This window comes from Gordonia aquimaris, from assembly GCF_026262595.1.
Classification (GTDB): Bacteria; Actinomycetota; Actinomycetes; order Mycobacteriales; family Mycobacteriaceae; genus Gordonia; species Gordonia tangerina.
Genome location: NZ_JAPKFM010000031.1, coordinates 1 through 56,865, shown reverse-complemented (window position 1 = coordinate 56,865; position 56,865 = coordinate 1). Strand labels below are relative to the sequence as shown.

The following is a 56,865-nucleotide window of genomic DNA, read 5'->3' as shown; positions in this document are numbered from 1 at the left end:
CTTCCACCCGCACTTCCTCGTACTCGATGTGTTCGACCGCCGGGTCGATTTCGACGAGCACCGTCCCACCGGGCCGGACGAGCGCAGCGGCGCGGGAGAGCACGCGATCAGGTGCACCACCGATGCCGATGTTGCCGTCGATCAGCAGGGCGGTGGTCCATCGTCCCTCGCCGGGCAGCGGGCCGTGGATGTCGCGGTGCAGCACTGTCACCCCGCGGGCACGCGCCATGGCCACCGCGACGGTGGAACTGTCGACGCCGAGCGCGATGAGACGTCGGGTGACCAACTCGTCGACCAAACGTCCCGGCCCGCAGCCTAGGTCGATCGTCGCGCCGTGACACCGGTCGGCAACCAACGTGTCGAACTGCCGGTCGAGATCGTCAGCCGCGGAGTCCGTGTCGCACCAGCGGTGCACCGGCCACTGCTGCGCCGAACCGTCGGTGCGGCGCAGCACGGTGTGCCGTGACGCGAACATCGCGTCGAACGGATTCGGCGCTCCCGCCGAAGTGGTCATCGCACTGCTCCGAGAAGTTCGGCAGTACGGGCGAACTCACTGGTGTCCGGACATTCCCGGGCCACTTCGGCGATGTCGGTGGGCAGATCCACATCTGTCATCGGGTCGAGCAGGGCGACGGTCAATCCCGCGTGGCGTAACGCGGCCTGGGTTGCGATGCCGGTGTCCGGACGCGACATCGTGACGGTCGACAGTGCCCGGGCCCCCCGGCCCAGTGCGGTGCCGAACGCCCACCACCCACCGTCGTCGGCGATACCCAGAACACAGCGTCGGGCGCGCGGCTCGAGTCGCCGCAGTGCGCTGCGCAGCTGGTCGGCCCGCACCTGTGGCGTATCCATCCCGATCTGGATGACCCGCTGTGCACCGGTGTCCGCGGCATCGAGATGGGCATTGACCAGTCGCTGCGCGAACCCGTCGCCACGCTGGGTGATGAGCGTGCAACCGCTCAGCGCCTCGATGAGGTCGACGCTGCGCACAGCGTCGGCGAGTCGGCCGGTGAGCGCCACGATCACCGAGGCCCCGGCCACTCCACGAGCGGTGCGCACGGTGTCGAGCAGGGCGGCGGCGGCCAGGGTTGCCGCGCCGACATCACCGAACTCGCCGGCCAGGCGGGTCTTGGCGAGGCCGGGCACCGGGGCCTTGGCGACGATGAGTACTGCCGCGCTGCTCATCGCAACACCACCAGGAAGTCCCGCGCGGCTCGTGCCGACCCTCGGATGGACCCGGACACCTTGGACTCGCCGGCGGTGCGCACGGTGTAGCGCACATCGCGTTCGACGACGCGCAAGCCGTGCTGCCCGGCCCGGAGCAGCAGTTCCACGGGGTATCCGCTCTGTCGATCACCGACGTTCAGTCCGTTGAGCGTGTCGCGGCGGATGGCGCGCATCGGTCCGATGTCGTGGATGGGCAGACGGTAGCGGCGGCGCAGGTAGGCGGCGACGACCGCGGAACCCGCGCGTGCATGCAGGGGCCAGGTCCGGGGATGGTCGGGGCGGCGGCGCCCGACGGCGAGGTCAGCGCCGCGATCGAGTTCCGCTACCAGCATCAACAGCTCCTGTGGGTCCATCGAGCCGTCGCCGTCGATGGTGCACACCACCGGCCGGCGGGCGGCCGCAACACCGGCACCCACTGCGGACCCGTAGCCGGGCTCGGGCTCGTACACCACCGTCGCCCCGGCTGCGCGCGCCGCCGCGGCGGTGTCATCGTCGGAACCGTTGTCGACCACGATGCTCTGCACGCCGTCGGGAACCCGGGCCAGCACATCCGAGATGGACCCTGCCTCGTTCCGGCAGGGGATGATCACCGCGATCTCGCTGGCATTCACCCTGTCCACGGTAGGAGCGGGACCGGTGAAGCGACAGGGTTTCGGTGATGACAGAAGTGTGACGGGTTGACAGTCGACGCCCGCCGACGGTGTAAAACCAATAGCGTTGCAGCATGGCCGACACGGTGACCGAGGACGAACGGGAGGGGCACAACGGCGCAGACGTTGCCGCGCCGCCTCCTGTTCGCCTGCGTCGAGACATCGTAAGCGTCTGTATCGCAGTGCTTCTGGTATCCGTTGCCGCTCTGGTGCCGTTGGTGTTCGACCGAACGCTGCTGGCCCGGATCTTCGCCGAGGCGCCACCGTTGTTCGCGCACTGGCTGCCGCATACGGGCCCGGGTACCGTTCCGGCGATCGTGATCGCGGTACTGGCGGTGGTGGCCATGCCGGCGTTGGCGCTGCGCCTGTCATTTGTGGGATTGTGCGTGGTGACCTGGGCCTGGGCTCTGGCGTGGACGGTGAGTCTTGCGCTGATCGATGGTCCACAGCGTGGCTACGCGGGACGGTTGGAGCGACCCGACGAGTACCTCTCGGAGGTGCCCGGCGTGGCGAGCATCCCGACGATGCTGCGGGAATTCGCCGACCGCATCGTCGACGGTCAGCCCGATTCGTGGACGACGCATGTGTCCGGACACCCGCCCGGCGCGTTGCTGAGCTTCGTGGTGCTCGATCGGATCGGTCTCGGCGGCGGGGCCTGGGCGGGTACCTGGTGCATCGTGACCGGTACCAGTGCTGCGGTCGCCGTGCTGATCGCCGTGCGACGACTTGGTGACGAACGATGGGCACGACGATGCGCACCGTTTCTGGTGCTGTTTCCCGGCTGGGTGTGGGTAGGCGTCTCGGCAGACGGCTACTTCATGGCGGTCGCGGCATGGGGCGTGGCCCTGATCGCGGTGGCCGCGACCGAACGTGGCCGGCGACGAGCACTGTGGGCGACGGTGGCGGGCGTGCTGCTCGGTTTCGGGATCTTCCTCAGTTACGGACTCATCCTGGTGGGGGTGGTGGCGCTGGCGGTTCTGCTCGCCGCCCGGACCGCGCGTCCGCTGCCGTGGGCGTGTGCCGGTGCCCTCATCGTGGTGGTGGCGTTCTGGGCCAGCGGATTCTGGTGGCTCGACGGCTATCACCTGGTTGTCGAGCGGTACTACCAGGGCATCGCGAGCGATCGGCCGTTCGCGTACTGGGGCTGGGCCAATCTGGCGGCCACCCTCTGCGTACTCGGTCCGGCGGCTGCGGCCGGAGTCGGGCGCGCATTTCGGTGGCCACCGCGACGGATGTGGCACAGTGCGCCCACGGTGTTGTTGCTCGGTGGGCTCGCGGCCATCGTGATCGCCGACCTCAGCGCGCTCAGCAAGGCGGAGACGGAACGGATCTGGTTACCGTTCTCGCTGTGGGTGATGGTCGGTACCGGACTGCTGCCGATCCGGCATCAGCGAATCTGGTTGGTGCTGCAGGCAACCCTGACGCTGCTCGTCAACCACCTGTTGTTGACCTATTGGTGAGTCGAGAGGTGGGTGATGGTGCGCATACTCGTGGCCGACGACGACCGGGTGGTCGCCGACGTCGTACGGCGTTATCTGCAACGTGACGGAATGGAGGTGACGGTAGTGGACACCGGTGCCGCGGCACTTGCCCACATCGCCGTCGAGCCCATCGATCTCGCCATCCTCGACGTGATGATGCCCGAGGGCGACGGCATCGAGGTGTGCGAGACGATCCGCGCCGGAAAACACGCCGACCTGCCCGTCATCATGTTGACCGCGCTCGGCGAAGCCGACGACCGTGTCGCCGGGCTCGAATCCGGCGCCGACGATTACGTGGCGAAACCCTTCAGCCCCCGCGAACTGAGCCTGCGGGTGCAGTCGGTGTTGCGGCGGGCACGGGCGAACCACACCGCGCCGGCGGCGTCGATCACCGACGGCGAGATCTCGGTGGACCCGGCGTCCCGTGCCGTGTTGGTCGGGACGCGTGAGATCTCGACCACCAAACGCGAATTCGATCTGCTGGAATTCTTCGTCGCGCACCCGGACGCGGTGTTCACGCGCGAGGAACTGCTCGACCGGGTGTGGGGGTGGACGTTCGGCGACATCTCGACGGTCACCGTCCACGTCAAACGGCTGCGCGCCAAACTCGGTGCGGCGGCACGGATCGAGACGGTGTGGGGTCGCGGGTACCGATGGAACGCGGCGCCGGCGCCGCGAGAGCGGAGCAACAGGTGAACACCGAGACCCTACGCATCTTCGCGGTGGCGTTGGCGATGACGGCGCCGATCGCTGCGGCGGGCGCCGCCGTAATCTATCTCATCCGGGGAATGTCGTTGCGTGCCAACATGGTCGCCATCATCTTGGTGCCGTTGGCGGCAACCTTCACCGCGATCTTCGGGGTCAGCGGCTTCATGTTCACCGACGACAGTTCGCGGGTGGTCGCAGTGCTTGCGGCGGTGGCGTTGGTGACGGCGCCGCTGGCCCTGCTGCTCGGGCATTTACAGGCCAAACGCACCGTGTGGGAACGTCAGATGCGTGCGCAGGAACGTGCCGCCGAACATTCGCGTCGCGAACTGATCGCCTGGGTGAGCCACGATCTGCGGACTCCGCTGGCCGACATCAAGGCGCTGGCCGAGGCGCTGTCGGATCAGGTGGTCACCTCGCCCGACGAGATCGCCGACTTCGCCCGCGAGATCGACACCAACACGATCCGGTTGTCGCAGATGGTGGATGACCTGTTCGAGATGTCGCGCATCAATTCCGGTGCGATGACCCTGGAGTTGGAGCCGGTCGACGTCCGGGAGGTGGTCGACGAGGTGACCACCGCTCTCGGTGGTGCTGCTCGCCGCGCCGACATCTCCCTCGGTGTCGTCGCCCCGAACACGCCGGTGGTGGCCACGGCGAGTTCGTCGGCGCTCTCACGTGTCCTGACCAACCTGGTCGTCAATGCGATCGCGCACACCGGGCGGGGTGGGTCGGTAGATCTGGTGGTCGCCGACCTCGGCGCGAGCGTGTCGATCGCGGTGGACGACGACGGCTCCGGGATCCCTGACGAGGACCTGCCGCGGATCTTCGAGGTGGCCTACCGGGGCACCACGTCGCGTAGTCCGGTCAACGCCGACGGGTTGCCCGTCGGCTCCGGTATGGGTCTGGCGATCGCCCGCGGTCTGATCGAGGCGCACGCCGGTGAGATCGTCGCGGCCAACACCGAACGGGGCAGCCGATTCGAGGTGGTGCTGCCCCACACACCGCGCGCACCGCGTACGGATACGTCGGTCCGCGCCGAACTCGGCCGGTCAGCGCGCCGCATCACGTAGCGGCGCCGTCGCGAATTCGGCGAGACCCTCGTCGGGGCCGATGCGCGCGGTGAAACCCAGCGTCTCCCGTGCTCGGGTCGGATCGGCGACGATGTGCCGGATGTCGCCGGGCCGCACCTCGCCGGTCACCACGGGAGTCGGTCCGGTGATGCGCCGCGCCAACACACCGGCCACTTCGCCGATCGAGATCGGTTGTCCCGAACACACGTTCAGTGCGGAGAATCCTTCGGTGTGCGCGGTGATCGCCATGGTGTTCGCCCGTGCCACGTCGTCGACGTGGACGAAATCGCGCATCTGGCCGCCGTCTTCGAACACCAGCGGGGCCTGTCCGGCGGCGAGTCGGGAGCGGAAGATCGACGCGACTCCCGCGTACGGGGTGTCCCGCGGCATTCCCGGTCCGTACACGTTGTGGTAGCGCAACGCGACCACTGCACCGCCGGTCGCGATGGACCACGCACGCGCGTAATGCTCTTGGGCCACTTTGCTCGCCGCGTACAGACTGGTGGGGCGCAGCGGTGCGTCCTCACCGGTCAGTTCCCAGGAGATGAGCTGCCCGTCCTTGGTGTGATACTCGAAATCTCCGGCGTCGGTGCGGGCCGGATCGCGGACTGGGATCTGCTCGACCCGACTACCGTCGGCTGCCCGCAACCGACCAGAGCCGTAAACCACCATCGACGACGCCAGAACGAGCCGGCCACACCCGGCGCGATGCATCGCCGCCAGCACGGCCGCGGTGCCGAGGTCGTTGTGTCGCGCGTACAGCGGTGCATCCGAGGCGGTGACGCCCATCCCGACCATCGCCGCCTGATGGCACACCACGTCCACGCCGTCGAGGAGGTCGGCGATCGCGTCGACGTCGGTCACGTCCACCCGCGTCACCCCGGTCGGGATCTGCGGCGATCGGCCGTGGGCTTCGGGGATCATGGCGTCGACCGCGACGGGGTCGATGCCCTGTTCGCGCAACTGACCGACGATGCGTGACCCGATGAATCCGGCTGCGCCGGTGACCAGAACCCGGGTCACGAGATCTCCGCGAGCACGGCGTCCACATCGTGATCGGCTGCTGCGCAAGAGCAGTCGGCTGACACATCGATTGTGCGGATCGCGTCGAGCAGCAGACCGGCGAATGTCGGCAGATTCCGGGAGAACTCGGCGAACACCTCCGCCGCGGTCACCCCATCGCCCTCGGACACGCCGGCGTCGAGATCGGTGACCAGGCAGGCATTCGCGTAGCAGATCTGCAGTTCGCGAGCCAGCGCCGCCTCGGGGTGCCCGGTCATGTTGATGACCGACCAACCCTGGGCGGCATACCAACGACTTTCGGCGCGCGTGGAGAACCGTGGGCCGTCGATCACCACCAGCGTGCCGCCATCGACCGCGTCCGATCGGGTCATCGCCGCTCGCAGCGCAGGGCAGTAGGGGTCGGCCAGCGACACGTGGATCGGCCCGTGCGAGTGGCCGGTTGGTAGCCGATCGAAGAAGGTCTGGGCGCGTCCTCCGGTACGGTCTACCAGCTGATCCGGGATGATCACCGTGCCCGGCCCGTTGTCTGGCTGCAGCCCGCCAACTGCGGATGCGCTGAGGATGCGGCGTACGCCCACCGACCGCAGCGCCCACAGGTTCGCCCGGTAAGGGACGGTGTGTGGCAGGTATTCGTGGCGCGCGCCGTGGCGGGGGAGGAAGACGATGCGCCGACCGTCGAGGGTGGCCTCGGTCAGGACCGCCGACGGATCGCCGAAGGGGGTCTGGACACGATGCTCGACGACGTCGTCGAATGCCGCCTCCTCGGCCAGCCACGAATAGAAGCCCGAACCGCCGATGACCCCGATCGCTGCGTCTCGTTCGACCATGCCGCCATCATCGCCGAGGAACTCCGGTCGGGGGCGCAGATCGGCACGACGGTCACACTTTCGTCACCGGCCGGGCTGTGGTTGCCGGTGGCGTGGCCGCGGACTTCGCACAGCGACCGGGCAGGTTGTCCGAACACGGTGAACGCGCCCGGTGCGCGCGGTACCTTTCGACCATGCTGCGATCCCTGCGCGTTCTCGCCGGACTGTGCGTGGTCGCGGCGCTCTCCGGTGTCGGCACCTCACCCGCGCTCGCCACACCGTCGTCGGGGATCTCCGCGGTGACGGTGGCAGAGGGGGACATCCCGGCCGGACTGCTGCCGTTCGTCCCCGACGGTGTCCATGTGGCCGTGCGGGAGATCACGATCGCTCCCGGTGGCACCACCGGCTGGCATTATCACGACGGCGATCTGGTCGGACTGGTGCGATCGGGGACCCTGACCCACCCCGGCCCGGACTGCGTCCCGACGATCTACGGTCCTGGGACGATCATCGAAGAGCCGCGCGGGCAGCAGAATACGCATGAGGGCGAGAATCTCGGCGACGTACCCGTGGTGCTCGACGTGCTCTATCTGATTCCGCTGGGCAAGCCGTTGTCACAGGACGCGGCGGCGCCGCCATGCGCGCAACCGTAGTCGGCGCGAGTCACAGGAACTGACGGCGCGAACCGGGAACATTCGCGAACTCCGGCAACGTCATACTCTCGTTCGGCCGATGGGCCGGAACCCCAACCGGGTCTACGAGAGGAACACCAATGATCATCGCCATCTACAACCTGGGCGTCGCCATCTGGAATCTGGTCGCCAGCATCATTTGAGCACAGCCGACCGGCCCGGCCCGGGACGTCGGACGGCCGCTACGCGAAATGCGCCCCACAATAGCGCCCCTACCAGAACGTTCGTGAACACAGTGTTTGCGAAGGTGCTGTGCGGGGTGGTTCTGTGGGGCGCATTTCTGCTGGATCGACACACAGAAGGCGGGTGCTACACAGCTCGCGACCAGTGAACCTCAAGTGATCCCCAAGCGTGGTCGGCGAACCTCATCGGTGAGGACACCGAGACGAGGAGTACACCATGGCCGCGCGAACACACACGGTCCCGACGCCGCGCTGGGCGCATCGACGCTGGACGTCGATGCTGGACACCACCGCGGTCGCCGTCCCGCAGATCCTGATGATGGGACTGATCATGTTCGCCGTTGCCGAGAGCCCCGCACCTGCCACCGAGTCGACCGAACTGCCCCCGGTGGTCGTGGTCGCGCGGTGATCCGATCCCGGCCAGTCCGGCCACTCACTTCTTGGTGCGCCGGCTCCCGCCGTGCCAGTCCTCTTGCAACCCGGCTTCGGTGGTGTCCACCCCGAACGCGGTCAGCTGGGGACGCTCGCGCAGGCTGCGCTTCAGTTCGGCGAAACCGGGAAAGCGGGCCAGCCCGACGACGTGATCCCACAGTTCGACGGCATCTTCGTCGCTGGGCAGACGGCTGATGACCGGGCCGAAGAACGCCACCCCCTCTGGCGGCTCGAAGTGGATGATCGGCGTGCCGACGTCGCGGCCGGTCAGCCCCAGCGCTTCGTCGGTCTCGGCCCGGATCTCCGCGTCCAACGATGTGTCGTCCAGCGCGGCGGCGTGATGGGCCGGCAGGCCCAGTTCGTCCAGCACAGGTTTCAGAAAGTTCTCGGTGCCTCGATCATCGCGTCCATCGACGATGTAGGTCCCGGTGTGCGAGTCGAAGATCCGCGTGCCGAACGCCTCGTACAGTCGTCCGATCGGTTCTCGTCCGTGTTCGCGTCGCACGCTCGCGGCGGCCCGGAGCAATCGCAGTCCCGCAGTGTGCCCGGCCTCGTATTCGGGCGGGAAATGACTGTCGTAGTCGATGTGCGAGTTGAGCAGCCGAAGCGAGATGAACCGCCAGTCGACGTTGTAGTCGCGTTGCGCCTGGACCTTTCGAACCCACTTGCTGGTCATCCAGGCGAAGGGGCAGACCGGGTCGAAGTAGAAGTTGATGTCGGACATCGGTGTCGCTTCCGGTTGCGGACGGGTCTCGGACTCGACCATAGCGCGCACGATGGGTGGCCGGCGTTTCCGTGGAATGTTGACCAGGCTGTGCACAGATCGGGTCATCGTCTGACGATTGAGCCTCGACATGACAGATTCGGCTCCGTGGCCATTCACCCTGCAGAGCGCGAGGTCTCGTACTCGATTCGTCCGATCCGATGAGCTGCGGCCTTCCATCCCGAGCTCACCAACCCGACTACACTCCTGAGCATGTCCCGCCCAGCTCGCGCCCATTTGCTGTCGCTCGATGAGTGGTGGGAAAGCGGCGAGGACCGTGAGGTCCGAGTCGAACTGCAAGAGGGTGTGCGGATAGTGGCGCCTCGGCCGCGACCCGCGCACGCACGCGTGGTGTTGAGTCTCGCCACTCAACTCAGCGACCAGCTCCCACCGGGCTTCGAGGTGCTGATCGAGGTCGATGTCGTGATCGATCCCAACACCCCGGCCACCGTGCGCGTGCCCGACCTCATCGTTCGCTCCACGACGTCCGTGGAGTTCCCGATCACCGCCGATCAGCTGGCGCTGGCCATCGAGGTGATGTCGCCGGGCTCGCGACGCACCGATCGCGTCACCAAGAGCAGCGAATACGCCGAGGCGGGCATCCCGCACTACTGGATCGTCGATGAAGACCTCTCGGTGACTGCATTGAAGCTGACACCGGGCGGTTACGTGGCGACCGGCTTCGTCGGCGACATCGTGACGTCGACCCCGTGGCCGATGCGGATCTCGCTGGAGCGGTGACGACGGGCCGAGGCAAAGTCTCGCCAGGTCGGGCGTCCAGGCGGATACTTGCAGTCTGTGGACACCATCGCAGTGCAGGACCGACTGTTCCCGACGAGGACCTGCTTCGGTTGCGGACCGGCCAACGAGCGCGGGTTGCGTCTGAAGAGCTTCGTCGACGGCGGTTGCGTCGTCGCCACGTTCACCCCGTGGCCCGAGCACGACAACGGGATCGGGTATCTGAACGGCGGCATCATCGCCACACTGCTCGATTGCCACAGCGCCGCGGCGGTCATGAACGAGGCGTCGGTGCAGGGGTGGCACTCACTCGACGGAGCGCTGTTGCCGTTCGTCACCGCGGGTATCGACGTCCGCTATGTCCGACCGAGCCCGCTCGATCTGCCGGTCGAGCTCCGCGCGACGATCGTCGAATCGGTCGAGACCGAGATCGTCTGTGATGTCGAACTGCGTTTCGACGAGAAGGTCCGCGCCACCGGACATGCGGTGTGGAAACGATGGCGGCCCAGGTGAATACGACCTCCCGCGACGGATGTCCGATGCCTCACCGGCAGCCGGTTTCGGTGGGTCCGTACACTGCCGGGGATGCCGACTTCTGATCCAACTCCGCGTCCGCTGGCCCGACGAGCCCTCCGCACCACCGCGGTAGTCATGATGACTCTCGTGTTCGGTGCGCTCGGATTCATCCAACCGGCGTCCGCGGACGTGGTCCTCGGTGGCCACGCGGTAGGCGGCAAGATCGGCGAGGCCTATCTCGGCAGCGGTGGCGTGTTCAAGTGGGGTGTGCCGACCTCCGACGAACGCGCTGCGGCCAAGGGCGGTCGCTACCAGACCTTCGCCCGCGATGTCACCTTCTACTGGCACCCGTCGGCCGACGATGGCACCGCGCACCAGATCGGCGGCGCCATCCGGCAGCGGTGGCAGGCGGCGGGCGCCGAGCGCGGACCGGTCGGATTCCCGGTCACCAATGAGTTCAAGGCCGGCAGCGGACGCGCCAACGACTTCACCGGTGGGTCGATCTGCTGGAGCAAGACCGGCGGTGCGCAGATCGTGTGGGGCGGTATCTTGCAGAAGTGGCGGGCCACGGGGGCGGCCGGCGGGTATTACGGTGTGCCGCTCGGCGGCGAGTACCGTGTCGGGTCGCGCTTCGCCCAGGACTTCGCCAACGGGACGATCTTCTGGCCGTGAGTGTCGGCGCCGGCAGCGGATGCGGCCTCGGCTCTGGCCACGTCGTAGTGGCGTTGGCCGCGGTCAACCAGCGATGAGTACGCGATGATCGACGGCGCAATCGGCGAATAGTCGGCGTACGGCGACGCGGGCCCAGGCGCACCGGAAGTACGGTTCGCGCTGCGCGTGGGCGCGGGCGTTGACCGAGTCGGGGCCGTGGCGCGTCAGCATGTTCTGCATGCGCTCGTCGAGGGGCAGATACTGTCCCTGTGGTCCCGACGTCTGGTCGGCCACGGTCAAGGCGTCGCTGACGGCGTCTTCGGTGAACTCGAAGCTGCTGAGTTCCTCGCCGAGGCCGTGTATCTCGGCGCAGAATCGCGCTCCGGAGTGGTGGGCCACCAGAGCGCAGATCTCCGGCGACCATCCCAGCGACTCGAGGTGGTGGGCACCGTCGATCGGATGGAATCCGCAGGACGCCAATTGTGGCGCGTACCCGACGTCGTGCAACCACGCCGCCGCGATCAGCGTCGGCCGATCCGCGGTGGGTACCGTCTTGGCCAGCCCCAGCGTCCTGGACACCACACCTTCGGTGTGCCTCAAACGTGATGGCAATGGTGTCAATAGTTTTCGTGACAATTCCGCTGCAGAAAGCACCAGTGGGTGCATACTCGCATCTTCACTCATGACCAACCCCCGACTATCACCCCGAAGGTTACTAGGCAGTAAGTCTCAACGCGAGTTGTGTGCACTACGTCACTACCTGGTGCATCAGACGGTCGAGAGTCGCCGTGACATCGGCCGCGTTCTGGCCGGTTCGCGCGTCCGATCGTCCCGGGCGGGGTAGGAATGGTCGCAGGGGGATCCACCGTGCGACGAAGGAAGTGACCATGAGCGAGACCGACGACTGGAATACCCAGATCATCAACGAGTTCCGTGCGAATGAGGGCAAGGTGGGTGGCCCGTTCGAAGGTGCGCCGATGGTCCTGCTGCATCACACGGGTCGCAAGAGCGGCAAGCAGAACGTCACCCCGCTGATGTTCATGCCCGATGACGACGATGCGGCGCTGATGTACATCTTCGCGTCCAAGGCCGGTGCCCCCTCTCATCCCGCCTGGTATCACAACCTCACCGCGTCCGGAAGCGCCCGTGTGGAGGTGGGCACCGAGACCTTCGACGTCGCCGTCAATGAGGTCGTCGGCGACAACCGCGACCGTATCTACGCCGAACAGGCCAAGCGGTATCCGGGGTTCGCCGAGTACGAGGCCAAGACCGCAGGTGTCCGCACGATCCCGGTGCTGGCGTTGCGACGGGTTTGAGTACTCGCGCGCGTCGATGCGTCGAAGCGGGGGCGTCGGCGGCTGTCCCGGAGTACAAACGAAGAATGAGTGACAGCGCCGTCATCGAGATCGGTCGTGACCGGAATCCCTTCGGCGTCTCCGGCGTCGTCCGCGACGACGATGGCGTGCCCCGGTACACGGGTCTGCCGGCGACGCTGGTCGACGTTGTCCGCGAGCGTGCCCTGTCGGCTCCGAAGGACGAGGCCGTCGTCGAACTCGGTGGACGCCGCCTGACGTACGCCCAGTTGTGGGACGAGGCGTGCCGCGTGGCGGGCGGTTTGCGAGAGCAGGGCGTGACAAAGGGCGATCGAGTCGCACTACGGTACGCGGCGGGTGTGGACTGGGTGCTGGCCTTCTGGGGCACCGTGCTGGCCGGCGGTGTGGTGGTGGCGGTCAACACACGAATGGCCGACGCCGAAGTGCAATTCGTGCTCGACGATGCCGCGGTGCGGGTGGATCTCACCCCGGACACGCCGCTGCCTATCGGGGAGCCGTACGTCGCCGACGACCTCACGGCTCGCGACGTCGCAGCGTTCTTCTACACCTCGGGAACGACCGGCCGGCCGAAAGGGGTGCCCACCACCCACGAGGCGTTCATCACCAACGCCGAGAACATGATCCGGTGCTCTGGCATCTCCCGCGATCTGGGTTCGGATTACCGCACCCTGGTCTCGGTGCCGCTGTTTCATGTGACCGGCTGCAACTCGCAGCTGTTGGTGGCCGCTTATGTCGGCGGTACGTCGGTGATCATGCCGCAGCTCGACGTTGCGACCATGGCCGACGTCGTGGTGGTCGAGCGGATCGGCTACCTGATCACGGTTCCGGCGGTCTACGCATTGCTGTTGAGACATCCCGCCTTTGCCGGCGCGGACGTGTCCGGGGTGCGGGTCGTCGGCTACGGCGGGGCGCCGATCGCGCCCACGCTCGTCCAACAACTCCAGGCTGCCTTCCCGCGGGCGACGGTGATGAACGGCTACGGAATGACCGAGTCCGCGTCACTCATCACGGTGTTGCCCGACGCGGATGCCGTCGCCCACGCCGACTCGGTGGGCTACGCCGTACCGTCGGTGGACATCGGCATCGTGCCGATCGGCGACGACCGGAGTGTCGGCGAACTCGTGGTCCGCGGTGCCAACGTGACCGGCGGCTACTGGCAACGCCCGGATGCGGATGCGGACACCATCATCGGCGGGTGGTTACACACCGGGGACGTCGTTCGGGTCGACGATGCCGGTCGCGTGCACATCGTCGACCGGATCAAGGACATCATCAATCGTGGGGGCGAGAACGTGTCCAGTATCGAGGTGGAGGCGGTGCTGTTGTCGGCCCCCGGCGTGCTGGACGCCGCGGTGCTGCCGGTGCCCGACGACGTGATGGGCGAGAAGGTCGGTGCGGTGCTGGTGTCGGAGTCCGGGGAGCTCGACCTCGACGCCGTCCTCGACCATTGCCGGCGCAGCCTGGCCGACTTCAAGGTGCCGCAGTTTGCCGCCGTGTCGGGAGAAGCGTTGCCGCGTAACGCGGGTGGGAAGCTGCTCAAGCGCAGGATCCGGGACGAGGTGAGGTGGGGAAATCCGTTGCGGTGACGCGTACGTGTCAGTCCACCACATAGGACGTCATCGACAGCGACCCGTACGAGCAACCGTCAACGAGGACGGTTGTGGACGAGTCGTCGGAGGTGCCGGCCGCCAGGCCGGCGAGATACACCGAGGGTAGGAAGTGGTCGGGCGTGGGCACGGCCGCGGCATAGTCGTGGTGGCCGGCCAGTGTCGGGTAGTCGGCGGGGTTGGTGAGCATGACCTGACGTGCGGCATCGTCGAAGCGTTGTGCCCAGTCGTAGCCGGACTCCGGAACGGAGAAGTCGACGGCGCGCAGATTGTGCACGATGTTGCCGCTGCCGATGATCAACACACCCGATTCGCGCAGCGGGGCCAGTTGTGCGCCGAGATCGAAGTGGTAGTCGAGATCGCGTTCGCCGTTGATACTCAATTGGACGATCGGGATGTCGGCGTCGGGGAAGGCATGCGCGAGCACCGACCACGCGCCGTGATCGATACCCCAGCTGTCGGCATCGGTGCCCACCCAGGTGGGTTTGACGACGTCGGCGACCTCACCGGCGAGATCGGGCAATCCCGGTGCCGGATAGTCGAAATCGAACAGCTCGCGCGGAAATCCGTAGAAGTCGTGAATCGTGCGGGGCCGCGCCATGCCGGTGACCGCGGTGGCGTTGATGTACCAGTGGGCACTGATCATCAGGATGGCTCGCGGGCGGGGGACCGACCGGCCGAATTCTGCCCACGACTGGGTGAAGCGGTTGTGTTCGATCGCGTTCATGGGGCTGCCGTGCCCGAGGAACGCCATCGGCATCGTCGAGGGGGATGCAGCGGTCATTGTCGTTCCTTCGCAGTCGGTCGAGGAAGCGCATGCGAGTGTGCATGAATCTTCATGAATTCTGATCGTACGGCCATCTGTATGAAAGTTCAAGAACTTGCTACGCTGCGATCATGACGCTCACTCCGGACGAACAGCGGGCGTTTCGTGGGTTCCTGACGTTGTCGATGCTGCTCGACGATGCTCTCGATGTTCAGTTGCGGCGCGACAGCGGGCTGACCCACTCGCAGTACATGATCCTGTTCCGGCTGTCGGAGGCGCCAGAGAAGACCATCGGCATGCGGCGTCTGGTGGTCCTCGCGCACAGTGAGCAGAGTCGGTTGTCGCACGCCGTCACGGTGATGGAGGGTCGGGGGTGGGTGCGACGGGTCAAGTCGTCCGACGGCAGCGACCGTCGTGCCGTGTCGGTGATGCTCACCGAAGCCGGAATGGACCTGGTGCGTGCGGCTGCGCCGAGACACAGCACCGAGGCGCAGCGACTGATCTTCGATGCCCTGGACGCCGATGATCTCGCACACCTGAACTCGGTGATCGATCGTGTGTTGCCACACATGTCCGCACTCGGACTGGATCTGCCCTCGCCGCAGGAAGACCCGACCATGTGGGATGGTCGGGTCGACCCGCGTGCGGAATGAGCGAACAGGTGGTCAGTCGTCGGTCGACGCCTGGTCTGATCGTGCGCCGGTTGCGACATACTCGGGCCCAGTTGCGAATGTTGCGGGAGGGGCGGCCAGTCGCCGTCCCAGGACCGAATGGCGCCGACCGTAGATAAGGTAGACGACGACACCCAGCACCATCCATGCGACGAAGCGAATCCAGGTCTCCACGGACAGGTTGATCATCAGCCATCCGCACGCGATGATCGCGATCGCCGGGACGATCGGGCTACCGGGAACCCGGAAGCCGCGCTTCAGGTCGGGCCGCGTGCGTCGCAACACTATGACACCGGCGCAGACGAGGACGAAGGCGAACAGGGTGCCGATGTTGACCATCTGCTCGAGTGTCTCGATGGGGAACACCGCCGCGATCACCGCGACGATTCCGCCGACGAGCATCGTGATGCGAATCAGGTTGCCGGACTGGTTGGTTGTGCCCCACGACCGGGGGACGAGCCCGTCGCGGGACATCGCGAACAGCACCCGCGTCTGCCCCAGCATCATCACCATCACGACGGTGGTCAGGCCGGCCAGTGCGCCGACGTTGATCGCTGTCTGCGCCCAGGTCACCCCGTGGTACTCGAATGCGGTCGCCAGGGTGGCCGTACCATCGCCGACAAGTGGTCCGTCGGTACGCAGCTGTCGATAGCTCACCATGCCGGTGAGGACGACGGTGACGGCCACGTAGAGGACCGTGACGATGGCCAGCGAGCCCAGAATGCCCCGGGGAATGGACTTCTGCGGATTCTTGGTCTCCTCGGCGGTGGTCGCCACGACGTCGAACCCGATGAACGCGAAGAACAGCAGGCTGGCGGCGGCCAACAGGCCGTACCAGCCGTAGTCGCTGCCGTGGGAGCCACTGAGCAGCGAGAACAGCGTCTGCTGCAGACCGGCCCCGCTCTCGGTGTTCGCCTCCGCCGGTGGGACGAAGGGCCGGTAGTTGTCGGTGTTGATGAAGAAGGCGCCGACGATGATGACCAACAGCACCACCGCCACCTTGATGGCGGTGACGATCGCCGATACCCGCGACGACAGCTTGACGCCGAAGGCCAGCGTCAGCGTGATGGCACCAATGATCACCACCGCGCCCAGATCCATTCTGACACCGCCGATCTCGACCGTGGTCGCAGTACCGAGGAAGTCGGCCAGATACAGTGACCACCCCTTGGCCACCACCGAACTGGCCAGAGCGAACTCGAGGATCAGATCCCAGCCGATGATCCAGGCGATGAACTCGCCGAACGTGGCGTAAGAGAAGGTGTAGGCGCTGCCGGCGACCGGGACCGTCGAGGCGAACTCCGCGTAACACAAGGCCGCCAGGCCGCAGGCGACGGCGGCGAGGACGAAGGCCAGCGACACCGATGGTCCGGCGACGTCACCGGCCGTGCGGGCCGTGAGGGTGAAGATGCCGGCACCGATGACGACCGCGACACCGAAGGTCGTCAAATCCCGCGTGGTCAGGTCCTTGCGTAATCGACTGCGCGGCTCATCGGTTTCGGCGATCGACTGCTCGACCGACTTCGTCCGCCATATGCCGACTCCGGGCATGGTGTCTCCTCAATGCGAGTTGTGCTCGCGCAGTGTGCATCCGGCTGCCGGGAACTCCCGCTTGTGGCGGTCGGCCGGGGTGCGCGGGATCGGTGTCCGCGGGCTGCGCCCAGGCCTGTCAGGTGAGTGCCGGCAGTGCCCGCCATGCAAGCAGTGTGATGTGGCACACGCCAGATGAAGACGCGAAATCCGGGTCAGGACGCAAAGATCGTCGTATTGACCGGCTTCGTGTGGAAATTTCTTGCGCGCAGAGTCGTGACGACGCTCGCCGGGTGCCGTTGGTGCGTCGTCACCGATGCCACGAGCCGAGCACGATCATCGTCTTCGTCCCGGTCGCCTTGCCGCCCCGACGTAGATGGTTGATGACCTGCTGCAGGTGGCTGTGGTCGCGGGCGCGCACCTTCACCAGCATGTCGGGGTCGCCGGCGATCGTGTAGACGGCCTCCACCTCGGGTATCTCCGTCATCGCCTGCATCATCTCCTCGGGTTGCGACGTGCCCACGTAGCGCACCTCGGTGAAGGCGTGCACCGGCCAGCCGAGTGTCGTCTGGTCGATCGTGGCGGTGAATCCGGTGATCACCTGCTGGGCACGTAACCGATCGACTCGGCGCTTGGTCGCTGCGACGGACAGATTGACCCGGCCGGCCAGCTCCGAGAAGGTGGCGCGGCCGTCCTCGGACAGCAAGGCCAGCAGGGCCAGATCAACATCATCGAGATCGACCATGCGCAACAATTTATCGAAAGCGCTCTCCCGGTGATAAAGGTTTGCGTCACGCGGGTCAGTTCGCGCCAAGTCCTTGCGGCCGCATTTCGGTCGGTCATAGCGTCGGGCGCCATGACCACAACCTTCGCAGCATCCGACTTGACCGCCGAACTCCACCAACGCGATTTCGAACAGCTCGTCATCTGCCGAGATCCCGAGGTGGGACTGGAATCGGTTATCGCCGTACATGATACGACGCTTGGGCCATCGCTGGGCGGTGTGCGGATGCGTCGCTATCCGTCTCGGGCGGCCGCGGTGGCGGATGCGATGGATCTCGCCCAGGCGATGACCTACAAGGCCGCGCTCGCCGGAGTGCCGCTCGGCGGCGGCAAGAGTGTGATCAACGCCGATTCGCGCGTGGCCAACCGTGACGAGGTCTTGATCGCTCACGCCAAATATGTTGCGGCATTGAATGGTCGCTATATCCCGGCACTCGACATGGGCACGTCGGTGCGCGATCTGGAGCTGATCGGACGTCACGTCCCGGTGGTGTGCGCGCAGCGCGGCGACCCGTCCTACTTCACCGCGCGTGGCGTGGTGCGCAGCATCGAGGTCGCGCTGGAGGCCTGTGGTCGATCCGTCGCGGGCAGTCGCGTGGCGATCCAGGGGCTGGGGAATGTCGGTCTGCACGTCGCCCGGATGCTGTGTGCTGCCGAAGTGGAGGTGCTCGCCGCCGACATCGATCCGGTACGGGTGCACGACGCGGTCGACGAACTCGGGGTCACCGCCACGGATTTGGCCGACATTCTGTTTGCCGACGCCGATGTGCTGGCACCATGCGCCGCCGGCGGGGTCATCGACGAGCATGCGGTCCCCCGGTTGCGGGCTTCGGCACTCGTCGGTGCCGCCAACAACATGCTCACGACCCCGGCGCTCGCCCGCGATCTGCGCGAGCGTGGCATCGTGCACGTCCCCGACTTCGTCGCCAACGCCGGTGGGCTCATCGCGGTAGAAGCCGAACTCCGCGACGACGAGAGCGGCCTCGCCGACCGCGTCGATGCCATCGCGGACACGGCCCGCGACATGGTGAACCGTTCGGAGCGAAACGGTGTCGACGTGGTGAGCGCTGCGCTGTCGATGGCCACCGAGATCATCGAGGGCAATCGCAAGTATCGGCCGTGGTTCCGCGCGTAGTGTCACAGCGGTGACCGAACCGCTGCTGGTGGATGTGCGTGACGGTGCCGCACTGGTGACTCTCGATCGGCCGCAGGCGCGCAACGCGCTCAGCCCGGATCTGGCCGATGGCCTGAGCGCGGCACTGCGCCGACTCGACGCGGACGACGCCGTTCGGGCGATCGTGCTCACCGGTGCCGACCCGGCATTCTGCGCGGGACTCGACCTCAAGAGCCTGGCCGCCGACGGACCCGCCTACCTCGAGGCCATCCGCGAGTCGAACTGCATCCGGCTGGTTGGTGAGCTCGCCACACCCGTGGTGGGTGCGGTAAATGGTGCGGCATTCACCGGGGGTTTCGAGCTCGCGCTCGGCTGCGACTTCCTGGTCGCCAGTGATCGAGCGATCTTCGCCGACACCCATGCCCGCGTCGGGGTGCTGCCCGGTGGCGGGATGACCGTTCGGCTGCCGGACCGTGTCGGGCCAGGCTGGGCGCGGCGGATGTCGTTCACCGGGGAAGTGGTGGATGCGGCCCTGGCATTGCGCATCGGCCTGGTGACCGAGGTCGTCGCACACGAGGATCTGCTGGGTCGCGCATGGGACCTCGCACGGCGGATCGCTGATGCCGACGGTGAGATGATGCGGTCGGTCAAGCGGATCTACGACGCGGGCTGGGATGCGACAACCGGGGCGGCCCTCGATGTGGAAGGGGAGTTGGCAGCGGCGGCGGCGCCGGAGTGGTCGGCGCTGGAAGCGAATCGACAACAGGTCATGGCACGCAACCGGGCGCAGTTGTGAGTGTTGGGGCGGCCGCCTATCGCTCTCCGCAAGCGCCTACTCCTCGCGCCCGTGGACGTGTCCTGCGTCACCGATGAAGCTCAAGTTGAGTGAAATAGACTCAAGTTTGTTGGCGTTACACCTCTCGTATGGCTCATACTTGAGCCTGTTGGACTAAAGAGAGAAAGGTACACGCCCGTGGACAGCTTCAACCCGACCACCAAGACGCAGCAGGCCCTGAGCGCTGCTGTGCAGGCGGCGGCCTCTGCTGGTAATTCCGACGTGCGCCCGGCCCACATCCTGGTGGCCCTGCTCGATCAGTCCGACGGCATCGCCGCGCCGCTGCTCAAGGCGGTCGGGGTGGACCCGTCGACGGTTCGTTCGCAGGCTCAGGCACTGGTGAACCGAGCGCCGACGGTGTCCAGCGCGAGCGCGCAGCCGCAGCTCTCCCGCGAGTCGATCGCGGCAATCAGTGCAGCTCAGCAGCTCGCCGGTGAGCTCGACGACGAGTACGTGTCGACCGAGCACATCCTGGTCGGGCTGGCCACCGGAGACTCGGAGGTCGCCAAGCTGCTGGCCAACGCCGGCGCGACCCCGCAGACCCTGCGGGATGCGTTCGTCTCGGTGCGCGGTAGTGCCCGCGTGACCAGCGAGGACCCGGAGTCGACATATCAGGCGTTGGAGAAGTACTCCACCGACCTGACCGCGGCCGCCCGTGAGGGCAAACTCGACCCGGTCATCGGACGTGACACCGAGATCCGCCGCGTGGTGCAGGTACTGAGCCGCCGCACCAAGAACAATCCGGTGCTCATCGGTGAACCCGGCGTCGGCAAGACGGCCATCGTCGAGGGGCTGGCGCAGCGCATCATCGCCGGCGACGTCCCTGAATCGCTCCGCAACAAGACGGTCATTTCCCTGGACATGGGTTCGATGGTGGCCGGTGCCAAGTACCGCGGTGAGTTCGAGGAACGCCTCAAGGCGGTGCTCGACGAGATCAAGGGATCGGCCGGTCAGGTCATCACCTTCATCGACGAGCTGCACACCATCGTCGGCGCCGGTGCGACCGGCGACTCCGCGATGGACGCCGGAAACATGATCAAGCCGATGCTCGCCCGCGGCGAGCTGCGGTTGGTCGGCGCGACGACGTTGGAAGAGTATCGCCAGCACATCGAGAAGGACGCCGCGCTCGAACGCCGCTTCCAGCAGGTCTACGTCGGCGAGCCGTCGGTGGAGGACACCATCGGCATCCTGCGCGGACTCAAGGATCGTTACGAGGTGCACCACGGTGTGCGCATCACCGACTCCGCGCTGGTGTCGGCGGCGACGCTGTCCGATCGCTACATCACCTCGCGCTTCCTGCCGGACAAGGCCATCGACCTGGTCGACGAGGCCGCGTCGCGCCTGCGGATGGAGATCGATTCGCGTCCGGTCGAGATCGACGAGGTCGAGCGCATCGTGCGCCGGCTCGAGGTCGAGGAGGTCGCCCTGCAGAAGGAGACCGACGAGGCCTCGAAGGAGCGCCTGGAGAAGCTGCGCGGCGAACTCGCCGACCAGAAGGAGAAGCTCAACGAACTCTCGGCTCGCTGGCAGTCGGAGAAGACCGCCATCGATGCTGTGCGCGACGTCAAGGAGGAGCTGGAACGGCTTCGCGGAGAAGCAGATCGCGCCGAACGCGAAAGCGATCTCGGCCGTGCCGCCGAACTGCGCTACGGCCGGATCCCGGGCCTCGAGAAGGAACTGGCGGCGGCGCTGGAGAAGACCGGCACCGACCCCGGCCAGGACGTGATGCTGCAGGAGGAGGTCGGACCCGACGATGTGGCGCAGGTCGTGTCGTCGTGGACCGGAATCCCCGCCGGCCGCATGCTGGAAGGTGAGACCGCCAAACTGCTGCGCATGGAAGATGAACTCGGACAACGGGTCATCGGCCAGAAGGATGCCGTGCAGGCGGTCTCCGACGCGGTGCGGCGCGCCCGTGCCGGGGTGGCCGATCCGAACCGTCCGCTGGGCTCGTTCATGTTCCTCGGTCCCACCGGTGTCGGTAAGACCGAGCTGGCGAAGGCCCTGGCCGAGTTCCTGTTCGACGACGAACGCGCCATGGTCCGCATCGACATGAGCGAGTACGGAGAAAAGCACAGCGTCGCAAGGCTCGTCGGTGCCCCTCCCGGCTACGTCGGGTATGAGGCCGGCGGTCAGCTGACCGAGGCGGTGCGGCGTCGGCCGTACACGGTGGTGCTGTTCGACGAGATCGAGAAGGCCCACCCGGACGTGTTCGATGTGCTGCTGCAGGTGCTCGACGAGGGTCGCCTCACCGACGGTCAGGGTCGCACGGTGGACTTCCGCAACACCATCCTCATCCTCACGTCCAACCTGGGCGCGGGTGGCGACAAGGACCAGGTGATGATGGCCGTGCGCAGTCGGTTCAAGCCGGAGTTCATCAACCGTCTCGACGATGTGATCGTCTTCGACGCGCTGAGCCCGGAGGAGCTGGTGTCCATCGTCGACATCCAGCTCGCCCAGCTGGGTAAGCGCCTGGCGCAGCGTCGCCTGGAGCTGTCGGTCACCCCGAAGGCCAAGGAGTGGCTGGCCGAGCGTGGCTTCGATCCGCTCTACGGTGCCCGTCCGCTACGGCGGCTGGTGCAGCAGGCGATCGGCGATCAGCTGGCAAAGGCGTTGCTGGCCGGTGACATTCACGACGGCGACGTGGTGCCGGTGAATGTGGGTGCCGACGGCGAGTCGTTGGTGCTCGGCTGAACTGACTGAAATCGGCTCTCTGCGGTCGGTCCGAGGGGATATCCCCTCGGAGCCGATCGAGGGGGCCGATTTCAGTCATGGGCGAATTCGTGCGTTACGGGTTTCGATACGCGCCGGGCTCGCAAGCTCGCTCGGCGCTACTCAATCCGCGGGGCAGGGTCGAGCCGCTGCGAATCTCGCGGGGTGGGGTCGGGCCGCTGCGAAACTCGGGGGAGCCGCCCCCAGTCGGTGGTCGAGTAGCCGCGAGCGCCCGCGAGTGACGTATCGAGACCGGCCTCAGCTACCGATCTCGGCCGCGGCCCGATACAACCACGAGACGACCAGCGCGCCCGGATCGACCACGCCGCGGGCATTCTCGCCCACATAGCTGGCCCGTCCCTTGGCGGCGGTGGTGTCGCGGGTGGATTCGGCACCGTCCTCGGCTGCCTGCGCGACCTCATCGAGCGCCGCGCCCCCGGCCAACGCGTCGGCTGCCGGGGCCAACGCGTCGACCATGGTGTTGTCGCCGACCTCCGCGCCACCGAGGTCCTTGATCTCGGCGAGCGCTGCGCCCGTGCCGTCGCGCAGGGCCACCGCGAAGTCATCGGATTCCGCGAACGCGCCTGCGAGCTGACGGAACAGCACCCCGAACACCGCACCCGAGGTACCACCGGCGCGCACCAGGAACGAGGTGCTGATCGCCGTCAACACCTCGGCATCCGTCCCGCGAAGCGGCGCCTCGAAATGGCCGAGGGCCGCCTGCATGTTGGTGCCGAAGTCACCGTCGCCGGCCTGCTGGTCCAGCGCGGTCAGGTCGTCGATCGAATCGAGCACCCGAGAAACGAAGCGTGTCAACCACACCGACTCGTCGCCGTCGGATGCGGCGTCGTCGGGTTCGGCGAACTCGACGACGCTCACCTCCGCCGGACCGCGGCCGGTCCGGGCGGGCCACGCCGGCGCCTCGGTGTCGGCGTCGAACAGGTCCAGGATCTCGTCGTCGTGACGGACGAGGGTGATCGAGAAGCCGGTCATGTCCAGTGCGGTGACATAGGTGCCGACCATCGAGCGATAGACCGTGACGCCGCGCTGCGACAGATCGGCGACCACCTCCCCGAACACCAGCGACAGCTCGAGCGGATGAGCTGAGCCCAGGCCGTTCACCAGGCAGATCACCCGCTCGCCGTTATAGAGCCCCAGTGATTCCACGATGCGATCGAGCATGCGGTGAACCAACTCCCGTGCCCCGACCTGCTGGGTCCGCGCCTCGCCGGCCTCACCGTGGATGCCGACACCGAACTCCATCTGGCCCGGTTCGAGGTCGAAGGTCGCCGACTGCGCTCCGGGGATGGTGCACGCGCGGTAGGCAACCGCGAAGCTGCGGGCGTTGTCGGCGGTCCGGCGACCGAGTTCGGCGACTGTTGCGAGATCGTCCCCGCGGGCGGCCGCTGCGCCACAGATCTTTTCGACGACGATGGTCGCCCCGGTCCCGCGGCGACCGGGACCGGACTCGGACTCGGTCGCGGCGTCGTCGTCGACGAGGACGTGATCGGTGGCGACTTCCTCGCGGAGCAGGTGACGGGCGATCCGGAAGTTCATCACGTCGCCGGTGTAGTTCTTCACCACGTGCAACACGCCCTGCCCGCGGTCGGCCCATCGGGTGGCGCCGACGATCTGCAGTGCGTTCGGTGATGTGAACACCAGGCCTGGGCAGGCGGCGTCGAGCAGGCCCGCGCCGATCAGCCCGGCGTGCATCGGTTCGTGGCCCGACCCGCCGCCGGAGATCACCGCGACACCGGAGCCCGGAGCCTCGCGACGGTGCAGGAAACCGGGGTCGGGCCGCCAGGCGATGCGCGGGTTGGCGGCGAGAAAGCCGCGCAGTGCGTCGGTGATGAAGGTGTCGGGGGAGTTGAGGACGTACTGGTGTGCGGTCACGACTCCACCCTAGGCAGCGTGACCCGGCTCCAAGTGGGTGCGAAGTCTGCGCATGCCGTCGCGGATGCGGGATTTGACGGCCGGCAACCCGATGCCCAGCCGGTCGGCGACCTCGCGATAGGTCAGACCCTGAAAGTAGGCCAGCTCCACAGATTCTCGCTGCAGGTTGGTCAGCGAGTCCATGCCGTCTCGGACTTCCCGGCGTCGGGCGCGGATCTCCACGGCATCGGATACCTCGTCGACCTCGGGGCGTAGCGAGGCCAGCCCGTATTCGGTGGTGCGCCGATGCGATGCCGTCTCCGACCGCACGCGGTCCACCGCGCGGCGATGCGCCATGGTGATCAGCCACGACAACGCCGACCCCGCGGCGGGATCGAACGCCGATGCCGACCGCCACACCTCCAGATAGACCTCCTGAGTGGTCTCCTCGCTGTATCCGGGGTCGCGCAGCACACGCTGGACCATTCCGAAGACCCGCTCGCACGTGCTGTCGTAGAGGGAGGCGAACGCGGCATGGTCGCCGCCACCGACACGTCGGAGTAGGTCGGCGAGGTCGATATCCGAATCGGTCACGGTGCGCGTCGCGGTGGCGGGCGAAATGTCGAGAACCGTCATGGATGAACCTGTCGCGTCATGAGTGCTGCAGTCGATACGAAAACGCTATCGGCGACCCGGGTGCGCACTCGCGCTCGGCAGACCATCTGCGATCCATTCGCAACTCGGATAACGGAAAGGTAACGGCGTTCATCAGTTGGCCAGCCGTCGATCGAGGTTGATGGCCGCACTGATCAGCGACAGGTGAGTGAACGCCTGCGGGAGGTTGCCCAGCTGTTCGCCGGTCAACCCGACCTGCTCGGCGTAGAGGCCCAGATGATTGGCGTGGGTGAACATCTTCTCCATCGCCAGCCGGGCGTCGGCGAGACGGCCCGAGCGTGTCAACGCCTCGACGTACCAAAACGAGCACAGCGAGAAAGTGCCCTCGCCGCCGTCGAGGCCGTCGTGGCCGTCGGTGGTGTCGTAGCGGAACACCAGCGAGTCGCTGACGAGTTCGTCTTCGATGGCCCGAAGCGTGCTCTGGAAACGGTCGTCGGTGGGCGCCAACAGTTTCACGGCCGGAATCAGGAGCAGCGAGGCGTCCAGGCGGTCGGCGTCGAGGGTCTGCACGAAGGCGCCCAGCTTCTCGTTCCAGCCGCGTTCCATGATCTGGGTGAAGATCTCGTCGCGGGCCGTCATCCAGCCGGCGATGTCGCCGGGCAGGCCGCGCTGGCGACTCATCCGGATCATCCGCTCCAGCCCTACCCAGCACATCAGCCGCGAGTACACATGATGGCGCGGTTCGGTGCGGACCTCCCAGATGCTCTGATCCGGTGCGTCCCAGTTGTCGACCAGCCAGGCCGCTACGTCGCAGAGCTGAGTCCACGACTGATACGAGATGCCCGGTCCGTACTTGTTGAACAGATACACCGAGTCGATGAGCTCGCCATAGATGTCGAGTTGGCGTTGCTGGGCGGCGGCGTTGCCGATCACCACCGGCGACGACCCGCGATAGCCCTCCCAGTCCAACCGTGTCTCCTCCGGCGGGGGATCGCCGTCGAGGGTGTACATCAGGCGTAGCGGACCCGTCAGGTCGTCCTCGCCGTCGGCGAAGCGGCACGTCAGCCACTGCATGAACGCGGCGGCCTCGTCGGTGAACCCGAGTCGCAGCAAGGCGTACAGGGTGAACGCGGTGTCGCGGATCCAGACATAGCGGTAGTCCCAGTTGCGTTCCCCACCGATGCTCTCGGGCAATCCCGCGGTGACCGCGGACACCACCGCGCCGCTCGGTTCGTGGGTGAGCAACTTCAAGGTCAGGGCCGAGCGATGCACCATCTCGCGCCACCGCCCGGTGTAGGTCGACTGCGAGATCCAGTTTTGCCAGAAGGTAACCGTCTCGGCAACGACCTCGGGGCGACGGTCATGCGTGAAGCAGTCATCGGCGATGGATTCCGGGGCCGCGACGGTGGTCATCGATTCGCCGGTGCGGAGACTGAACACGCCTTCGAGGTCGCGGTCGTCGATGGCGTGCCACTCGGCGTCGGAGGCGATGTGCAGGCGTGTTTCGGCGGTCTCGAACGTCGCGCGGCCGTTACCGCCGACCTCGACGGTGTGCGGGGCGCGCCCGTAGTCGAATCGCGGCGCGATGCGCATTCGGAATCTCACCTTGCCGCGGACACACACCACTCGCCGCACGATGCGGGTGCGGTGCTCGGGATCGTGTGGTCGCGCGATCGGCATGAGGTCCTGGACCTCGGCCACACCGTCGTCGCTCATGAAGCGGGTCACCAGGACGTTGGAGTCAGGCAGATAGAACTGCCGGGTCGTCACATCCCCATCGATCTGCTCTATCGTCCACGCGCCGCCATGCTCGGCGTCGAGCAGCGAACCGAACACGCTCGGGGAGTCGAAACGCGGGCAACAGAACCAGTCGATGCGTCCGTCGACCCCGATCACCGCGGCGGTGCGTAGATCGCCGATGACGCCATGGTCGGCGATCGGGAGATACGCGGGCGTGGGGGAGGACGTGGTGGTGGCGCCGTCGCAGCGGGTGGACATATCCGCACCGTAGGCAGGCTCGCGCGCCCGCGGCCGCCGTCGACCGCATACGGTCACAGAGTCGTGATCCGATGCCACGATTCGATATCGATGGGTCGTCGGGCCGCGGGCGCTTGACCCTGACACCGTGTGAGGCAGGAGTGTGATCGTGTCATGTTCACCATCGGAGATTTCGCCACCATGGGTCGGGTGTCGGTGCGGATGCTGCGGCACTACGACTCGATCGGGCTCCTGCAACCGGCACGCGTCGACGAGTACACGGGCTACCGGTACTACGAGGCCGATCAGCTGCGTCGACTCAACCGGCTCGTCGCGCTGAAGGATCTCGGGTTCACCTTGTCCGAGGTGACCCGGATCATCGACGCCGACGTCGACACCGCCGAGCTGCGCGGCATGCTGACTCTGCGGCAATCGCAGGTGGCCGCCCAAATCGAGGCCGACACCGACCGGCTCCGGCGCATCGAGGCGAGACTTCGGATGATCGAAAGGGAAGGCACCATGAGCACCACCTCTGTCACTGTGAAATCCGTCGAGGCACTCCGGATCGCGTCGGTCAGCGGAGTCGCCGAGAGCACCGACTCCGCCGATGTCGCGCCCGTCATCCAACCTCTGTTCGGTCAATTGTTCGCCGCACTCGGGCCGGCCGGTGTGGAACCCGCGGGTCCGATCGTCGCGACCTATGCACCCACGGCAGACGGCAAGTTGTCCGTCAGCGCGGCATGCACCGTCGCCGACGGGGTGACCGTCGACGGTCTCGTGATCTCCACCCTGCCGGCGCAGGAGCAGGTTGCTTCGTATGTGCACCACGGCGAGATGGCCAACATCGGTGAGGGATATCAGATCCTGGCCACCTGGATCGACGACAACGGCTACATCACCGACGGCACCGCACGTGAGGTGTACCTGCTCAGTCATCCCGAGCCCGAGGAGAAGTGGCAGACCGAACTGCAGATGCCGATCACCGCGTCGGCCTGAGGCGTCGGGGCCGGGCCCGCTGGTATCCCGCGCCGGACACTAGTGCGGAAAGCGCGGCAAGTTGTCCTCCACCCAGTCGCGAAGTGCGTCAAGCGGCACCGAGGCGTCGGCGCCCAGGTCGGTCAGTGCGTACTCCACGTGTAGCGGCACCGCCGGATACACGGTGCGCGTCAGGATGCCGTGCTCTTCGAGTCGGCGCAGCGTGGCGGTGAGCACCTTCGGGCTGATGCCGTCGAGTCGCGTGCGGAGCTCACCGAAACGCATCGGGCCCGACCGCAGGGCACCGATGATGAGGGCGCTCCATTTGTCGGCGAGGAGGTCGAGCATCCCTCGGCAGGGGCATGTGGCCGAGTAGGCGTCACCGCGGTGATGGGCTGTGCTCATTTATCCTCCTGACGTGCATAGGTTCCCGAAGGATACCAATATCCCTTGCGGGTAACCAGGGTCCTCTGGATACCGTCAGCGCCATGCCGACAACCACATCTGCCATCGCCGCCACCGCACCCGGTGCGATCGACGCCGACACGTCGTTCGTCACGCTCGACGTCGTCGTGGACGACCCCGGCCCACATGATCTGCTCGTGGAGGTTCGGGCCGTCTCGGTCAACCCGGTCGACGTCAAGGTCCGCGCCTCGTTCGATCCCGCCGACGGACCGAAGGTTCTCGGCTTCGACGCGGCCGGTGTCGTGATCGGGGTCGGATCGGCAGTCACCCGCTTCGCTGTGGGTGACGAGGTCTACTACGCGGGTGTCATCAACCGTCCGGGTAGCAACGCCGCTGTCCAGCTGGTTGACGAGCGCATCGTGGGGCACAAGCCGGCATCACTGAACTTCGGTGATGCGGCGGCCTTGCCGCTCACGTCGCTGACCGCGTGGGAGGTGCTGTTCGACAAGTTGCGGCTCGAGGAGTCCTCCGCTGGAGCACTTCTGGTGGTCGCCGGGGCAGGTGGCGTGGGTTCGATGGTCACGCAGTTGGCGCGGAAGCTGACGGGAGTGACCGCGATCGCAACCGCGTCGCGGCCCGGCTCGGCCGACTGGGTACGGGATCTGGGGGCACACCACGTGGTGGCTCCGCGAGAGATGCGCGATCAGGTTGGCGCCTTGGCGCCGGAGGGGGTCGACTACGTGTTCTCGCCGCACTCCCGCGGCAACGTGGAGACCTACGCCGAGATCATGGGCGTGCACGGTCAGGTGGTGGCCATCGACGAACCGGAGGGACTCGACACGTTGCCGCTGAAGAGCAAGAGCCAGAGCTGGCACTGGGAGCTCATGTTCAGCAAACCGCTTTATCTTCCGTCCGACGACAGTCAGCATCGAATACTCGATGAGGTGGCGCGGCTTGTCGACGACGGCACGATCCGCAGCACGGCGAATCAGGTCTTCGAGGGGTTCACCGTCGAGAATCTCCGCGAGGCGCACCGCATCTCCGAGAGTGGCGGAGCCATCGGGAAAACCGTTGTCGTCCGTTGACCATCGGACGTGTCGGAGGACGGCGGTAGGGTGCGGTTGATCGCCGAACCCGAGGAGTGCCATGTCGTTCGTGACCACCGGAGCCGATGGCGTGACACGCTGCGGCTGGGCCGCTGTCGAGCCGGAGACGACGTATCACGACGAGGAATGGGGATTCCCGCTCGAGGGTGACGATGCGTTTTTTGAGCGGGTCGCCCTCGAGGGGTTCCAGTCCGGCTTGAGTTGGCGCACCATCCTCACCAAGCGGGAGAACTTCCGGGCCGCGTTCGCCGAATTCTCCATCGAGAAGGTCGCTCGATTCACCGAGTCTGATGTAGACCGGCTCCTCGGCGATGCAGGCATCATTCGCCACCGCGGCAAGATCGAGGCCACCATCAACAACGCTCGCCGCGCGGAGGAGCTCATCGAGAACGAGGGCTCACTACCGGGTTTTTTCTGGCGCTTTGAGGCGGAGGCGGCGGCGGAGCCACAGTCGCAGACCACGTCGGTGGAGTCGGTGGCGCTGTCCAAGGACCTCAAGAAGCGCGGCTGGAAGTTCGTCGGGCCCACCACGATGTTCGCGTTGTTGCAGGCCAGCGGGATCGTCAACGACCACGCGGTGCAGTGTGTGACGCGCGAGCGGGTCGCGGCCGCGCGGGCAGCGGCACGTCCCGCGGGTCCAATCGGCTGACGCGGGTCGTCTGGGGTCGCGCGGGCCGTCGACGACCTGCGGGAACGGAATCGACCTGCGGGAACGGTGTCGTCCCGCGTGGACCGAGAGAACCCGCGTCATCGCCATCGAAATGGGCGACTGACCAGCGTCGATCGCGTAACACAAATGTCATCTCGCACAGATTGTTGACAATCCGACAACGTGTCATCATTCCAGCATGAAACCGGTAGAGGTAACGGGTGTCCCCCAGCATCAGGTGGGCATTGGGATGGTGTGCCCGTTCGATATGGCGCTCGACCGGGAGCTGTGGCGGTGGATGCCTGACTCGGCGTCGATCTACTTCACGCGCACGGGCTTCATCGACGCCCCGGTGGATGTCGACCTGTGCCGCGACCTCAACAACCACGCAGACATCACCACCGCTGTCCGCAGCATCACTGCGGTCGGCCCGCGCGTGGTCGGATACGCCTGTGCATCAGGAAGTTTCGTCTACGGAATGACCGGGGCCAAGGAGCTGTCGCACTGCATGGTGGCCGCCGGAGCGAAGGCCGCGGTGACCACCTCGGAGGCGCTGGTGCGGGCGCTTGACGCCATGGACCTCGGTCGCATCGCAGTGGCAACCCCGTACACATCAGCGCTGACCGGCCTGCTGTGTGACTTCATCGGCGAGGCCGGCCGAACGGTGGTGTCACAGGCAGGATTGGGCCGTGACCATGAGATCTGGACGATTCCGTATGCGGTGACCTGCGACCTGATCCGGCAGGCCGACCATCCCGACGCCGATGCCATCTTCGTGTCCTGCACCAATCTCTGGACCTACGAGATCCTCGGCCTGATGGAGGCCGAACTCGGCAAGCCGGTGCTGTCGGCCAATCAGGTCACCGCGTGGGCCACCCTGTCCGAAGCGGGCTTGGTGGCCGAGTCGTTGTCCGCCGACGATGGGCAGTCGTTGTTCGCGCGCGTAGCCTGACATCCATGTCCGATGCACCGTTCGGCGAGGCCGCCGACGCCAAGTACGTCCTGCTGACCACGTTCCGCAAGGACGGCACGCCGAAACCCACGCCCATCTGGGCGGCGATGGATGGCGATCGCATGGTGATGTGGACGGAGGCCGAGTCGTGGAAGGTCAAGCGCATCCGTCGGGACGGCCGGGTCGTGGTGCAGGCCTGTGATGCCCGCGGCAAGACGACCCACGGTGTCGCGATCAACGGCACAGCCGAGATCCTCGACCCGGCAGCCACCGAACACGTCCGCGACCTCATCAGGCGTAAGTACGGCCTACTGGGCAAGGTGTTGGTTACGGCGTCGACGTGGCGACGCGGCAAGGCGGGCACCGTGGGCATCGCGATCACGCCTTCGGTGACCTGACGTCGGGAGCAATGATCGAGTGACTTCCGTATCTTTTGGTGTGTTGGCGGGCAACGTATTTCGGCCCTATTGAGGTATCCCCGTCGGTAATCGATGTGCGCCATCAGGATTCGTTCGGCTACACTGGGCTGCGGTGTGCCGGGAAGCCTGGTCGGCCACGAGGTGATGTCGCCGTCGCGACGCCCACGTGCAAACTGTCGACGACGAAAGGCGAAGGACGCACCACATGTGGGTACATCATTGCTTGGTGAGCGCACGGGATCATGATCGTGTGGCGAACGATGTGTCGCCATGACGGGGCGGGAATCGGCGGAAACCGTTGATGCGCAGCATCATCAGACTCCGATGGGACGCCTCGCCGAGGTGCTGCGGCGCGACACCGTCGGCGGATTCCTGCTTCTGGGTGCGGCGCTCCTGGCGCTCGTATGGGCGAATTCGCCCTGGAGCGACGGGTACGAGATCCTCGGAGACACCCAGGTCGGTGCCGACGTCTTCGGTCTGCATCTCGACCTGAGCCTCAGTGCGTGGGCTGCCGACGGCTTGCTCGCGATCTTCTTCTTCGTCGTCGGGCTCGAACTCAAGCGGGAATTCGTGGCCGGCGATCTCCGTGACCCGCGGCGCGCAGCCCTGCCCGTCGCCGCGGCAGTGGGCGGCATGATGGTCCCCGCAGCACTGTTCATCGCCGTGACCTACCGTCAGGGTGCCGACGCGATGCAGGGCTGGGCGATACCGGCGGCCACCGACATCGCCTTCGCCATCGCGATTCTCGCAGTGGTCGCAACACATCTGCCGGTCGCGCTGCGGACGTTTCTACTCACGCTCGCCGTCGTCGATGACCTGCTTGCCATCACCATCATCGCGGTGTTCTACAGCGACAGCATCGACCTGACCTTCCTGGGTCTGGCAGTGATTCCGTTGGTGCTGTTCGCGATTCTCGTGCAGCGGCGCATCACATCCTGGTGGCTCCTGGTGCCGCTGGCCGGGCTCACCTGGACCTTCGTGCACGAGTCGGGAGTGCACGCGACGGTTGCCGGGGTGCTTCTCGGGTTCACCGTGCCGGTGTTGCGTGCCGGCACAACCGGTGATCGCGACGACGGCCCGGGGCTGGCCGAACGTTTCGAGCACACGATCCGACCGCTCTCCTCGGGCGTGGCCGTTCCGGTGTTCGCGTTCTTCGCTGCGGGGGTGGCCTTTGGCGGGGTCGGCGGTCTCGTCTCGGCACTGCAAGAGCCGGTGGCGATGGGGATCGTCGCAGGACTGGTGATCGGCAAGGTGGTGGGGATCTTCGGGACCACCTGGCTGGTGGCGTCGGTGACCCCGGCATCGCTGGATTCCAGTCTCAAGTGGGTCGATGTGATCGGGGCGGCCATGCTGGCCGGCATCGGATTCACCGTGTCGTTGTTGATCGGTGAACTCGCCTTCGCCGGCGATCCCGACCGGCAGGAGTACGTCAAAGTGGGCGTGCTGTTCGGTTCGGTGGTGTCGGCGACGCTGGCAACAGTGCTCCTACGGTCTCGGAACCGACACTATCGCCGACAGTACGAACACGAGGTGCGTGATCGGTCCGTACTGCCTGTCGAGTAGCGGGCAGCGTGGGGTCGTTGTCGAGTTCGGTTGTAGAGGTTTCGGTACGCGGCGGGCTCGCGGGCTCGCTCGCCGCTACTCAACCAGCGGGGGATGCCCTACCGGCACTGCACGGGATGCGGGAACGGTGCCGCCGAACAGCGTCCCCAAGCCGTCGACGGACAGCTGGAGGCCGGCCAAACGTGTTGCTTGCCAAGTGGTCACCTGGTTTGCCGTGAGTACGGGTTTACCGATCTCGCGTTCGAGATCGGTGATCCACCCGATGGTGTGCAGTGCGGTGTCGGGTACCAACACCGCCTCGGTGTCGGTCGAGTCGGCCGCGCGGACCATCTCGAACAGGTTGTCGCCGTCCAGGATTCCCGCTTCGGTCGCGGTGTGGACGTCGTGGGCGGACGAGGACACCACCGAGATGCCTGCGCCGGCGAGGAAGGTCGTGAAACCGTCGGCGACCGGAGCGGGATACGTGGCGGCAACCGATACCGATGTCACACCGAGCTCGCGGCAGGCAGCCGCGAACGCCAGGGACGTCGACGACATCGGCAGACCCGCCTGCTCGGCCACCCGGGCGACCTGTTCATGTGCGCCCTCCCAGCCGTATAGGAAGCTGCCGGACGTGCAGGCCCAGATCAGGGCGTCCGGCTCATGGCGCACGGCGCGCTGGGCTCCCTCTCGCAGCGGGGTATCGGTTCCCACGGCGCGCATGGCCTCCACCGTGTGATCGTCGGATTCGATCTCGGTGATGACCACCGGCAGCCGGATCGCGCCGTCGAGGGCGGTTTCGGCGAGCGGGTAGTCGTCCTCGGCGGCATGACCTGGATAGAGCAATGCGACGGTTGGCGTTCTGGTTGTCACTCACAGACCTCCCGGGTAGATTGTCAACAATCTACCAAGAACTACACGATCTGCTGAAGGAACCGATGGACACAACCGCACGCTGGTGCACCGCCACCGAGCTCGGGGCGGGGTACCGGTCGGGGGCACTCTCCCCGGTCGCCGTGACCGAAGAACTACTCGCGACCATCGACGACGAGAACCCTGTCATCAACGCATTCTGCCTGGTCGACTCCGACGCGGCGATGCGCGACGCCCGCGAGTCCGCCCGACGACACGCGGAAGGCATTCCCGTGGGTCCGCTCGATGGCGTGCCGGTGAGCATCAAGGATCTCTTCCTGACAGCGGGCTGGCCCACCCTGCGGGGATCCGAACTGATTCAACCCGAGGACGACGCCTGGACCGTCGATGCTCCGGTGGTGGCACGCTTGCGTGAGGCGGGCGCGGTGCTGCTGGGCAAGGTCACCACGCCGGAGTTCGGCTGGAAGGGCGTCACCGACAGCCCGCGGTGCGGTGTCACCCGCAACCCGTGGAACTCCGACCGCACCTCTGGTGGCTCGAGTGGCGGCAGTGCGGCGGCGGTGGCGGCCGGTCTCGGTCCGCTGTCGGTCGGCACCGATGGCGGCGGATCGATCCGCATTCCCGCATCCTTCTGCGGGATCGTCGGTTTCAAACCGACCTTTGGTCGTGTCCCGCTGTATCCGGCGAGTCCCTTCGGGACTCTGGCACATGCCGGCCCGATGACGCGCACGGTCGCCGACTGCGCGACGATGCTCGACGTGCTGAGTGGATTCGATCCGCGCGATTGGTGGGCGATGCCGACACCGACCACGAGTTCGGCCGAGAAGCTCGCGCTCGCACCGGATCATCTGGACGGAGTCCGGATCGCCTACAGCCCCGATCTGGGTTTCGGAACCAACTCCCCAGTGGTGCAACGCAACACCGAGGTAGCCGTCGATGCATTGCGTGGGCTGGGTGCCTCGGTGACCGAGATCGACCTGAGCTGGTCGGACCCGGCATGGGCGTATCACATCCTGTGGTTCAGTGGCGCCGACGTGGTGGTGCGCGCGCTGGGCCCGGGCGCGCACGAGAAGATCGACCACGGTTTGGCTGCGGCATTGGCCCGTCACGCCGGTTTCTCGGCAACCGACTACCTCGATGCCACCGCCGTGCGGATGGCGCTCGGCGTCGAGATGGGTAACCTGCATCTCGACTACGACGTGCTCATCACACCCAGCACGCCGCGGGTAGCGTTCGAGGCCGGCGTCGACGTGCCGGCTGGATCTGACTCGCCGGACTGGACGTCGTGGACGCCCTATTCCTATCCGTTCAACCTGACCGGTCAACCGGCGATCACAGTGCCGAGCGGATTCGACGATGACGCGATTGCGCCGTTGCCGACCGGCCTGCAGATCGTCGGTGCCCGCCACGCCGACGACACGGTACTGCGGGTGGCGGCGGCATACGAGCGTATCGCGCCGTTCCGGACCCGGGAGGGCGCACGATGAGCGACCGCTACATCACGGTCACACTCGAACAGCGCGGTGTCACCGCGGTGGCGCGCTTGCTCGACGACGAGGCGCCGCGTACCGCGGCGGCCGTGTGGGATGCGCTTCCGTTGGGTGACCAGGTATATCACGGCAAGTTCGCCCGCAACGAGATCTACACCCTGCTACCGTCCTTCGCGCCGGTCGAGCCGGGTCCGGAGAACACCACCGTGACCCCGATCCCCGGCGACCTGTGCTACTTCACCTTCGACGGCGTGCTCGACAACCCTGCTTACGGGTATGAACCCGGCGGTGCGCCGGGCGCGCATCGCCTGCTGATCGATCTCGCGGTCTTCTACGGACGCAACAATCTGCTGATCAACGGGGACGTGGGCTGGGTGCCGGGCAACGTGTTCGGGACCATCACCGAGGGGCTCGACGCGTTCGCCGCGGCGTGCAACGACATCTGGATGGGCGGCGCGCGCGGCGAAACACTCTCGTATCGGCGTGCATGAGAGTAAACAACAAGGGGTAATGCAGATGAGTGGAACGCGGCAACGAGGATCCGGACGCAAACGGGTCCTGACCCCGCTCGTGCAGGAGTCGACGCCGGCGATCATCGCGCGCAAACTGCACGATGCCATCGCCAACGGCGACTTCGCGCCCGGGTCGCAATTGACCGAATCGGGGCTGGCTGCCGACCTTGGGGTGAGCCGTGGACCGTTGCGGGAAGCGATGCAACGACTCACCGCCGAAGGGTTGCTCGTCAGCCATCGGAATCGCGGCCTTTTCGTTGTGTCGATGGACAATTCGGACATACGGGACATGTACGTGGCGAGAACTGCAGTCGAACGTGCCGCGGTGGAACAGGTGATCTATCGTGGGGATCACGACGCCATCGACGACTTGAATGATGTAGTGGCACAGATGCGAGAGTTCATCGATGACCCGAACGGGGTCGAGATGGCCGACGCAGACATGCGTTTTCACCAGACGCTGGTGGATCACGCCGCCAGCCAGCGACTTTCGCGGTTGCACGAAACGATCCTGGTGGAGACGCGAATGTGTCTGCGGGCGATGCGGGGAACCTACGCATCGGGAAAGGAACGGATAGAGGAACATCAGGCATTGGTCGACGCCATCGCGGCGAAAAACGCGCCGGCGGCCGACGCGCTGATGATCGAGCACATGAACGACGGACTGCACCGACTGGTCGGAGATGACATTCCCGATCTGGCCGGCGTGGTGTCGGCGGGGTGATCGCAGCAGGTCTCTGATCGGTCCCATCTCGTCATCGTTGCTTCTCGATCGCACCACGCGTCGTTCACCTCCGTGAACCCCACACACGACAACTGGCCGAACCAGATCGAGGAAGGCTCAGATGACGAATCCCACGCCGTCCGCGGCGAACGCGCACCCCAGACCGGACCCGGAATCACCCGAGGGAAAGTCGATCCTGCGCAAAGCAATCAGCGCATCGGCCATCGGCAACGCCACCGAGTGGTATGACTACGGTGTCTACGCCGCGACCGCGACGTATCTGACCGACGCCTTCTTCCCCGGCGATCTCGGCACCCTGGGCACGATGCTCGGGTTCGCCATCTCATTCGTGCTCCGCCCCCTCGGCGGCTTCGTCTGGGGGCCCATCGGGGACCGCATCGGCCGACGGTCGGTGCTTGCCCTGACCATCGTGCTGATCTCCGGTGCGACCGCGTTGATCGGCGTCCTTCCCACCCACGCCGTGGCCGGCGTGTGGGCTCCGGTACTGCTGATCCTGCTGCGTGTGGTGCAAGGATTCTCCACCGGTGGCGAGTACGGCGGCGCGGCAACCTTCATGGCCGAGTACGCACCCGACAAGAAGCGCGGACGCTACGGCAGTTTCCTCGAATTCGGCACTCTCGCCGGATTCGTCCTCGGATCCGCGGTGGTGTTGTTGCTCGACCTGCTGCTGTCCGACGACGCGATGGCGACCTGGGGTTGGCGCCTGCCGTTCTTCCTCGCCCTCCCACTCGGCCTCGTCGGGCTCTACCTCCGTACCCAGGTCGACGAGTCGCCGGTGTTCGAGGAACTCGAGGACGAACACAAACTCGAGGCGTCACCCGGTCGTGAGTTGATCGACCTCGTCAAGACGTACTGGCAGCCCGTCGTGGTCATGTTCGGCATGGTGATCGCGCTGAACGTGGCCAACTACACGCTCTTGGCGTATCAGCCGACCTATCTAGAGAACACCATCGGGATGAGTACGGACACCAGTACGGCGGTCATCCTCATCGGTGAGTTGGTGATGATGGCGGTGATCCCGTTCTTCGGCGCCTGGTCTGACCGGACCGGACGAAAACCGATGTGGTGGGCGTCGCTCATCGGCCTGTTCGTCCTCGCATTGCCGCTGTACTGGCTGATGGGCCAGGGCTTTGGCTGGGCCATCATCGGCTTCGTGATCCTGGGGCTGCTCTACATCCCGCAGCTGTCCACGATCTCGGCGACCTTCCCGGCGATGTTCCCGACGCAGGTGCGGTATGCGGGCTTCGCGATCTCCTACAACGTGGCGACCGCCGCGTTCGGTGGTACTGCGCCGCTGGTGAACGACGCGGTGGTGGAGGGGACCGGATGGAATCTGTTCCCCGCGTTGTACATGATGATCGCGTGCGCCATCGGTATGGTCGCTCTGGTCTTCCTCAAGGAGACCGCGGGAGTGTCGATCCGGGGCTCGGAGATCCCGTCCAAGGAACGCGATCTCGCGATGGCCGCACGGGCGGCCTGACGGGGTCGGCCGGGCGGGTGTGCGTTGGGGGGATCTCGATACGCACGCTCGCCTGGCGGCTCGCGGGCTACTCGATCAGCAGAGGTAGTGCGCGCTGGCCTGGCGGCTAGGGGGTCGGTGTGTGTTGGGGGGATCTCGATACGCACGCTCGCCTGGCGGCTCGCGGGCTACTCGATCAGCAGTGGTAACGCGCGCTCGCCTGGCGGCTAGGGGGTCGGTGTGTGTTGGGGGGATCTCGATACGCGCGCTCGCCTGGCGGCTCGCGGGCTACTCGATCAGCAGAGGTAGCGCGCGCTGGCCCGGCGGCTAGGGGGTCGGTTTGCGTTGGGGGGATACGCGCGCTGGCTTGGCGGCTGGTGGGTTACTCGATCAGCGGTGGTGGTCGGACCGACTCTCAGCTCAGTAGCCGCAGGGCGGTGAGTGCGTAGGCCCGGGCGGCGGTCTCCAGGTCGGCGATCGCCACCGATTCGTCGGGTTGATGTGCCTCGCTGTGGATTTCGCCCGGTCCGCAGACGATGGCCGGGATGCCCAGATCGCGGCTGACAAAGCCGCCATCGCAGGCGGCGCTCCAGCCGCCGACCGAGGTGGTGCCACCGGCATCGGTGATGGCGCCAACGGTGGTACCGACCAGCGCGTGTGATTCGTCGGTGGCGAATCCCGGCATCTCCATGGTGACCCGAACATCCACCGACACTCCGTCGGTATCGATGTGGGCCGCCGAGATCGCCCGGCGCAGTTGAGCGGCGATGCTCTGGGCATCCTCGTGCGGCATCAGCCGTCGGTCGATGCCGAGACTGCACATCGGTGCCACCACCGAGATGCCTTGGCCGCCGGCAATCGTGCCCACATTCCAGGTGCCCGAACCGAGTAGGTCGTCAGACGTCATCGCCAGCTGATCATGATCAAAACGGATCAGATCGATGATGGACGCGGCCGCATTGATGGCGCTGCGTCCGTCGGCCGGACGCCCGGAATGAGCTGCACGCCCGGTGATGTCGATCTCCAGGTAGGAGGCGCCACGGCACCCCCGGACCACTTCGAGGTCGGTGGGTTCGGCCACGATGCAGCCGGCGAACTGGTGATCGGGTTGCTGAGCGACGAAATCGCGCACACCGATCCCGTGCTCCTCCTCGTCGACCGTGCACACCAGCCGGACAGGTCCGGTCAGTTCGGCACCATAGGCGCCGGCATGTGACAGCGCCTGCATGGCGACCACGGCCGCCGCCAACCCACCTTTCATGTCGGTGGCGCCACGCCCGTACAACCGGCCGTCGGCATAGCGCGCGCGGTACGGGTCCGCCGACCAGCCCGGGCCGGCGGGCACCACATCGGAGTGTCCCAGCAACATCAACCCCGGTCCGTCACCGGCGGCCATGGTGGCCACCAGATTCGGTCGCCCCGGCTCCACTTCTCGCGTCGCGACCGAGAAACCCGCGCTGCGGCAGGCCTTCTCGAGCACCTCGACCGCTGCGGCCTCGGTGCCGCCGGGATTCTCACTGGATGCCTCGACGAGACTCGCCGTCAGCATGGCGACGGTATCGGCGTTGATGTGGGACAACACGCCGGACTCGGCTTCGGACAGGGACACGTCGCGACCTCCGGGAGCTCTTCTGGTCATCGAATGGATTCCGTCATCCAGTATGAGCCATCTTCTCCAGCGTGCCGGTCAGGCGGGCGATGCCCTCCTCGATCCGCTCCGGGGTACTCGAGGCGAAGCACAGCCGCATGGCGTTGCGGAACCGACCACCCGGCGACAGCGCGGGACCGGGGATGAACGCCACCCCGTCGGCCAGCGCCTGCTCGAACAACTCGCGGGTGTCGATCTCGGCGAACTCCTCACGCAGGGTGACCCAGAGGAAGAAGCCGCCGTCCGGGTTGGTGGTGACCACCCGATCGCCGAGATGTCGAGCGATGGAGTCCAGCATGGCCTCCTTGCGTTCCCGGTAGAGCTTGCGGATTCCGGCGAGATGATCCTCCAGGCCGCCGCGGGCGATGTACTCGGCCACGATGTGCTGGTTCGGCACATTCGTGCAGGTGTCCATCGCCTGCTTGCCGTTGATGAGCAGTTGGCGCAACGACGCGTCGGCGTCGACCCAGCCGACCCGCCAGCCCGGCGCGAGGATCTTGGAGAACGTCCGCACCGAGAAGATCAGTGGGTCCTTGGGGCTCAGCGTCTGGAACGTGGGCAGGTCCTCGCCGGCGAAACGCAGCAGGCCGTACGGGTCGTCGTCGATGATCACCGCACCCCACTTGTGGGCCAGGCGCAGCAGTTCGCGTCGGCGCTCCTCGGACAGGGTCACACCCGACGGGTTCTGGAAGGTGGGGATCGTGTAGATCGCCTTGGGCGTCTGATGGGTGTGGGAGACGAGATCCTCGAGGGTGTCGACCTGCATGCCGTCCTCGTCGGTCGGGACCTCGAGCAGCTGCGCACCGTAGGAGAGGGCGGTGGCGCTGCCGTTGGTGTACGTGGGTGACTCCACGATCACCAGATCGCCCGGATCGACGAACAGCTTGCAGGCCAGATCGAGGCCCTGCATGCCGCCGGTGGTGATGACCAGCCGGTCGAGGCTGGACGGATCCGGGGTGGTGGCCAGGTAGTCGACCAGCAGTTGTAGCAGGCGCGGTTCACCCTCGGTGGCGCCGTAGGTGAACGACGAGTTGTCGAGGATCTCCCCGGCGATCTGCCGGAACTCGTCGGCCGGTACCGCTTCGTCGGCGGGTGAGCCCATCGCGAAGCGCACGATGTCGTGGGTCTGGGCCGCCAGCAGCGACGTGGACGAGTCGATCATCGAGCCGACCAGATCTTTGGCCCGGCCCGCCAGCGGCAGGGTGGGACCGGAATGGCGCAGGTTGTGGGTGTCGGCGGTGGCGGTCATCGGTTCACCTCTCTCGGCGTGGTTGGGGCCCTTCGTGACGCTCGGCTAGCGCCTCGCTCCTCAGGGGGCGGGGGGTGACGCTCGGCCGTCAGGGATCGGGGCTTCATTTTCGGATCAGCTCCCGCGGGAAACTCGTGAACGTCTCCACTCCGGTGGGGCTGACCCGCACCGATTCGGAGAGTTCGAAACCGTAGTCGTCCATCCACATTCCGCACACGATGTGGAAGGTCATGTTGGTCTCCAGGATCGTCTCGTCCTCAGTGCGGATGCTGATGGTGCGCTCGCCCCAGTCGGGCGGGTATCCGATACCGATCGAATAGCCCAGGCGGGATGGCTTTTCGAGCCCGTACTTGGCCAGCGTCCAGTTCCAGGTGGACGCCAGTTCGCGAGTGGCGACGCCCGGACGGATGGCCTCGAGGACGTTGTTGAGACCTTCCGCGGTGGCGTTGGCGACGTAGTCGAGATCTTTCGACGGTGTGCCGAGGGACACCGTGCGGGCCAAGGGACAGTGATATCGGTTGTGGGCGCCGGTGAGTTCGATGACGACCGCCTCGTCGTCGGTGAACGTGCCCTGATGCCAGGTGAGATGCGGTGTGTCGGCGGCGGCCCCGGTCGGCATCATCGGCACGATCGCCGGATAGTCACCGCCGAAGTCCGATGTCCCGGTGATCTGCGCCTGCGAGATCGCCGCAGCTGCATCGCATTGGCGAACACCGACGTCGATGGTCTCGATGGCTGCGCGCATCGCCTCCGAACACACCATGCCGGCCTGGCGCATCAACTGGATCTCGGCGTCGGATTTCACCGACCGCACCCAGTTGACCAATTCGAAGTTGTCCACCAGTTTCCATTCCGGAATGGCGTTGTACAGGGCCCGGTAGGCCTTGGGAGAGAAGAAGTGCGAATCCATCTCCAACCCCACCGACCCGGCCCGCGACGCCGGTGCGATCTGGTGGCGCTGGCGCAACGCCCATGCCACCCAGTCGAATGCGTGGACGTGCGGACGGTGCACGTAGCTCTCCGGGTAGCCGACAATCTGATCCTCGGGTAGCCATGAAGTCCGGTGTGCGCCGTGCGCATCCATCTCCCGGGCGAAGAACACCATCTCGCCCTCGATCGGCACGAAGAGCATCTGTGGGGTGTAGAACGACCACGCGTTGTACCCGATGAGATAGAAGATGTTGGCGGGGTCGGTGACGATGATCGCCGAGAGGCCCTGCCGGTCCATGAGTTCGCGGACACGGGTCAGGCGCTGCTCGTACTCGCTGTCGGTGAACAGCTGAGCGCCGAGGTACATCCGTGGTCTCCTGTCGGGTCGTCCCGGCCGATGGTGCGGCCGGTGAATACTGGTGTGTCAGCGGGCGATAGGCCGCGAGACATACTTTATGTCGAGAAACTCCTCGATGCCGAGTCGACCGCCCTCACGGCCGAGGCCGGACTGTTTGATGCCGCCGAACGGTGCCGCCGGATTGGAGACCAGGCCGGTGTTGACACCCACCATGCCGACCTGCAGATCCGTCGACAACCGGTCGGCTCGGTCGATGTCCTGGGTGTAGAGGTAACCGACCAGGCCCCACGGGGTGTCGTTGGCCAACCGCAGCACCTCGTCGTCATCGGACTTCGCGTCACCGCCGGCGGTGCCGAACGGGATGATCGCTGCCACCGGGCCGAAGATCTCGGTGTGCATGAGGTCGGCGGCCGGATCCACATCGGTCAGCACGGTGGGCGGATAGAAATGCCCGGGTCCATCCGGTCGCTCACCGCCGCAGACGATGCGGGCGCCACGCTCGAGTGCGTCGTCGACGAGGGTGGTGACCTTGTCGGTGGCCTTCTGCTCGACGAGCGGACCCACCTGGGTGCCGTCGGCGGCGCCGTCGCCGACGACGAGCCCGCCCATACGTGCCGACAGTTTGTCGGTGAAGGCGTCGAGCACGTCGCGGTGCACAAAGATCCGATTGGCCGCGGTGCAGGCCTGGCCCATGTTGCGCATCTTGGCCACCATCACGCCGTCGATGGCCCGGTCGACGTCGGCGTCGGCGCACACGATGAACGGGGCGTTGCCGCCGAGTTCCATCGACGTGCGCATCACCGTGCCCGCGGCCTGGCCCAGCAGGATCTTGCCGACCTCGGTGGACCCGGTGAAGCTGACCTTGCGGGCATCGCCCGACGTCATCCATTCACCCACCACGGCACCGGGATCGGTGGTGGTCACCACATTGAGGACACCGTCGGGTAGGCCGGCCTCGCGCAGAATGTCGGTGAGCAGCAACGCGGTCAGTGGCGTCAGCTCGGCCGGTTTGAACACCATCGTGCAGCCCGCCGCGACGGCCGGACCGATCTTGCGGGTTCCCATGGCGAGGGGGAAGTTCCAGGGGGTGATCAGGATGCACGGGCCGACGGGCTGTTTGCTGACCACGACCCGGTTGTTGCCGTCGCCGGTGACGGTGTGGTCGCCGCCGATGCGCACGGCTTCTTCGGCGAACCAGCGGAAGAACTCGGCGCCGTAGGCGACCTCGCCCTTGGCCTCGGCCAGTGGTTTGCCCATCTCGGCGGTCATCACCGCGGCGATCTCGTCGACGCGATCCATGATGATCTGATAAGCGCGATAAAGGATCTCGCTGCGGGAGCGCGGTGAGGTCGCTGCCCAATCGGCCTGGTGTGCGGCGGCGGCTGCCAGGGCCAGACGCGCGTCGTCGGCGGAACCGTCGGCGACCACCGTCAGCGGCGCACCGGTGGCGGGATTCTCCACCGTGAAGGTGGCACCCGAGGCGGTGGGTCGCCATTGGCCGTCGATGAACAGGTCGGTGTGCAGGCGCGCGATGGCCTGCGCGGCGTCCGTGGTGGGGATGGTGGCCGTCATGGTCACGCTCCTTCCTGGTTGTCGGGTGCTGTCGATGAGGGATCGGATTCCGTCGACGGATATCGGGGTTCTGTCGGCGCTGCGGGAGGTTCGCTCGGCGCGTTCTGGGGTTCTGTCGGCGCGCGGGGAGGTGCGGGGGAGCGGGTGAGGAGTTCGGCGAGATGAAGTCCGGTGGAACGAATCTCTGGGTCGGTGGCGGATAGGTGGTCCACCGACATCGCACAACTGAACCCGTCGGTGATCACCGGGCGATCGGGTGCCGAACGCAACGCGGGTGCCAGGGCGTTCTCGGCGACCGCGACACTCACCTCGTAGTGCCCACGCTCGAATCCGAAGTTCCCGGCGACGCCGCAGCATCCGTCGGAGGTGTGCACCTGCACGCCGAGTGATTCCAGCACCGTCGCGCCGGTGCGCGCGCCGAACACCGCGTACTCGTGGCAATGCGTCTGCAGCGTCACCGATTCGGGTAGTCCGCTCGGCGTCCACCCCTGCTCGATGAGCGTCGGGAGATAGTCGGCGAAGCTGTGCACCCGCTTCGACACCCGTCGCGCCGCATCGGTGTGGACGAGTTCCGGGAGGTCCTTGCGTAGCGCTGCGGCGCAACTGGGTTCGGGTAGCACGATCGGCCGATCGGTGCCGTCGTCGAGAGCGTCGGCAGTGCGCGTCAACACTTTTCGCGCGTGCTTGAGCTGCCCGGTGGAGATCCAGGTGAGGGCACAGCAGTTGTCCGCGTGGCAGCCGACCTGTGCGCCGGTGGCACCGAGGACGTCGGCGGCGGCCGTGGCGACCTGCGGCCGGAATGCCTGCGTGAACGAATCGATGAACAAGATGACGTCGGAGGTGGAACCGACCTCGGGCAGCGCGCCCAGATGACGCCGCCGATCGCGTCGACGTGCGAAGCAGGGCATGCTGCGGCGCGGGTCGAGTCCCCCGGCCCGGGCGGCCACGCGGCGCAGCGGACTGCGCAGGCTCGCATTGATCATCGGTGCCAGCGCACCGGCGACGCCCAGCCAGGCCGGCATCCAACCCAGGGAGTAGTGCGACAGTGGTCGCCGACGCCCGGCGTAGTGATGGTGGAGGAACTCCGACTTGTAGGTCGCCATGTCGACACCGGTGGGACAGTCGGTGGAGCACGCCTTGCACGACAGGCACAGGTCGAGGGCATCGGCGACATCGGTGGACTGCCAGCCGGATTCGACGTCGGGGGCGGTGCGCACCATGTCCTGCAGCACTCGCGCACGGCCGCGCGTGGAGTCCTTCTCGTCGCGGGTGGCGCGATAGCTGGGGCACATCACGCCGCCCGACGACGCGCGGCACCGCCCGACCCCGATACAGCCCTGGACGGCGTGCACGAACGGGTCGAGCCCCGGGTCGGTCCCGACGCCACTGCTCGGGGCAGCCTGTGTGGGATCGGGGGTGCCGAGATCGAACATGGTCGACCAGGTGCGGGCCGGGACGTCGGCGAGCGCGAGGTCGGCGGTGATCGGCGGCGGATCGACGATGGAGCCGGGGTTGAGCGTGCCGGTGGGATCCCAGATCCGCTTGAATTCCGCGAAGGCGCTGAGCATGGCGGGGGAGTACATCACCGGGAGAAGAGCCGATCGTGCCCGGCCGTCGCCGTGTTCACCGGACAGCGAACCGCCATGGGCCACAACGAGATGAGCGGCGTCGTTGCAGAACCTGTCCATGGTCGCCCGGCCGTCGGCGGTGCGCAGATCGAAGGTGATGCGTACGTGCATGCACCCGGCGCCGAAGTGCCCGTACATCACCCCGGTGAGCCCGTGCCGATCGAGAAGGCCGGTGAAGTCGTCGAGATAGTCGGCCAGTCGGTCCGGGGCGACCGCGGCATCCTCCCAGCCGGGCCAGGACTCGTAACCGCTGTCGACGTTGTCGTCATCGGGGTCGGCCAGGCGTGACGAGAGTCCCGCACCGTCCTCGCGGACCCGCCAGAGGGTCTTGCGGGTCACTGGATCGGGCACCGTGGTGCCGGCGATCATCCGCCCGCCGGCCCGGAGCTCATCGAGCAGTCGCTTCGCGGTGGCCGCCACGTTGGTCTCGGATTTCTGTGCGGCGCTGTGCTCGTCGAGGTCGATGAACAGCCAGGCGGTGCACTCGCGGTCGGAGATGCCGGGCAACGCGCTCACCGTGTCGCGACCACGGCGGGCGGCCATCGTCGCGACGATCTTGCGGTCGATGCCCTCCACCGCCGACGGTGCGTACGGCAGGATGGCGGGCACATCGCGGGCGGCGTCGCTGACGCTGGGGTAGCCGACGCACAGCAACAGTGGACTGGTGGCGACCGGCACCAGCCGTACCCGGGCGGCCACCACCAGTGCGCAGGTGCCCTCGCTGCCAACCAGGGCGCGAGCTATGTCGAAACCGTTCTCCGGCAGCATCTTCGACAGGTGGTATCCCGACACCTGCCGCGGGATGGTCTCCAGGTCGGTGCGCAGGATGGCGAGGTTGCGGGTTGTGAGATCGCGCAGCTGCTCGGTGAGATCGACCGCACGTGCCGCGGCTTCGGCATCGTCCGGATCGGTGGCATGGATGCCGGTGCGGGTTGCGGTGAGCCGCAGCCCGTCGGCGGTGACGAGGTAGAGCTCCTCGACATGATCGGTGGTACGGCCGTGCCGGACTGAGTGGTTGCCGCACGCATCGTTGCCGATGGCGCCGCCGAGAGTCGCACGTGACGCCGACGATGGGTCGGGTGCGAACGTCAGCCGACCGTCGGTGGCCGCCTTGGCCTGTGCGGCCAGTGACGTGAGGACGATGCCGCTCTCGGCGACGGCGGTGCCCGATGCGGCGTCGACGGCGCGCAACCGATCCATGTGCCGGGAGAGGTCGATGACGACGCCGGTGCCGATGGCGTTGCCGCCCATCGACGTCCCGCCGCCACGCGCGATGAGCGGGATGCCGTGCGCGTGGCAGTACGCTGCGGTACGCGCGACGTCGACGTCGGTGTGCGGAAAAACCACCGCAATCGGACGAATCCGGTAATTGGAAGCGTCGTAGGAGTATTCGGCACGTCGGCGGGAGGACGCATCGACCTCGAGACCGAGCGCGGCGAGTTCACCGGAGACGTCTACATCTCCGGTGGGTGCCGGCCCCCTGGTGCTGACATCGGTCATCTCTGTCCGAGCGTATCGTCTGCGAACACATCGGACAGCGTTGCGGCGAATCGTTCCAGTCCCAGGGCGATCTCGTCCTCGGTCACCACCAGCGCCGGGATCAGGCGCACCACGTTGCCGGCGGGCCCGCAGGTGAGAGTGAGTAGGCCGTGCCGGGTGGTGGCCTGCTGAACCGCCGCGGCGGCCGCGGCATCGGGCACCGGCACGTCGGCGGCGTCTGTCTTGACGAACTCGATTCCGGCCATCAGGCCAAGCCCCCGGACATCGCCGATCGCGTCGAAGCGCCCGGCGATCTCCTGCAGCCCGGTGAGCAGTTGCTCGCCCCGGACTTGGGCGTTCTCCACCAGATTCTCGTCGCGGATGACGTCGATGGTGGCCACGGCGGCGGCCGCGGCGACGGCGTTGCCGCCGTAGGTGCCGCCCTGCGACCCCGGCCACGCCTTGCTCATCAGTTCGGTGGAGGCGGCGATGGCCGAGATGGGAAAGCCCGAGGCCAGGCCCTTGGCGGTGATGAGGATGTCGGGAGTCAGATCCGATGCGTGCTGATGTCCCCAGAACTTGCCGGTGCGGCCGAAGCCGGCTTGTACCTCGTCGAGGATGAACAGGATGCCGTGGCGATCCGCGCGTTCACGCAGACCCTCCAGGAATCGCGGTGGGGTCGGCAGGTAGCCACCATCGCCGAGGACCGGTTCGATGAGGAACGCGGCGGTGTCGTTGGGTGCGACGCGTGACTGCAGCAGGTAGTCGAGTTCGCGCAGCGCGAAGTCGACGGCGGCGTCGGTGCCCCAGCCGTAGCGGTAGGCATACGGGAACGGTGACATGTGCACGCCGGACATGAGCGGTGAGAACCCGGCCGAGAAGCGGGTGCCCGCTGTCGTGAGGCTGGCCGCGGCGACGGTGCGGCCGTGGAAACCGCCCTGGAAGACGATGATGTTGGGTCGGGCGGTGGCCATCCGGGCCAACCGGATGGCGGCCTCGACGGCCTCCGATCCGGAGTTGGCGTAGAAGACCGAATCGAGACCCAGGGGTAGCACGCCACCGAGCTTTTCGGTCAGTTCGAGCAGCGGCTGATGCATCACCGTCGTGTACTGGGCATGGATGATCTTGGTGCACTGCTCCTGCGCTGCGGCGACCACGCGCGGGTGGCAGTGACCGGTACTGGTGACGCCGATACCGGTGGTGAAGTCGAGGTAGTCGTTGCCGTCGGTTCCGCGGATCCACGAGCCCTGCGCATGGTCGACGACAACGGGCGTGGCCTGCTTGAGCGCGGGACTCAGCGACGCGGTTTGGGCGGTGTTCATGGCTTCGGCAGTGACGGTCATGCGTACACGGTGACGGTCGATCGTCGGATTGTCAACAATTAGACATCGTCCCTGGTCCGGCGCGTGCAGAGGAGGGTTTCCGGCCGCAGTTCCGGATTCCGGCTTGGCGTCCGAACTGCGGCCAGAACCCATAGGTGCGGCCAGAACCGCGGCGCCTGGTTACGGTGAGGCGTGGCCACACAACGACCGACCATCGCGATCCTCGGGGCCGACGGCGTCCCGGAGCCCGCCAACCTCGATGAGATCTCGGAGCTCGCCACCATCCGACCCTGCACCGCGCAGACCTTGCCCGCGGCGCTGACCGGAGCCGATGTGCTGCTCGTGTGGGACTTCTTTTCCCGTGCGCTGAAGGACAATTGGGGTCCCGCGACCGCCGATCTCCGTTGGGTGCACGTATGCGCCGCCGGCGTCGACTCGCTGTTGTTCGACGATCTGCGTCGCTCTGACATCGTCGTCACCAACGCCGCCGGTGTTTTCGATCAACCCATCGCGGAGTTCGTACTGGCCTCGATCTTCGCCCACCACAAGGAGTTACACACCTCCAAGCGGTACCAGCGCGAGCGCGTGTGGCGGCATCGGGAGACCACGCGTACCGAGGGGACGTCGGCGCTTGTCATCGGCACCGGTGGGATCGGGCGCGCCACCGCCCGGTTGCTGCGGGCCGCGGGCATCCGGGTCACCGGGGCTGGTCGTACCGCCCGCACCGACGACCCCGACTTCGGCGCAGTTGTCGAGACCGCGCAGCTCGCCGACCATGTCGGTGACGTGGACACGGTCGTGGCCATCGCCCCGTTGACCCCGCAGACCGAGCGGATGATCGACGCCGCCGTGCTGACCGCGATGCGACCTGACGCACACCTCATCAACGTCGGGCGCGGTCAGCTTGTCGACGAACCGGCCTTGATCGACGCACTGCGGTCCGGCGACATCGGTGCGGCCTCGCTCGACGTGTTCACCGACGAACCGCTCGACCCGTCGAGCCCGCTGTGGGCGATGGAGAACGTCGCCATCTCCCCGCACATGAGCGGTGACGTCGTCGGATGGCGCGACGTACTCGCCGAACAGTTCCTCACGAACCTGCGGCGCTACCTCGATGCGTCCGTACCGTTGGCCACGGTGCTCGGCAACGTCGTCGACAAGGACCGGGGTTATGTCGCCGGCGCTACACGCACCGGCGGCGATAGTAGGCTGTAGCGCGATGACCATCGTGTATTTCGTGATCGCCGTGTTGGCACTCGCCGGTGCGGTCGCCCTGTTGTGGCTCGACCGGCAGCGTTCGAGTGCTGTGCGGCATCGGCGAGCGGTCTGGGGGGACCAGCACGAGTTCAAGTTCCGTGAAACGGACACCAAGCTGCGCAAGGTCTTTCACCGCGCGACGATGAACGTGCCCGACCGTGTGGCAGTGCAGGACGTCGCATACGGGCACTACGCCGGTACCGAGGCGGCGGTGTTCGACCTCGCCGAAACGGCCACCGTGGTCGCGGTACGGCGTTCGACCCCGTCCCCGGTCGTGATCGACCTTCGCCACGAGGACGTCCTGGCGCCGGCCGAAGAAGACGTGGAGCTGCTGGGCGCGATGGGTCCGCGTGTGATGTTCTCCAACAATCTCGACGTGGCGCGTCGTGTCTGCGATCGGCGCATGGTGGCGTTGGCCAACAACGCCCCGCCGTTCATCGAGGTGCTGTGGAACGAGGGCAACTGGGTGCTCGGCTCGATGCCGCTGACCACCGAAGACGCTCAGCTCGACACCGGGCTCGAGGTGGTCCGCAGGTTCGCTGATCTGTTGCGCGTGCTACCCCCACTGGTCGATCCGCAGGATGCCCCGGACCCCCGCGACCCGCACGGCCCCACACGCGCCGAACTGGCCGACGAGAAGACCGAGTCGATGCGCGACAAGCAGCGCCGCGCGCGGATCGAGGCCGACAAACCCGCAGCTGCTGCCGCCCCGCACCAGCCGCCCACCGCGGCGCCCGAGCCGTCGACCGCCGAGGGTGACGCGGTGTCACCCGCGCCGACACGAGCCTGGAGTCAAACTCCGGAATCGGCACCCGGACGGCGCATGCAACCGATGCCTGTGCGTCGGCCGGGACCTGACGGGCGTCGTCCCTACGACATGCCGCCGGGCGCCACCCCTCCCCCCGATCGTCCCAACCGTCACCGCAAAGGCTGATGTCGTCGGCCTCGCGGCGCGCGTCGGCGCACCCGTGACCGTCCACCACTTGCAGAAATGAGCAGCGTCATGTCTTCGTCAGCGTCCGCACCCACCGTCGACGACCGCGCCCGAACCCGCCTGGCCGAACTGGTCACCGACCTGGCCGTCGTGCACGGGCGGGTGACGTTGTCGTCGGGCAAACAAGCCGACTACTACGTGGATCTGCGGCGAGCCACGCTGCACCACGAGGCGTCGCGGCTCATCGGGCAGCTGATGCGCGAACTCACCGCCGACTGGTCGTATGACGCGGTCGGTGGCCTCACCTTGGGGGCGGACCCGGTCGCCACGTCGATCATGCACGCCGACGGCCCGGCCATCGACGCCTTCGTGGTGCGCAAGGCCACCAAGACCCACGGCATGCAACGCCGTATCGAAGGTCCCGATATCGCCGGGCGCGCTGTGCTCGTCGTCGAGGACACTTCCACCACCGGTGCCTCGCCGTCTGCTGCGGTCGAGGCCGCGCGGGAGGCCGGCGCCACGGTCATCGGAGTGGCCACCGTGGTGGACCGGGCGACCGGTGCCGACGAGGTGATTTCCGCCCTCGGGGTGCCCTACCGGTCGTTGCTCGGCTTGCCCGATCTCGGCCTCGGCTAGGCCCGAGTGGAGCGACTTACGACCGTGGAGGAAACCGGACCCACCGAGTGGCAACCGCGGTCGACGCCGTCGGTCGGAGTGGGGCCGTGGATCGCCGAACACGACGCCCCGGCCCCCACCGACGCACGCTACGACCCCGAGCTGCTCGCCGACGGCGACACCCGCAACGTGGTCGACGCCTACCGGTACTGGACGCGCGACGCCATCGTCGCCGACATCGACTCCCGGCGTCACCCCTTCCACGTGGCCATCGAGAACTTTGCCCACGATGCCAACATCGGCACCGTGGTACGCACCGCCAACGCCTTCGCGGCGGCGGCGGTGCACATCGTCGGCCGACGGCGGTGGAATCGGCGCGGCGCGATGGTCACCGATCGCTATCAGCATCTGATGCACCATGATTCGGTGGCCGAGCTGATCGACTGGGCGCGAGCCGAGGGACTCGCCGTGGTCGCCGTGGACAACACGCCGGGTGCGGTTCGCCTCGAGACGGCAGACCTGCCGCGCGACTGTGTGCTGCTGTTCGGGCAGGAGGGCCCCGGAGTCAGCGACGACGCCCAGACCCACGCCGACCTCACCGTTTCGATCGCCCAGTTCGGCTCCACCCGCAGCATCAATGCCGGTGTGGCGGCCGGGATTACGATGCACGCCTGGGTGCGTCAGCATGCCGATCTCGGGACGGCGTGGTAGGCGGCGCCGATGCGTCAGCCGCGACGCAGCAACTCGGCGACCCGGTTGGCGGAGTCGAAGGCCAGCACGCGGCCGCGCCGGGCCAGTCGTCGTGGCGCCGACGGTGGGCTCGGCGGCGTGATCGTCAACGAGTCGCCCACCCGGACCCGGCCCGACCGGATGACGTCGGCATACACGCCGAGGTAGCGGTCGGCGGTCGTGGCGACCGCACGGGTCAGACCGGCCTCCACCGGTAGGCCCACATGTGCCCGGCTGGGCACCACGCAGCGCACCGTCCGCATCACCACGCGCATGCGTGCGTCACCCAGGTCCAGGGTGGCGTCGGGCCACCGGGCCTCCGGAAGGCCGTCGGCGCCGAAGTCGCCGGCGAGTATCAGGTTCGGCCGGAACCGTCGGGGATCGAGGTGCTCGACACCCATCGCGGCGGCGATGGTGGCCACGCTCGTCTCGGTGATGATATGCACCGGACACAGATCGACGAACGTACCCGGCGGGGTGGCGTTGCGGGTCAACGTCGACAGCGCGCGGGCATTCATGTCGGAGACCTTCGGCAGCTTCTCGTCGGACGCGATACCCAGATCGCGGGCGAGCGCCCCCGGGGTCAGCGACGTCATCCGCTCGCGCCACGACAGCCGGTGCGCGCGCGGATCGTCGGGCAGGGGGATCAGGCGGACATCGCGGTCGAGTCGCGCGGACACGGCGGAATGGATCTGCGGGTCGTCGCTGTGATGCTCCGAGCCGTCGGGAGCGGTGAGGATCACCGCCGGTACCCGCCCCGGGCCCGCGTCGGGGCCGGGTGGCGCCGCGAACCGCGCGAAGAATCCCAAGACGGCGGGCAGCCGTCGAGCCGAGATGGTGGTGTCGCGTTCGACATCATGCAGGGCCCACAGCCGATCACCATGTACCCCAAGGGGTCTCAACTCGAGCGACTCGAGCGACTCGCCACCCATCGACTTCACTGGATGGCGCCACAACTCGGTGATACGACACGGTGTGCTGCTCATCGGTCCCTGCTCTCCGGCGATTGCCCGCAACTGTGCCCGCGGCGGTGGGTCGCGCCCACGGTAACCGATCGTTCACTTGCGCAACCAACGTCCGGGACGGAAGAGTGATCACCCGTGTCGACCTCGCGCCTACGCCCCGCGCTCATCTCCGTACTGACTGCTCTGACTCTCGGTCTCGGTCTCGTCTCCGGGGGAGTCGCCGCGGCCGCGCCCACCCCGGTGGCGGCGCCGGCGGCGTTCACACCCGCCCAGCTCATCGGACCGTACCCGTCGGACTATCCGCCGGGCGGGACGTACGTGCCGGTCCTGGACGGCTTCGATGTTCTGCGTGAACAGCGCCCCGACATCATCGACCAGAATCTGCGCACCGTCATCCGGATCAACAACTCGGCCACCCCGGCCCAGCAGGCCGACGCGATCGCGATCAACTACGACGATCGGTTGACCTCGTTGTCCGAAGCGCTCGGGAAGCGGCTCGGGCCGGTCTTCCGCAAGCTGCTCGCCGACGGCCGGGTGCCGAAGGTCGCCGCGCTCACCGAGGGCTACACGGCACGCGCCATGCTCCCGCTCGGCACCACCCTGATCGAGAAGGAGATCTTCGGCAACCCGCGTCCGTTCGTGGTGGCGCCCGGAAAGATCGAGCGCTACAACCGGCCGGGCGAGGACCTCTACGCCGACCTCGGCGGGAACGGCTCCTATCCGTCCGGACACACCAGCATGGGTTACCTGTTCGGCGGACTGCTGGCGTACTGGCTGCCCGAACTCGGCCCGCAGATCGTCGCCCGTGCCGGCGAGATCGGGCTGGGCCGCATCGTGCTCGGAGTGCACTACCCGCTCGACGTGATGGGCGGGCGGATCATGGCCACCGATCTCGTCTCGGCTCGATTGTCCGACCCGGGCTTTCGGTCCCTCGTCGAGCAGGCGGGACGTCAGCTTCGAGCCGAACTCGAACGTGCCGTCGGTGGGTCGCTGACGCGTTTCATCGCCGCGGACACCCCGTACATGAGCACGCAGCAGGCGGTGGCCGAGCATCGGCGGATGATGACCTACGGCTTCGCCAAGACGGCGCCGGCTCAGCGCAACCAGATCCCCGCATCGGCGGCGGCCCTGCTCGCGAGCCGATTCCCGGGTCTGACCGACGCGCAGCGTCTCGACATCTTGCAGCGGACCGCGATCGACCCCGGCTATCCGCTCGACAAGTCGGGCAGCGACGGCGGGTGGCTGCGGATCGATCTGGCTGCGGCGTACGCCTACACCCCGTAGCCGCCGGCGCGGAAGCTTATGAGGTCCGCTTCTCCGGCGTCTCCACCTCGAGCGTTTCCTCGACGACCGGCTTGCGGGAACGCAGGAACCGCTTGGCGACCTCGGCGATGATCGGGACCACCGAGACGAACACGATCAGCAGGAAGATGATGTCGATGTTGTCGCGGATGAACGCGATCTGCCCGAGGAAGTATCCGAGCAGGGTGACACCGGCGCCCCACGCGATCGCGCCGACCACGTTGTAGGTGAGGAACACCGGGTAACGCATTTTGGCAGCTCCCGCGACCAGCGGGGCATAGGTGCGCACGATCGGTACGAAACGTGCCAGGAAGATCGTGATGGGCCCATGCTTTTCGAAGAACTCGTGGGCCTCGAAGATATAGCGCTCTTTGAGCACCTTCGCGTTCGGTCGGAACAGCGAGTATCCGACGCGGTTGCCGATGAGGTAGCCGACCTGGTCGCCCAGGAATGCCGCGATCGGGATCGTCACAAGCAGCACCCACAGCGGTGCGAACGGTTCGATGTCGGTGGATTTCGCGGCGACGATCAGCCCCGCGGTGAACAGCAATGAATCGCCGGGCAACAACGGGAACAGCAGCCCCGACTCGATGAACACGACCAGCAGCAGGCCGGCGAGGATCCAGGTGCCAAACGAGTTCAGCAGATTCACCGGGTCCAGAAACCCCGGCATCAAGGCGAGGTTGGTCGTGGTGGTGGCAAGGGCGGTGTCGATCACGACGAACCAATGTACTCGCGCAACCGGAGCGGAAGGTACTTCTGCGCTGGGAGTCGGCTAAGGCGTGGCTGTGACCGAAGCCTCGGCGTCGGTGGAGTAGACCTTGTGCTGGACGAGTGCCACCAACCCCACCACGACTGCACCGAGGACGAACAACCCGAGCGCACCGGGCCAGTCGTCACCGACGCCCATCAGGCCTCCCTCGTCGGTCTGCCACGGCCACAGCGCCCGTAGCGAACCCAGCAGAAGGCCGGCGGCCGCGATCATGGCGGTGGTGTGATGGTGTTCGAGCAGCCATTCGAGCACGCGCACGAAGGTCACGATGCCCAGTAGTGCGCCTAGGGCGAAAACCGACAGATACTGCAGGTCGCGGTCGTCGACAGCGGCCATGGTGGGTGCGTAGATGCCGACCACCAGCAAGAAGAACGAACCCGACACACCGGGCAAAACGAGCGCACACACGGCCACCGCCGCGGCGCAGAACACCAGGACCAGCGGCGGATCGGCGATCTCGCTGCGCGGTAGCGAGGTGAGCACGAACACGGCGACAGCCATCATGGCGAACACGGCCGCGGCGCGGCCCTTGGCGCCGCCACCGTCGAGGTCGCCGGGCCGGACCTCGAGGAACGGGATCGCGACCGAGGCGGCGATCATGCCCATGAACAGCGCCTTGGAGTAGACGGGCTGCTCTGTGACGAACGTCTCCATCACGCCGGCGATGGAGAAGACGGCGATGAGCATGCCAATCGCGACCGGGATGAGCAACCACCAGTCGACTTGGCGGATCTGGGCCCGCCAGTCCGAGCGCAGGACCACCGCCCGCGGGACGTCGGTGAGGTGTTTGGCCGATGCGATCAGCCGGCTGTAGATGCCGGTGACCAGTGCGACCGTTCCGCCGGAGACACCGGGCACGGTCTCGGCCAGTCCCATCAGACCGCCGCGCACCACGTTGGCGACGGTGACACCGGCCGACGGACGGTGATTGTCGGGAGATGGACGATCCTGCGGTACCCGTTTCTCCTTTGACGACGACACGGTTGCCATCGTAACGGTCAAACCGGGCGGGCCGAGCGTCGGCGGAACCGGGCCCGCGGGTCCACCTGCAGCCGCAACAGCGCGCCGCGCACCTGCCATACTGAGACGCGATGGCAGCTCGCGCCTGCGAGAACCCTACGTTCGAAGGATTTCGTCGATGCCCATTGCAACTCCAGAGCAGTACGCAGAGATGTTCGACAAGGCCAAGAAGGGGGGCTACGCGTTCCCCGCGATCAACTGCACGTCGTCGTCGACGATCAACGCAGCCATCAAGGGTTTCGCCGATGCCGGCAGTGACGGCATCATCCAGTTCTCCACCGGTGGTGCGGAATTCGGTTCCGGCCTCGGTGTGAAGGATATGGTCACCGGCGCGGTGGCGCTCGCCGAGTTCGCCCATGTGGTGGCCGCCAAGTACGACGTCACCATCGGTTTGCACACCGACCACTGCCCCAAGGACAAGCTCGACACCTACGTGCGTCCGCTGCTCGCGATCTCGCAGGAGCGCGTCGACGCCGGGAAGAACCCGCTGTTCCAGTCACACATGTGGGATGGCAGCGCCGTGCCGCTCGACGAGAACCTGGAGATCGCGAAAGATCTGCTCGCGAAGGCGGGCGCCGCCAACATCATCCTGGAGATCGAGATCGGCGTCGTCGGCGGTGAAGAAGACGGTGTGGAGAACGAGATCAACGACAAGCTGTTCACCACGCCCGAGGACTTCGAGAAGACCCTCGACGCGCTGGGCGCGAGCGACACCGGCAACCGGTACCTGCTCGCCGCGACCTTCGGGAACGTGCACGGCGTCTACAAGCCGGGCAACGTGAAACTGCGTCCCGACGTGCTGAACACCGGCCAAGAGGTCGGGGTCAAGAAGCTCGGTCTGGCCGAGGGCGCGAAGCCGTTCGACTTCGTCTTCCACGGCGGTTCGGGCTCGCTGAAGAGCGAGATCGAGGAGGCCCTCAGCTACGGCGTCGTGAAGATGAACGTCGACACCGACACCCAGTACGCCTACACCCGTCCGGTCGCCGGGCACATGTTCGAGAACTATGACGGCGTGCTCAAGGTCGACGGTGACGTGGGCAACAAGAAGACCTACGATCCGCGCGGCTGGTCGAAGAAGGCCGAGACCTCGATGTCGGAGCGTGTGGTGGAGGCCTGCACCGACCTCAAGTCGGTGGGTAAGTCCATCAGCGCCTGAACGACCCGCGTAACCACTCGACAGCGCCCGGTTCGCCGGGCGCTGTCGGC

General features: G+C 66.8%; 54 protein-coding genes (1 of these 54 only partly in view). 30 read left to right on the top strand and 24 right to left on the bottom strand.

What is annotated here, in order from left to right; genetic code table 11:
- The 3 genes in view from OSB52_RS21900 to OSB52_RS21890 are tightly spaced (each overlapping or abutting the next) and all read right to left on the bottom strand, a layout consistent with a single transcriptional unit that may run on beyond the window.
- Positions 1-514, bottom strand: the 5' portion of a protein-coding gene (locus OSB52_RS21900) for a methyltransferase domain-containing protein (protein WP_235724321.1). Its footprint begins 143 nt before the window's first position; 514 of the gene's 657 nt are visible here — the first part of the coding sequence; its start codon is at positions 512-514; its stop codon lies off the left edge, out of view.
- Positions 511-1,185, bottom strand: coding sequence for a TIGR04282 family arsenosugar biosynthesis glycosyltransferase (locus tag OSB52_RS21895; RefSeq protein ID WP_235724320.1), 675 nt, complete (start codon positions 1,183-1,185; stop codon positions 511-513). Before OSB52_RS21895 ends, OSB52_RS21900 begins: the two co-directional genes overlap by 4 nt.
- On the bottom strand, positions 1,182-1,838 hold the full coding sequence (locus OSB52_RS21890; RefSeq protein ID WP_266063509.1) for a glycosyltransferase family 2 protein: 657 nt from the start codon (positions 1,836-1,838) through the stop codon (positions 1,182-1,184). Before OSB52_RS21890 ends, OSB52_RS21895 begins: the two co-directional genes overlap by 4 nt.
- Positions 1,839-1,951: 113 nt before the next feature.
- Here OSB52_RS21890 and OSB52_RS21885 point away from each other — a divergent pair, with 113 nt between their 5' ends.
- Genes OSB52_RS21885 through OSB52_RS21875 form a run of 3 tightly spaced genes read left to right on the top strand, consistent with a single transcriptional unit; the run spans position 1,952 to position 5,136 of the window.
- On the top strand, positions 1,952-3,337 hold the full coding sequence (locus OSB52_RS21885) for a hypothetical protein (protein ID WP_266063508.1): 1,386 nt from the start codon (positions 1,952-1,954) through the stop codon (positions 3,335-3,337).
- Positions 3,338-3,352: 15 nt separating this feature from the next.
- A complete protein-coding gene (locus tag OSB52_RS21880) occupies positions 3,353-4,054 on the top strand; it encodes a response regulator transcription factor (RefSeq protein WP_266063507.1) in 702 nt (233 codons plus the stop codon).
- Complete coding sequence (locus OSB52_RS21875; protein ID WP_266063506.1) at positions 4,051-5,136, top strand: sensor histidine kinase; 1,086 nt, start codon at positions 4,051-4,053, stop codon at positions 5,134-5,136. Before OSB52_RS21880 ends, OSB52_RS21875 begins: the two co-directional genes overlap by 4 nt.
- Here OSB52_RS21875 and OSB52_RS21870 read toward each other — a convergent pair.
- Together OSB52_RS21870 and OSB52_RS21865 are read right to left on the bottom strand one after the other, a co-directional pair.
- Positions 5,116-6,159 (bottom strand): NAD-dependent epimerase/dehydratase family protein, encoded by a 1,044-nt coding sequence (locus OSB52_RS21870; RefSeq protein WP_266063505.1) that lies wholly within the window; start codon positions 6,157-6,159, stop codon positions 5,116-5,118. The two genes, OSB52_RS21875 and OSB52_RS21870, sit on opposite strands and share 21 nt — an antisense overlap.
- Positions 6,156-6,986 carry an S-methyl-5'-thioadenosine phosphorylase gene (locus OSB52_RS21865; protein ID WP_266063504.1) on the bottom strand — a complete coding sequence of 277 codons (831 nt, stop codon included), beginning with the start codon at positions 6,984-6,986 and terminating at the stop codon, positions 6,156-6,158. Before OSB52_RS21865 ends, OSB52_RS21870 begins: the two co-directional genes overlap by 4 nt.
- A gap of 173 nt (positions 6,987-7,159) precedes the next feature.
- Here OSB52_RS21865 and OSB52_RS21860 point away from each other — a divergent pair, with 173 nt between their 5' ends.
- Both OSB52_RS21860 and OSB52_RS21855 read left to right on the top strand, forming a co-directional pair.
- Positions 7,160-7,618, top strand: coding sequence for a cupin domain-containing protein (locus OSB52_RS21860; protein ID WP_266063503.1), 459 nt, complete (start codon positions 7,160-7,162; stop codon positions 7,616-7,618).
- 438 nt (positions 7,619-8,056) lie between these two features.
- On the top strand, positions 8,057-8,248 hold the full coding sequence (locus tag OSB52_RS21855; protein ID WP_266063502.1) for a hypothetical protein: 192 nt from the start codon (positions 8,057-8,059) through the stop codon (positions 8,246-8,248).
- 24 nt (positions 8,249-8,272) lie between these two features.
- On the opposite strand, the gene OSB52_RS21850 is transcribed toward OSB52_RS21855, so the two are convergent.
- On the bottom strand, positions 8,273-9,037 hold the full coding sequence (locus OSB52_RS21850; RefSeq protein ID WP_266063501.1) for a mycothiol-dependent nitroreductase Rv2466c family protein: 765 nt from the start codon (positions 9,035-9,037) through the stop codon (positions 8,273-8,275).
- A 210-nt stretch (positions 9,038-9,247) separates the two neighbouring features.
- Between OSB52_RS21850 and OSB52_RS21845 the strand changes: the two genes are divergently transcribed.
- From OSB52_RS21845 to OSB52_RS21835, 3 genes are all read left to right on the top strand, one after another.
- The gene (locus tag OSB52_RS21845; RefSeq protein WP_266063500.1) at positions 9,248-9,775 is read left to right on the top strand and encodes a Uma2 family endonuclease; all 528 of its coding nucleotides are present in this window, start codon (positions 9,248-9,250) and stop codon (positions 9,773-9,775) included.
- A 57-nt stretch (positions 9,776-9,832) separates the two neighbouring features.
- On the top strand, positions 9,833-10,285 hold the full coding sequence (locus OSB52_RS21840; RefSeq protein ID WP_266063499.1) for a PaaI family thioesterase: 453 nt from the start codon (positions 9,833-9,835) through the stop codon (positions 10,283-10,285).
- 72 nt (positions 10,286-10,357) lie between these two features.
- Entirely contained in the window at positions 10,358-10,960 is a 603-nt protein-coding gene (locus OSB52_RS21835; protein ID WP_266063498.1) for an LGFP repeat-containing protein, read from the top strand.
- A gap of 63 nt (positions 10,961-11,023) precedes the next feature.
- On the opposite strand, the gene OSB52_RS21830 is transcribed toward OSB52_RS21835, so the two are convergent.
- Entirely contained in the window at positions 11,024-11,605 is a 582-nt protein-coding gene (locus tag OSB52_RS21830) for an HD domain-containing protein (protein ID WP_268900333.1), read from the bottom strand.
- A gap of 221 nt (positions 11,606-11,826) precedes the next feature.
- On the opposite strand from OSB52_RS21830, the gene OSB52_RS21825 reads away from it, so the two are divergent.
- Both OSB52_RS21825 and OSB52_RS21820 read left to right on the top strand, forming a co-directional pair.
- Positions 11,827-12,255 carry a nitroreductase family deazaflavin-dependent oxidoreductase gene (locus tag OSB52_RS21825; protein WP_266063497.1) on the top strand — a complete coding sequence of 143 codons (429 nt, stop codon included), beginning with the start codon at positions 11,827-11,829 and terminating at the stop codon, positions 12,253-12,255.
- A gap of 65 nt (positions 12,256-12,320) precedes the next feature.
- The gene (locus OSB52_RS21820) at positions 12,321-13,859 is read left to right on the top strand and encodes a class I adenylate-forming enzyme family protein (protein WP_266063496.1); all 1,539 of its coding nucleotides are present in this window, start codon (positions 12,321-12,323) and stop codon (positions 13,857-13,859) included.
- 10 nt (positions 13,860-13,869) lie between these two features.
- Here the strand turns inward: OSB52_RS21820 and ygiD are convergent, their stop codons facing one another.
- Positions 13,870-14,640, bottom strand: a complete 771-nt coding sequence (gene ygiD / locus OSB52_RS21815) for a 4,5-DOPA-extradiol-dioxygenase (protein WP_462795281.1) — start codon at positions 14,638-14,640, stop codon at positions 13,870-13,872.
- Between the two features lie 137 nt (positions 14,641-14,777).
- Between ygiD and OSB52_RS21810 the strand changes: the two genes are divergently transcribed.
- Positions 14,778-15,299 carry a MarR family winged helix-turn-helix transcriptional regulator gene (locus tag OSB52_RS21810; protein WP_266063494.1) on the top strand — a complete coding sequence of 174 codons (522 nt, stop codon included), beginning with the start codon at positions 14,778-14,780 and terminating at the stop codon, positions 15,297-15,299.
- 12 nt (positions 15,300-15,311) lie between these two features.
- On the opposite strand, the gene OSB52_RS21805 is transcribed toward OSB52_RS21810, so the two are convergent.
- Both OSB52_RS21805 and OSB52_RS21800 read right to left on the bottom strand, forming a co-directional pair.
- A complete protein-coding gene (locus OSB52_RS21805; protein ID WP_266063493.1) occupies positions 15,312-16,868 on the bottom strand; it encodes an amino acid permease in 1,557 nt (518 codons plus the stop codon).
- A gap of 289 nt (positions 16,869-17,157) precedes the next feature.
- Positions 17,158-17,592, bottom strand: coding sequence for an Lrp/AsnC family transcriptional regulator (locus OSB52_RS21800; RefSeq protein ID WP_266063492.1), 435 nt, complete (start codon positions 17,590-17,592; stop codon positions 17,158-17,160).
- Between the two features lie 111 nt (positions 17,593-17,703).
- On the opposite strand from OSB52_RS21800, the gene OSB52_RS21795 reads away from it, so the two are divergent.
- From OSB52_RS21795 to clpB, 3 genes are all read left to right on the top strand, one after another.
- Positions 17,704-18,765 (top strand): Glu/Leu/Phe/Val family dehydrogenase, encoded by a 1,062-nt coding sequence (locus OSB52_RS21795; protein WP_266063491.1) that lies wholly within the window; start codon positions 17,704-17,706, stop codon positions 18,763-18,765.
- A gap of 10 nt (positions 18,766-18,775) precedes the next feature.
- On the top strand, positions 18,776-19,540 hold the full coding sequence (locus OSB52_RS21790; protein WP_266063490.1) for an enoyl-CoA hydratase: 765 nt from the start codon (positions 18,776-18,778) through the stop codon (positions 19,538-19,540).
- A 177-nt stretch (positions 19,541-19,717) separates the two neighbouring features.
- On the top strand, positions 19,718-22,270 hold the full coding sequence (gene clpB, locus OSB52_RS21785) for an ATP-dependent chaperone ClpB (protein ID WP_266063489.1): 2,553 nt from the start codon (positions 19,718-19,720) through the stop codon (positions 22,268-22,270).
- 276 nt (positions 22,271-22,546) lie between these two features.
- Here the strand turns inward: clpB and OSB52_RS21780 are convergent, their stop codons facing one another.
- The 3 genes from OSB52_RS21780 to OSB52_RS21770 all read right to left on the bottom strand — a co-directional run bounded on the left by OSB52_RS21780 (position 22,547) and on the right by OSB52_RS21770 (position 26,773).
- The gene (locus OSB52_RS21780) at positions 22,547-24,181 is read right to left on the bottom strand and encodes a dihydroxyacetone kinase family protein (RefSeq protein ID WP_266063488.1); all 1,635 of its coding nucleotides are present in this window, start codon (positions 24,179-24,181) and stop codon (positions 22,547-22,549) included.
- Positions 24,182-24,190: 9 nt separating this feature from the next.
- Positions 24,191-24,796 carry an ECF RNA polymerase sigma factor SigK gene (gene sigK / locus OSB52_RS21775; RefSeq protein WP_266063487.1) on the bottom strand — a complete coding sequence of 202 codons (606 nt, stop codon included), beginning with the start codon at positions 24,794-24,796 and terminating at the stop codon, positions 24,191-24,193.
- Between the two features lie 132 nt (positions 24,797-24,928).
- Positions 24,929-26,773, bottom strand: a complete 1,845-nt coding sequence (locus OSB52_RS21770; RefSeq protein ID WP_266063486.1) for a glycoside hydrolase family 15 protein — start codon at positions 26,771-26,773, stop codon at positions 24,929-24,931.
- A 153-nt stretch (positions 26,774-26,926) separates the two neighbouring features.
- Between OSB52_RS21770 and OSB52_RS21765 the strand changes: the two genes are divergently transcribed.
- Entirely contained in the window at positions 26,927-27,748 is an 822-nt protein-coding gene (locus OSB52_RS21765) for a MerR family transcriptional regulator (protein ID WP_266063485.1), read from the top strand.
- Positions 27,749-27,787: 39 nt separating this feature from the next.
- Here the strand turns inward: OSB52_RS21765 and OSB52_RS21760 are convergent, their stop codons facing one another.
- On the bottom strand, positions 27,788-28,132 hold the full coding sequence (locus OSB52_RS21760) for a winged helix-turn-helix transcriptional regulator (RefSeq protein ID WP_266063484.1): 345 nt from the start codon (positions 28,130-28,132) through the stop codon (positions 27,788-27,790).
- An 83-nt stretch (positions 28,133-28,215) separates the two neighbouring features.
- Between OSB52_RS21760 and OSB52_RS21755 the strand changes: the two genes are divergently transcribed.
- The 5 genes from OSB52_RS21755 (at position 28,216) to nhaA (ending at position 32,821) form a co-directional block, all read left to right on the top strand.
- On the top strand, positions 28,216-29,217 hold the full coding sequence (locus OSB52_RS21755; RefSeq protein ID WP_266063483.1) for a zinc-binding alcohol dehydrogenase family protein: 1,002 nt from the start codon (positions 28,216-28,218) through the stop codon (positions 29,215-29,217).
- Between the two features lie 61 nt (positions 29,218-29,278).
- Complete coding sequence (locus OSB52_RS21750) at positions 29,279-29,887, top strand: DNA-3-methyladenine glycosylase I (protein WP_266063482.1); 609 nt, start codon at positions 29,279-29,281, stop codon at positions 29,885-29,887.
- Between the two features lie 199 nt (positions 29,888-30,086).
- Positions 30,087-30,839, top strand: a complete 753-nt coding sequence (locus OSB52_RS21745; RefSeq protein ID WP_235724416.1) for a maleate cis-trans isomerase family protein — start codon at positions 30,087-30,089, stop codon at positions 30,837-30,839.
- A 5-nt stretch (positions 30,840-30,844) separates the two neighbouring features.
- The gene (locus OSB52_RS21740) at positions 30,845-31,237 is read left to right on the top strand and encodes a PPOX class F420-dependent oxidoreductase (RefSeq protein ID WP_266063481.1); all 393 of its coding nucleotides are present in this window, start codon (positions 30,845-30,847) and stop codon (positions 31,235-31,237) included.
- 291 nt (positions 31,238-31,528) lie between these two features.
- The gene (gene nhaA, locus OSB52_RS21735) at positions 31,529-32,821 is read left to right on the top strand and encodes a Na+/H+ antiporter NhaA (RefSeq protein ID WP_266063480.1); all 1,293 of its coding nucleotides are present in this window, start codon (positions 31,529-31,531) and stop codon (positions 32,819-32,821) included.
- Positions 32,822-32,896: 75 nt separating this feature from the next.
- Here nhaA and OSB52_RS21730 read toward each other — a convergent pair whose 3' ends face one another.
- The gene (locus OSB52_RS21730; RefSeq protein WP_266063479.1) at positions 32,897-33,673 is read right to left on the bottom strand and encodes a maleate cis-trans isomerase family protein; all 777 of its coding nucleotides are present in this window, start codon (positions 33,671-33,673) and stop codon (positions 32,897-32,899) included.
- A 65-nt stretch (positions 33,674-33,738) separates the two neighbouring features.
- On the opposite strand from OSB52_RS21730, the gene OSB52_RS21725 reads away from it, so the two are divergent.
- The 4 genes from OSB52_RS21725 to OSB52_RS21710 all read left to right on the top strand — a co-directional run bounded on the left by OSB52_RS21725 (position 33,739) and on the right by OSB52_RS21710 (position 37,900).
- Entirely contained in the window at positions 33,739-35,160 is a 1,422-nt protein-coding gene (locus OSB52_RS21725; RefSeq protein ID WP_266063478.1) for an amidase, read from the top strand.
- Positions 35,157-35,654: a DUF3830 family protein gene (locus tag OSB52_RS21720; protein WP_266063477.1), complete on the top strand. Its 498-nt coding sequence runs from the start codon at positions 35,157-35,159 to the stop codon at positions 35,652-35,654. The genes OSB52_RS21725 and OSB52_RS21720 overlap by 4 nt, the downstream gene beginning before the upstream one ends.
- A gap of 25 nt (positions 35,655-35,679) precedes the next feature.
- The gene (locus OSB52_RS21715; RefSeq protein ID WP_235724422.1) at positions 35,680-36,399 is read left to right on the top strand and encodes a GntR family transcriptional regulator; all 720 of its coding nucleotides are present in this window, start codon (positions 35,680-35,682) and stop codon (positions 36,397-36,399) included.
- A 121-nt stretch (positions 36,400-36,520) separates the two neighbouring features.
- The gene (locus OSB52_RS21710) at positions 36,521-37,900 is read left to right on the top strand and encodes an MFS transporter (protein WP_266063476.1); all 1,380 of its coding nucleotides are present in this window, start codon (positions 36,521-36,523) and stop codon (positions 37,898-37,900) included.
- Positions 37,901-38,294: 394 nt separating this feature from the next.
- On the opposite strand, the gene OSB52_RS21705 is transcribed toward OSB52_RS21710, so the two are convergent.
- From OSB52_RS21705 to OSB52_RS21680, 6 genes are all read right to left on the bottom strand, one after another.
- On the bottom strand, positions 38,295-39,518 hold the full coding sequence (locus OSB52_RS21705; RefSeq protein ID WP_372512465.1) for a M20 family metallopeptidase: 1,224 nt from the start codon (positions 39,516-39,518) through the stop codon (positions 38,295-38,297).
- Between the two features lie 13 nt (positions 39,519-39,531).
- Positions 39,532-40,776, bottom strand: a complete 1,245-nt coding sequence (locus OSB52_RS21700) for an aminotransferase-like domain-containing protein (RefSeq protein WP_266063475.1) — start codon at positions 40,774-40,776, stop codon at positions 39,532-39,534.
- 103 nt (positions 40,777-40,879) lie between these two features.
- The gene (locus OSB52_RS21695) at positions 40,880-42,073 is read right to left on the bottom strand and encodes a M24 family metallopeptidase (RefSeq protein ID WP_235724425.1); all 1,194 of its coding nucleotides are present in this window, start codon (positions 42,071-42,073) and stop codon (positions 40,880-40,882) included.
- Between the two features lie 57 nt (positions 42,074-42,130).
- The gene (locus OSB52_RS21690; protein WP_266063474.1) at positions 42,131-43,636 is read right to left on the bottom strand and encodes an NAD-dependent succinate-semialdehyde dehydrogenase; all 1,506 of its coding nucleotides are present in this window, start codon (positions 43,634-43,636) and stop codon (positions 42,131-42,133) included.
- Between the two features lie 2 nt (positions 43,637-43,638).
- Positions 43,639-46,764 (bottom strand): FAD-binding and (Fe-S)-binding domain-containing protein, encoded by a 3,126-nt coding sequence (locus OSB52_RS21685; RefSeq protein WP_266063473.1) that lies wholly within the window; start codon positions 46,762-46,764, stop codon positions 43,639-43,641.
- Complete coding sequence (locus OSB52_RS21680) at positions 46,761-48,086, bottom strand: aspartate aminotransferase family protein (RefSeq protein WP_266063472.1); 1,326 nt, start codon at positions 48,084-48,086, stop codon at positions 46,761-46,763. Before OSB52_RS21680 ends, OSB52_RS21685 begins: the two co-directional genes overlap by 4 nt.
- A gap of 171 nt (positions 48,087-48,257) precedes the next feature.
- Between OSB52_RS21680 and OSB52_RS21675 the strand changes: the two genes are divergently transcribed.
- The 4 genes from OSB52_RS21675 (at position 48,258) to OSB52_RS21660 (ending at position 51,582) form a co-directional block, all read left to right on the top strand.
- The gene (locus OSB52_RS21675; protein WP_266063471.1) at positions 48,258-49,280 is read left to right on the top strand and encodes a D-2-hydroxyacid dehydrogenase; all 1,023 of its coding nucleotides are present in this window, start codon (positions 48,258-48,260) and stop codon (positions 49,278-49,280) included.
- Between the two features lie 4 nt (positions 49,281-49,284).
- Positions 49,285-50,256 (top strand): TtfA family protein, encoded by a 972-nt coding sequence (locus OSB52_RS21670; protein ID WP_266063470.1) that lies wholly within the window; start codon positions 49,285-49,287, stop codon positions 50,254-50,256.
- Between the two features lie 69 nt (positions 50,257-50,325).
- A complete protein-coding gene (gene pyrE, locus OSB52_RS21665) occupies positions 50,326-50,892 on the top strand; it encodes an orotate phosphoribosyltransferase (RefSeq protein ID WP_266063469.1) in 567 nt (188 codons plus the stop codon).
- Positions 50,893-50,916: 24 nt separating this feature from the next.
- Positions 50,917-51,582, top strand: coding sequence for a TrmH family RNA methyltransferase (locus tag OSB52_RS21660; RefSeq protein WP_235724432.1), 666 nt, complete (start codon positions 50,917-50,919; stop codon positions 51,580-51,582).
- Between the two features lie 14 nt (positions 51,583-51,596).
- Here OSB52_RS21660 and OSB52_RS21655 read toward each other — a convergent pair whose 3' ends face one another.
- Entirely contained in the window at positions 51,597-52,586 is a 990-nt protein-coding gene (locus OSB52_RS21655) for an MOSC domain-containing protein (protein WP_266063468.1), read from the bottom strand.
- 114 nt (positions 52,587-52,700) lie between these two features.
- Here OSB52_RS21655 and OSB52_RS21650 point away from each other — a divergent pair, with 114 nt between their 5' ends.
- Positions 52,701-53,849 carry an acid phosphatase gene (locus OSB52_RS21650; protein ID WP_266063467.1) on the top strand — a complete coding sequence of 383 codons (1,149 nt, stop codon included), beginning with the start codon at positions 52,701-52,703 and terminating at the stop codon, positions 53,847-53,849.
- A gap of 16 nt (positions 53,850-53,865) precedes the next feature.
- Here OSB52_RS21650 and OSB52_RS21645 read toward each other — a convergent pair whose 3' ends face one another.
- A complete protein-coding gene (locus OSB52_RS21645) occupies positions 53,866-54,585 on the bottom strand; it encodes a VTT domain-containing protein (RefSeq protein WP_266063466.1) in 720 nt (239 codons plus the stop codon).
- A gap of 57 nt (positions 54,586-54,642) precedes the next feature.
- Positions 54,643-55,629 (bottom strand): DUF368 domain-containing protein, encoded by a 987-nt coding sequence (locus tag OSB52_RS21640; RefSeq protein ID WP_372512464.1) that lies wholly within the window; start codon positions 55,627-55,629, stop codon positions 54,643-54,645.
- A gap of 148 nt (positions 55,630-55,777) precedes the next feature.
- Here OSB52_RS21640 and fbaA point away from each other — a divergent pair, with 148 nt between their 5' ends.
- Complete coding sequence (gene fbaA / locus OSB52_RS21635; RefSeq protein WP_266063464.1) at positions 55,778-56,815, top strand: class II fructose-bisphosphate aldolase; 1,038 nt, start codon at positions 55,778-55,780, stop codon at positions 56,813-56,815.
- Positions 56,816-56,865: the final 50 nt, after the last annotated feature.

Coding starts and splice junctions, on each gene's coding strand:
- OSB52_RS21865 (WP_266063504.1), bottom strand. CDS start 6,986: ATGGTCGAACGAGACGCAGCGATCGGGGTCATCGGCGGTTCGGGCTTC.
- OSB52_RS21805 (WP_266063493.1), bottom strand. CDS start 16,868: ATGCCCGGAGTCGGCATATGGCGGACGAAGTCGGTCGAGCAGTCGATC.
- OSB52_RS21705 (WP_372512465.1), bottom strand. CDS start 39,518: ATGACCAGAAGAGCTCCCGGAGGTCGCGACGTGTCCCTGTCCGAAGCC.
- OSB52_RS21740 (WP_266063481.1), top strand. CDS start 30,845: ATGTCCGATGCACCGTTCGGCGAGGCCGCCGACGCCAAGTACGTCCTG.
- OSB52_RS21885 (WP_266063508.1), top strand. CDS start 1,952: ATGGCCGACACGGTGACCGAGGACGAACGGGAGGGGCACAACGGCGCA.
- OSB52_RS21765 (WP_266063485.1), top strand. CDS start 26,927: ATGTTCACCATCGGAGATTTCGCCACCATGGGTCGGGTGTCGGTGCGG.
- OSB52_RS21845 (WP_266063500.1), top strand. CDS start 9,248: ATGTCCCGCCCAGCTCGCGCCCATTTGCTGTCGCTCGATGAGTGGTGG.
- OSB52_RS21760 (WP_266063484.1), bottom strand. CDS start 28,132: ATGAGCACAGCCCATCACCGCGGTGACGCCTACTCGGCCACATGCCCC.
- OSB52_RS21895 (WP_235724320.1), bottom strand. CDS start 1,185: ATGAGCAGCGCGGCAGTACTCATCGTCGCCAAGGCCCCGGTGCCCGGC.
- OSB52_RS21690 (WP_266063474.1), bottom strand. CDS start 43,636: ATGACGGCCACCATCCCCACCACGGACGCCGCGCAGGCCATCGCGCGC.
- OSB52_RS21770 (WP_266063486.1), bottom strand. CDS start 26,773: ATGTCCACCCGCTGCGACGGCGCCACCACCACGTCCTCCCCCACGCCC.
- OSB52_RS21685 (WP_266063473.1), bottom strand. CDS start 46,764: ATGACCGATGTCAGCACCAGGGGGCCGGCACCCACCGGAGATGTAGAC.
- OSB52_RS21835 (WP_266063498.1), top strand. CDS start 10,358: ATGCCGACTTCTGATCCAACTCCGCGTCCGCTGGCCCGACGAGCCCTC.
- OSB52_RS21655 (WP_266063468.1), bottom strand. CDS start 52,586: ATGAGCAGCACACCGTGTCGTATCACCGAGTTGTGGCGCCATCCAGTG.
- OSB52_RS21850 (WP_266063501.1), bottom strand. CDS start 9,037: ATGGTCGAGTCCGAGACCCGTCCGCAACCGGAAGCGACACCGATGTCC.
- nhaA (WP_266063480.1), top strand. CDS start 31,529: ATGACGGGGCGGGAATCGGCGGAAACCGTTGATGCGCAGCATCATCAG.
- OSB52_RS21640 (WP_372512464.1), bottom strand. CDS start 55,629: ATGGCAACCGTGTCGTCGTCAAAGGAGAAACGGGTACCGCAGGATCGT.
- OSB52_RS21710 (WP_266063476.1), top strand. CDS start 36,521: ATGACGAATCCCACGCCGTCCGCGGCGAACGCGCACCCCAGACCGGAC.
- OSB52_RS21745 (WP_235724416.1), top strand. CDS start 30,087: ATGAAACCGGTAGAGGTAACGGGTGTCCCCCAGCATCAGGTGGGCATT.
- OSB52_RS21830 (WP_268900333.1), bottom strand. CDS start 11,605: ATGCACCCACTGGTGCTTTCTGCAGCGGAATTGTCACGAAAACTATTG.
- OSB52_RS21755 (WP_266063483.1), top strand. CDS start 28,216: ATGCCGACAACCACATCTGCCATCGCCGCCACCGCACCCGGTGCGATC.
- OSB52_RS21720 (WP_266063477.1), top strand. CDS start 35,157: ATGAGCGACCGCTACATCACGGTCACACTCGAACAGCGCGGTGTCACC.
- OSB52_RS21670 (WP_266063470.1), top strand. CDS start 49,285: ATGACCATCGTGTATTTCGTGATCGCCGTGTTGGCACTCGCCGGTGCG.
- sigK (WP_266063487.1), bottom strand. CDS start 24,796: ATGACGGTTCTCGACATTTCGCCCGCCACCGCGACGCGCACCGTGACC.
- OSB52_RS21825 (WP_266063497.1), top strand. CDS start 11,827: ATGAGCGAGACCGACGACTGGAATACCCAGATCATCAACGAGTTCCGT.
- OSB52_RS21855 (WP_266063502.1), top strand. CDS start 8,057: ATGGCCGCGCGAACACACACGGTCCCGACGCCGCGCTGGGCGCATCGA.
- OSB52_RS21700 (WP_266063475.1), bottom strand. CDS start 40,776: ATGACCGCCACCGCCGACACCCACAACCTGCGCCATTCCGGTCCCACC.
- OSB52_RS21880 (WP_266063507.1), top strand. CDS start 3,353: ATGGTGCGCATACTCGTGGCCGACGACGACCGGGTGGTCGCCGACGTC.
- OSB52_RS21810 (WP_266063494.1), top strand. CDS start 14,778: ATGACGCTCACTCCGGACGAACAGCGGGCGTTTCGTGGGTTCCTGACG.
- ygiD (WP_462795281.1), bottom strand. CDS start 14,640: ATGCCGATGGCGTTCCTCGGGCACGGCAGCCCCATGAACGCGATCGAA.
- fbaA (WP_266063464.1), top strand. CDS start 55,778: ATGCCCATTGCAACTCCAGAGCAGTACGCAGAGATGTTCGACAAGGCC.
- OSB52_RS21750 (WP_266063482.1), top strand. CDS start 29,279: ATGTCGTTCGTGACCACCGGAGCCGATGGCGTGACACGCTGCGGCTGG.
- OSB52_RS21680 (WP_266063472.1), bottom strand. CDS start 48,086: ATGACCGTCACTGCCGAAGCCATGAACACCGCCCAAACCGCGTCGCTG.
- OSB52_RS21795 (WP_266063491.1), top strand. CDS start 17,704: ATGACCACAACCTTCGCAGCATCCGACTTGACCGCCGAACTCCACCAA.
- OSB52_RS21715 (WP_235724422.1), top strand. CDS start 35,680: ATGAGTGGAACGCGGCAACGAGGATCCGGACGCAAACGGGTCCTGACC.
- OSB52_RS21725 (WP_266063478.1), top strand. CDS start 33,739: ATGGACACAACCGCACGCTGGTGCACCGCCACCGAGCTCGGGGCGGGG.
- pyrE (WP_266063469.1), top strand. CDS start 50,326: ATGTCTTCGTCAGCGTCCGCACCCACCGTCGACGACCGCGCCCGAACC.
- OSB52_RS21860 (WP_266063503.1), top strand. CDS start 7,160: ATGCTGCGATCCCTGCGCGTTCTCGCCGGACTGTGCGTGGTCGCGGCG.
- OSB52_RS21800 (WP_266063492.1), bottom strand. CDS start 17,592: ATGGTCGATCTCGATGATGTTGATCTGGCCCTGCTGGCCTTGCTGTCC.
- OSB52_RS21695 (WP_235724425.1), bottom strand. CDS start 42,073: ATGTACCTCGGCGCTCAGCTGTTCACCGACAGCGAGTACGAGCAGCGC.
- OSB52_RS21820 (WP_266063496.1), top strand. CDS start 12,321: ATGAGTGACAGCGCCGTCATCGAGATCGGTCGTGACCGGAATCCCTTC.